General features: G+C 70.4%; 57 protein-coding genes (1 of these 57 only partly in view). 32 read left to right on the plus strand and 25 right to left on the minus strand.

Annotated features, from left to right (window positions below):
• On the minus strand, positions 1 to 351 hold a 351-nt coding region (locus tag ACWPOB_RS19330), incomplete at its 3' end, for an acyl-CoA dehydrogenase family protein (protein ID WP_455401820.1).
• 207 nt (positions 352 to 558) lie between these two features.
• Here ACWPOB_RS19330 and fabG point away from each other — a divergent pair.
• Complete coding sequence (fabG, locus tag ACWPOB_RS19335; protein ID WP_455401821.1) at positions 559 to 1,299, plus strand: 3-oxoacyl-ACP reductase FabG; 741 nt, start codon at positions 559 to 561, stop codon at positions 1,297 to 1,299.
• A gap of 52 nt (positions 1,300 to 1,351) precedes the next feature.
• On the plus strand, positions 1,352 to 2,560 hold the full coding sequence (locus tag ACWPOB_RS19340; protein ID WP_100057276.1) for an acetyl-CoA C-acetyltransferase: 1,209 nt from the start codon (positions 1,352 to 1,354) through the stop codon (positions 2,558 to 2,560).
• Positions 2,561 to 2,622: 62 nt separating this feature from the next.
• Here ACWPOB_RS19340 and ACWPOB_RS19345 read toward each other — a convergent pair whose 3' ends face one another.
• The 11 genes from ACWPOB_RS19345 to ACWPOB_RS19395 form a co-directional block, all read right to left on the minus strand.
• Positions 2,623 to 3,492 (minus strand): LysR family transcriptional regulator, encoded by an 870-nt coding sequence (locus tag ACWPOB_RS19345; protein WP_455401822.1) that lies wholly within the window; start codon positions 3,490 to 3,492, stop codon positions 2,623 to 2,625.
• Between the two features lie 4 nt (positions 3,493 to 3,496).
• Complete coding sequence (locus tag ACWPOB_RS19350; protein WP_100057275.1) at positions 3,497 to 4,372, minus strand: LysR family transcriptional regulator; 876 nt, start codon at positions 4,370 to 4,372, stop codon at positions 3,497 to 3,499.
• Positions 4,373 to 4,376: 4 nt separating this feature from the next.
• Complete coding sequence (locus ACWPOB_RS19355; RefSeq protein WP_455401823.1) at positions 4,377 to 5,435, minus strand: MBL fold metallo-hydrolase; 1,059 nt, start codon at positions 5,433 to 5,435, stop codon at positions 4,377 to 4,379.
• On the minus strand, positions 5,432 to 6,994 hold the full coding sequence (locus tag ACWPOB_RS19360; protein ID WP_100057278.1) for a long-chain-fatty-acid--CoA ligase: 1,563 nt from the start codon (positions 6,992 to 6,994) through the stop codon (positions 5,432 to 5,434). Before ACWPOB_RS19360 ends, ACWPOB_RS19355 begins: the two co-directional genes overlap by 4 nt.
• A gap of 234 nt (positions 6,995 to 7,228) precedes the next feature.
• Entirely contained in the window at positions 7,229 to 8,734 is a 1,506-nt protein-coding gene (locus tag ACWPOB_RS19365) for a TerD family protein (protein WP_455401824.1), read from the minus strand.
• 4 nt (positions 8,735 to 8,738) lie between these two features.
• Positions 8,739 to 10,043 carry a TerD family protein gene (locus ACWPOB_RS19370; protein ID WP_455401825.1) on the minus strand — a complete coding sequence of 435 codons (1,305 nt, stop codon included), beginning with the start codon at positions 10,041 to 10,043 and terminating at the stop codon, positions 8,739 to 8,741.
• Between the two features lie 17 nt (positions 10,044 to 10,060).
• Positions 10,061 to 10,903 (minus strand): HAD family hydrolase, encoded by an 843-nt coding sequence (locus ACWPOB_RS19375; protein WP_455401854.1) that lies wholly within the window; start codon positions 10,901 to 10,903, stop codon positions 10,061 to 10,063.
• Between the two features lie 35 nt (positions 10,904 to 10,938).
• Positions 10,939 to 12,045 carry a cysteine protease StiP family protein gene (locus ACWPOB_RS19380; protein ID WP_100058107.1) on the minus strand — a complete coding sequence of 369 codons (1,107 nt, stop codon included), beginning with the start codon at positions 12,043 to 12,045 and terminating at the stop codon, positions 10,939 to 10,941.
• Positions 12,042 to 13,310 (minus strand): phosphoribosyltransferase family protein, encoded by a 1,269-nt coding sequence (locus tag ACWPOB_RS19385; protein ID WP_455401826.1) that lies wholly within the window; start codon positions 13,308 to 13,310, stop codon positions 12,042 to 12,044. Before ACWPOB_RS19385 ends, ACWPOB_RS19380 begins: the two co-directional genes overlap by 4 nt.
• On the minus strand, positions 13,307 to 14,497 hold the full coding sequence (locus ACWPOB_RS19390; protein ID WP_100058106.1) for an HpcH/HpaI aldolase/citrate lyase family protein: 1,191 nt from the start codon (positions 14,495 to 14,497) through the stop codon (positions 13,307 to 13,309). Before ACWPOB_RS19390 ends, ACWPOB_RS19385 begins: the two co-directional genes overlap by 4 nt.
• Positions 14,494 to 15,615, minus strand: a complete 1,122-nt coding sequence (locus tag ACWPOB_RS19395) for a hypothetical protein (RefSeq protein WP_455401855.1) — start codon at positions 15,613 to 15,615, stop codon at positions 14,494 to 14,496. The genes ACWPOB_RS19390 and ACWPOB_RS19395 overlap by 4 nt, the downstream gene beginning before the upstream one ends.
• Positions 15,616 to 15,849: 234 nt before the next feature.
• On the opposite strand from ACWPOB_RS19395, the gene ACWPOB_RS19400 reads away from it, so the two are divergent.
• The 4 genes from ACWPOB_RS19400 (at position 15,850) to ACWPOB_RS19415 (ending at position 20,545) form a co-directional block, all read left to right on the plus strand.
• Positions 15,850 to 16,425, plus strand: a complete 576-nt coding sequence (locus ACWPOB_RS19400) for a TerD family protein (protein WP_006941734.1) — start codon at positions 15,850 to 15,852, stop codon at positions 16,423 to 16,425.
• 126 nt (positions 16,426 to 16,551) lie between these two features.
• On the plus strand, positions 16,552 to 17,637 hold the full coding sequence (locus tag ACWPOB_RS19405; RefSeq protein WP_100057990.1) for a DUF475 domain-containing protein: 1,086 nt from the start codon (positions 16,552 to 16,554) through the stop codon (positions 17,635 to 17,637).
• 81 nt (positions 17,638 to 17,718) lie between these two features.
• Entirely contained in the window at positions 17,719 to 18,405 is a 687-nt protein-coding gene (locus ACWPOB_RS19410) for a TerD family protein (RefSeq protein WP_100057989.1), read from the plus strand.
• Between the two features lie 112 nt (positions 18,406 to 18,517).
• A complete protein-coding gene (locus ACWPOB_RS19415; protein ID WP_100057988.1) occupies positions 18,518 to 20,545 on the plus strand; it encodes a TerD family protein in 2,028 nt (675 codons plus the stop codon).
• Positions 20,546 to 20,579: 34 nt separating this feature from the next.
• Here ACWPOB_RS19415 and ACWPOB_RS19420 read toward each other — a convergent pair whose 3' ends face one another.
• On the minus strand, positions 20,580 to 21,581 hold the full coding sequence (locus ACWPOB_RS19420) for an MBL fold metallo-hydrolase (RefSeq protein ID WP_455401856.1): 1,002 nt from the start codon (positions 21,579 to 21,581) through the stop codon (positions 20,580 to 20,582).
• A gap of 124 nt (positions 21,582 to 21,705) precedes the next feature.
• On the opposite strand from ACWPOB_RS19420, the gene ACWPOB_RS19425 reads away from it, so the two are divergent.
• On the plus strand, positions 21,706 to 22,710 hold the full coding sequence (locus ACWPOB_RS19425) for an NAD-dependent epimerase/dehydratase family protein (protein ID WP_455401827.1): 1,005 nt from the start codon (positions 21,706 to 21,708) through the stop codon (positions 22,708 to 22,710).
• A gap of 12 nt (positions 22,711 to 22,722) precedes the next feature.
• Here ACWPOB_RS19425 and ACWPOB_RS19430 read toward each other — a convergent pair whose 3' ends face one another.
• The 5 genes from ACWPOB_RS19430 to ACWPOB_RS19450 all read right to left on the minus strand — a co-directional run bounded on the left by ACWPOB_RS19430 (position 22,723) and on the right by ACWPOB_RS19450 (position 27,826).
• On the minus strand, positions 22,723 to 24,552 hold the full coding sequence (locus ACWPOB_RS19430) for a sugar phosphate isomerase/epimerase and 4-hydroxyphenylpyruvate domain-containing protein (protein WP_100056721.1): 1,830 nt from the start codon (positions 24,550 to 24,552) through the stop codon (positions 22,723 to 22,725).
• A gap of 155 nt (positions 24,553 to 24,707) precedes the next feature.
• Entirely contained in the window at positions 24,708 to 25,166 is a 459-nt protein-coding gene (aroQ, locus tag ACWPOB_RS19435; protein ID WP_455401828.1) for a type II 3-dehydroquinate dehydratase, read from the minus strand.
• Between the two features lie 54 nt (positions 25,167 to 25,220).
• Positions 25,221 to 26,216, minus strand: a complete 996-nt coding sequence (locus ACWPOB_RS19440; protein WP_100056719.1) for a LacI family DNA-binding transcriptional regulator — start codon at positions 26,214 to 26,216, stop codon at positions 25,221 to 25,223.
• 133 nt (positions 26,217 to 26,349) lie between these two features.
• Positions 26,350 to 27,291, minus strand: a complete 942-nt coding sequence (locus ACWPOB_RS19445; RefSeq protein ID WP_455401857.1) for an aldo/keto reductase — start codon at positions 27,289 to 27,291, stop codon at positions 26,350 to 26,352.
• Positions 27,292 to 27,403: 112 nt separating this feature from the next.
• Positions 27,404 to 27,826, minus strand: coding sequence for a MerR family transcriptional regulator (locus tag ACWPOB_RS19450; protein WP_006941723.1), 423 nt, complete (start codon positions 27,824 to 27,826; stop codon positions 27,404 to 27,406).
• A gap of 145 nt (positions 27,827 to 27,971) precedes the next feature.
• On the opposite strand from ACWPOB_RS19450, the gene ACWPOB_RS19455 reads away from it, so the two are divergent.
• From ACWPOB_RS19455 to ACWPOB_RS19470, 4 genes are all read left to right on the plus strand, one after another.
• Positions 27,972 to 28,112, plus strand: a complete 141-nt coding sequence (locus tag ACWPOB_RS19455; protein WP_455401829.1) for a hypothetical protein — start codon at positions 27,972 to 27,974, stop codon at positions 28,110 to 28,112.
• 97 nt (positions 28,113 to 28,209) lie between these two features.
• On the plus strand, positions 28,210 to 28,392 hold the full coding sequence (locus tag ACWPOB_RS19460) for a hypothetical protein (protein WP_100056722.1): 183 nt from the start codon (positions 28,210 to 28,212) through the stop codon (positions 28,390 to 28,392).
• A 117-nt stretch (positions 28,393 to 28,509) separates the two neighbouring features.
• Positions 28,510 to 29,046, plus strand: a complete 537-nt coding sequence (locus ACWPOB_RS19465; protein WP_100056717.1) for a DinB family protein — start codon at positions 28,510 to 28,512, stop codon at positions 29,044 to 29,046.
• 140 nt (positions 29,047 to 29,186) lie between these two features.
• Positions 29,187 to 29,375: a hypothetical protein gene (locus tag ACWPOB_RS19470; protein ID WP_003938775.1), complete on the plus strand. Its 189-nt coding sequence runs from the start codon at positions 29,187 to 29,189 to the stop codon at positions 29,373 to 29,375.
• A gap of 65 nt (positions 29,376 to 29,440) precedes the next feature.
• Here the strand turns inward: ACWPOB_RS19470 and ACWPOB_RS19475 are convergent, their stop codons facing one another.
• From ACWPOB_RS19475 to ACWPOB_RS19485, 3 genes are read right to left on the minus strand one after another with little or no spacing between them, the layout of a single operon-like run.
• The gene (locus ACWPOB_RS19475; protein WP_455401830.1) at positions 29,441 to 31,057 is read right to left on the minus strand and encodes a solute symporter family protein; all 1,617 of its coding nucleotides are present in this window, start codon (positions 31,055 to 31,057) and stop codon (positions 29,441 to 29,443) included.
• Positions 31,054 to 31,395 (minus strand): DUF485 domain-containing protein, encoded by a 342-nt coding sequence (locus tag ACWPOB_RS19480; RefSeq protein ID WP_006941716.1) that lies wholly within the window; start codon positions 31,393 to 31,395, stop codon positions 31,054 to 31,056. The genes ACWPOB_RS19475 and ACWPOB_RS19480 overlap by 4 nt, the downstream gene beginning before the upstream one ends.
• Complete coding sequence (locus ACWPOB_RS19485) at positions 31,392 to 31,886, minus strand: nuclear transport factor 2 family protein (protein WP_455401831.1); 495 nt, start codon at positions 31,884 to 31,886, stop codon at positions 31,392 to 31,394. Before ACWPOB_RS19485 ends, ACWPOB_RS19480 begins: the two co-directional genes overlap by 4 nt.
• 123 nt (positions 31,887 to 32,009) lie before the next feature.
• Between ACWPOB_RS19485 and ACWPOB_RS19490 the strand changes: the two genes are divergently transcribed.
• The 7 genes from ACWPOB_RS19490 to ACWPOB_RS19520 all read left to right on the plus strand — a co-directional run bounded on the left by ACWPOB_RS19490 (position 32,010) and on the right by ACWPOB_RS19520 (position 39,564).
• Entirely contained in the window at positions 32,010 to 32,612 is a 603-nt protein-coding gene (locus ACWPOB_RS19490) for a TetR/AcrR family transcriptional regulator (protein ID WP_100056716.1), read from the plus strand.
• An 88-nt stretch (positions 32,613 to 32,700) separates the two neighbouring features.
• The gene (locus ACWPOB_RS19495; RefSeq protein WP_455401832.1) at positions 32,701 to 33,897 is read left to right on the plus strand and encodes an acyl-CoA dehydrogenase family protein; all 1,197 of its coding nucleotides are present in this window, start codon (positions 32,701 to 32,703) and stop codon (positions 33,895 to 33,897) included.
• Positions 33,894 to 34,628 (plus strand): hypothetical protein, encoded by a 735-nt coding sequence (locus ACWPOB_RS19500; protein WP_100056715.1) that lies wholly within the window; start codon positions 33,894 to 33,896, stop codon positions 34,626 to 34,628. The genes ACWPOB_RS19495 and ACWPOB_RS19500 overlap by 4 nt, the downstream gene beginning before the upstream one ends.
• Positions 34,625 to 35,482, plus strand: a complete 858-nt coding sequence (locus ACWPOB_RS19505; RefSeq protein WP_100056714.1) for an alpha/beta fold hydrolase — start codon at positions 34,625 to 34,627, stop codon at positions 35,480 to 35,482. Before ACWPOB_RS19500 ends, ACWPOB_RS19505 begins: the two co-directional genes overlap by 4 nt.
• Positions 35,479 to 37,179, plus strand: a complete 1,701-nt coding sequence (locus ACWPOB_RS19510) for an AMP-binding protein (RefSeq protein WP_455401833.1) — start codon at positions 35,479 to 35,481, stop codon at positions 37,177 to 37,179. Before ACWPOB_RS19505 ends, ACWPOB_RS19510 begins: the two co-directional genes overlap by 4 nt.
• Positions 37,166 to 38,401, plus strand: coding sequence for an acetyl-CoA C-acetyltransferase (locus ACWPOB_RS19515; protein WP_100056048.1), 1,236 nt, complete (start codon positions 37,166 to 37,168; stop codon positions 38,399 to 38,401). Before ACWPOB_RS19510 ends, ACWPOB_RS19515 begins: the two co-directional genes overlap by 14 nt.
• The gene (locus tag ACWPOB_RS19520) at positions 38,398 to 39,564 is read left to right on the plus strand and encodes a CoA transferase (protein WP_100056047.1); all 1,167 of its coding nucleotides are present in this window, start codon (positions 38,398 to 38,400) and stop codon (positions 39,562 to 39,564) included. Before ACWPOB_RS19515 ends, ACWPOB_RS19520 begins: the two co-directional genes overlap by 4 nt.
• 51 nt (positions 39,565 to 39,615) lie before the next feature.
• Here the strand turns inward: ACWPOB_RS19520 and ACWPOB_RS19525 are convergent, their stop codons facing one another.
• A complete protein-coding gene (locus ACWPOB_RS19525; protein ID WP_100056049.1) occupies positions 39,616 to 40,191 on the minus strand; it encodes a TetR/AcrR family transcriptional regulator in 576 nt (191 codons plus the stop codon).
• 140 nt (positions 40,192 to 40,331) lie between these two features.
• Between ACWPOB_RS19525 and ACWPOB_RS19530 the strand changes: the two genes are divergently transcribed.
• From ACWPOB_RS19530 to ACWPOB_RS19580, 11 genes are all read left to right on the plus strand, one after another.
• A complete protein-coding gene (locus ACWPOB_RS19530) occupies positions 40,332 to 40,895 on the plus strand; it encodes an FAS1-like dehydratase domain-containing protein (RefSeq protein WP_100056046.1) in 564 nt (187 codons plus the stop codon).
• Complete coding sequence (locus ACWPOB_RS19535) at positions 40,895 to 41,305, plus strand: Zn-ribbon domain-containing OB-fold protein (RefSeq protein WP_043803139.1); 411 nt, start codon at positions 40,895 to 40,897, stop codon at positions 41,303 to 41,305. The genes ACWPOB_RS19530 and ACWPOB_RS19535 overlap by 1 nt, the downstream gene beginning before the upstream one ends.
• Positions 41,302 to 41,712 carry a hotdog family protein gene (locus ACWPOB_RS19540; protein WP_100056045.1) on the plus strand — a complete coding sequence of 137 codons (411 nt, stop codon included), beginning with the start codon at positions 41,302 to 41,304 and terminating at the stop codon, positions 41,710 to 41,712. The genes ACWPOB_RS19535 and ACWPOB_RS19540 overlap by 4 nt, the downstream gene beginning before the upstream one ends.
• The gene (locus tag ACWPOB_RS19545; protein ID WP_100056044.1) at positions 41,709 to 42,908 is read left to right on the plus strand and encodes a lipid-transfer protein; all 1,200 of its coding nucleotides are present in this window, start codon (positions 41,709 to 41,711) and stop codon (positions 42,906 to 42,908) included. The genes ACWPOB_RS19540 and ACWPOB_RS19545 overlap by 4 nt, the downstream gene beginning before the upstream one ends.
• A 29-nt stretch (positions 42,909 to 42,937) precedes the next feature.
• Positions 42,938 to 44,143: a DegT/DnrJ/EryC1/StrS family aminotransferase gene (locus ACWPOB_RS19550; RefSeq protein WP_455401834.1), complete on the plus strand. Its 1,206-nt coding sequence runs from the start codon at positions 42,938 to 42,940 to the stop codon at positions 44,141 to 44,143.
• Positions 44,144 to 44,261: 118 nt separating this feature from the next.
• Positions 44,262 to 45,398, plus strand: coding sequence for a steroid 3-ketoacyl-CoA thiolase (locus ACWPOB_RS19555; RefSeq protein ID WP_100056043.1), 1,137 nt, complete (start codon positions 44,262 to 44,264; stop codon positions 45,396 to 45,398).
• A 3-nt stretch (positions 45,399 to 45,401) separates the two neighbouring features.
• Positions 45,402 to 47,603 (plus strand): acyl-CoA dehydrogenase family protein, encoded by a 2,202-nt coding sequence (locus ACWPOB_RS19560; protein WP_455401835.1) that lies wholly within the window; start codon positions 45,402 to 45,404, stop codon positions 47,601 to 47,603.
• 32 nt (positions 47,604 to 47,635) lie between these two features.
• On the plus strand, positions 47,636 to 48,844 hold the full coding sequence (locus ACWPOB_RS19565; protein WP_100056042.1) for an acyl-CoA dehydrogenase family protein: 1,209 nt from the start codon (positions 47,636 to 47,638) through the stop codon (positions 48,842 to 48,844).
• Position 48,845: 1 nt separating this feature from the next.
• Complete coding sequence (locus ACWPOB_RS19570; protein ID WP_455401836.1) at positions 48,846 to 49,973, plus strand: acyl-CoA dehydrogenase family protein; 1,128 nt, start codon at positions 48,846 to 48,848, stop codon at positions 49,971 to 49,973.
• Positions 49,970 to 50,398 carry an SDR family NAD(P)-dependent oxidoreductase gene (locus ACWPOB_RS19575; protein ID WP_455401837.1) on the plus strand — a complete coding sequence of 143 codons (429 nt, stop codon included), beginning with the start codon at positions 49,970 to 49,972 and terminating at the stop codon, positions 50,396 to 50,398. Before ACWPOB_RS19570 ends, ACWPOB_RS19575 begins: the two co-directional genes overlap by 4 nt.
• Positions 50,395 to 51,000, plus strand: a complete 606-nt coding sequence (locus ACWPOB_RS19580) for a PaaI family thioesterase (RefSeq protein ID WP_100056041.1) — start codon at positions 50,395 to 50,397, stop codon at positions 50,998 to 51,000. The genes ACWPOB_RS19575 and ACWPOB_RS19580 overlap by 4 nt, the downstream gene beginning before the upstream one ends.
• Positions 51,001 to 51,078: 78 nt before the next feature.
• On the opposite strand, the gene ACWPOB_RS19585 is transcribed toward ACWPOB_RS19580, so the two are convergent.
• Positions 51,079 to 51,906 carry an IclR family transcriptional regulator gene (locus ACWPOB_RS19585; RefSeq protein WP_455401838.1) on the minus strand — a complete coding sequence of 276 codons (828 nt, stop codon included), beginning with the start codon at positions 51,904 to 51,906 and terminating at the stop codon, positions 51,079 to 51,081.
• A 239-nt stretch (positions 51,907 to 52,145) separates the two neighbouring features.
• Between ACWPOB_RS19585 and ACWPOB_RS19590 the strand changes: the two genes are divergently transcribed.
• A complete protein-coding gene (locus tag ACWPOB_RS19590; protein ID WP_100056039.1) occupies positions 52,146 to 53,831 on the plus strand; it encodes an AMP-binding protein in 1,686 nt (561 codons plus the stop codon).
• 198 nt (positions 53,832 to 54,029) lie between these two features.
• Here the strand turns inward: ACWPOB_RS19590 and ACWPOB_RS19595 are convergent, their stop codons facing one another.
• Positions 54,030 to 54,350, minus strand: coding sequence for a GYD domain-containing protein (locus ACWPOB_RS19595; protein ID WP_006941680.1), 321 nt, complete (start codon positions 54,348 to 54,350; stop codon positions 54,030 to 54,032).
• Positions 54,351 to 54,506: 156 nt separating this feature from the next.
• Between ACWPOB_RS19595 and ACWPOB_RS19600 the strand changes: the two genes are divergently transcribed.
• Entirely contained in the window at positions 54,507 to 54,917 is a 411-nt protein-coding gene (locus tag ACWPOB_RS19600; RefSeq protein ID WP_100056038.1) for a PPOX class F420-dependent oxidoreductase, read from the plus strand.
• A 22-nt stretch (positions 54,918 to 54,939) separates the two neighbouring features.
• On the opposite strand, the gene ACWPOB_RS19605 is transcribed toward ACWPOB_RS19600, so the two are convergent.
• Complete coding sequence (locus ACWPOB_RS19605; protein ID WP_037201226.1) at positions 54,940 to 55,533, minus strand: HdeD family acid-resistance protein; 594 nt, start codon at positions 55,531 to 55,533, stop codon at positions 54,940 to 54,942.
• A 108-nt stretch (positions 55,534 to 55,641) separates the two neighbouring features.
• Here ACWPOB_RS19605 and ACWPOB_RS19610 point away from each other — a divergent pair, with 108 nt between their 5' ends.
• Positions 55,642 to 56,244 carry the 5' portion of a DUF72 domain-containing protein gene (locus ACWPOB_RS19610; protein WP_100056037.1) on the plus strand. The gene runs 210 nt beyond the window's last position, so the window shows 603 of its 813 coding nt (coding positions 1-603); the start codon lies at positions 55,642 to 55,644; the stop codon falls past the right edge of the window.

A 56,244-nucleotide genomic window follows, 5' to 3' on the forward strand; every position in this document is an offset into this window, starting at 1 on the left:
CTGCGCCTTCTGCTCGTCGGTGCCGAACCCGACGAGGACCTGCCCGGCGATGCCGTTGTTGGTGCCGAACATCGACCGCAGCGACAGCGTGGTGTAGCCCAGCTCCATCGCCAGCTCGGCGTCCTGCACCAGGTTCAGGCCCAGCCCGCCCCACTCCTGCGGGATGGCGTACCCGAACAGGCCCATCTCCTTGGCCGCACTGCGGATGTCGTCCGGAATCGCGTTGGTGTCGGCGATCTCCTGCTCGCGCGGCACCACCACGCCGCGCACGAACGCACGGGTCTGGGCGAGGATTTCCTGGAAGTCGTCGTCGTCGACCTGGGCAGCCGGCGTCGCAGTCGAGGTTGTCATGAATCCACCATCGGTTTCCGGGGCGGCGGGTGTCCAATACGAATCACCCCATCGCCACATAGGCACTGTCGATGAATGGGGCGGGGTCGAATCACCGGTCCTCTCGGTATATTCGGAGCATCAGCCGACGGGCGTCGCCCGCGTCCTCGATTCATCGGTGCCTTCCCACCGTCCCCGGACCGGGTGGGCTCGTGCGAAAGGAACCTCATGTCACTGCTGGAGAACCGAACCGCCGTCATCACCGGAGGCGCTCAGGGCATCGGTTTCGCGATCGCACAGGAGTTCGTCGACGCCGGCGCCCGGGTCGTCCTCGGCGACCTCGACCTCGACGCCGCGACGGCCGCCGCCGAGAAGCTCGGTGGCCGCGAGGTGGCCCGTGCGGTGCGGTGCAACGTGGTGAACGCGGACGAGTGGGACACGCTCCTCGCGGAGGCCGTCGACGGGTTCGGCTCGCTCGACGTCGTCGTCAACAACGCCGGCATCACCCGCGACGCGACGATGCGCACCATGACCGAGGAGGACTTCGACCTGGTGATCGCCGTCCACCTCAAGGGCACCTGGCACGGCACCCGCAAGGCGTCGGCGATCATGCGCGATTCCAAGCGTGGCGCCATCGTCAACATCTCCTCGCTCTCCGGCAAGGTCGGCATGATCGGCCAGACCAACTACTCGGCCGCGAAGGCGGGCATCGTCGGCCTCACCAAGGCGGCCGCGAAGGAGATGGCGCACCACGGCGTGCGGGTCAACGCGATCCAGCCGGGCCTGATCCGATCCGCGATGACCGAGGCGATGCCGCAGAAGGCCTGGGATCAGAAGATGAGCGAGATCCCCATGGGCCGGCCCGGCGAGGTGTCCGAGATCGCGTCCGTGGCCCTCTTCCTCGCGTCCGACATGTCCTCGTACATGACCGGCACGGTACTCGAGGTCACCGGCGGCCGATTCATGTGAGTCCTTGTCTCACGGTCTCTTTCACAATCACTCTCCTCTCACGAAGGTCGTCATGCGCGAAGTAGTCATCTGCGAGCCCGTCCGCACCCCCATCGGCCGCTACGGCGGAATGTTCAAGTCCCTCAACGCCGTCGACCTCGGTGTCGCCGCACTGAAGGGTCTCCTCGACCGCACCGGAATCGCCCCCGACGCGATCGAGGACGTCATTCTCGGCCACTGCAACGGCAACAGCGAGGCCCCAGCCATCGGCCGCGTCGTCGCGCTCGACGCCGGCCTGCCGATCACGGTGCCCGGCATGCACATCGACCGTCGCTGCGGCTCCGGCCTGCAGGCCGTCATCCAGGCTGCGCTCCAGGTGGGCAACGGCGACAACGAGGTCGTCGTCGCCGGCGGTGCCGAGTCGATGAGCAACGCCTCGTTCTACTCCGTCGACATGCGCTGGGGCGGCGCCCGCACCGGCGTGCAGATGCACGACAGCCTCGTGCGCGCCCGCGCCACCGCCGGCGGCCGCCACTACCCGGTGCCCGGCGGCATGATCGAGACCGCCGAGAACCTGCGCCGCGACTACGGCATCAGCCGGCTCGAACAGGACGAGCTCGCGGTGTCCTCGCACGCCCGCGCCGTCGCCGCGCAGAAGAACGGCATCCTCGCCGAGGAGATCGTCCCGGTCACCGTCACGACCCGATCCGGTGACGACGTCATCGACACCGACGAGCATCCCCGCCCGGACGTCACCGTCGAGTCGCTGGCGAAGCTGAAGCCGATCATGGGCAAGCAAGATCCCGAGGCCACGGTCACCGCCGGTAACGCCAGCGGCCAGAACGACGCCGCGTCGATGTGCCTCGTCACCACCCCCGAGCGCGCCGCGGAGCTGGGCCTGACCCCGCTCGTGCGGGTCGTGTCCTGGGGCCTGGCCGGTGTGGCTCCGAAGATCATGGGCATCGGCCCGGTTCCGGCCACGGAGAAGGCTCTCGCCAAGGCCGGCATCACGCTCGCCGACGTCGACGTGATCGAACTCAACGAGGCCTTCGCGGCGCAGGCGCTCGCCGTGACCCGCGAATGGAAGTTCGGCGCAGCCGATTTCGAGCGGACCAACGTCCACGGGTCCGGTATCTCGCTGGGCCACCCGGTCGGCGCGACCGGCGGCCGCATGCTGGCGACGCTCGCCCGGGAACTGCACCGCCGCGACGGCCGCTACGGCCTCGAGACGATGTGCATCGGCGGCGGTCAGGGTCTGGCCGCGGTGTTCGAGAGGGTATAGGCCGCTTCGCGGCCGGTGCGTCCTTTGGGCTGTGGGAGCAACCCAAAGGACGCACCGGCGCGTCAGCGCCGCCGTACGAGGTCGACGAACGCCTGACCCACCGCAGACAGGGTCGCCGGATCGAACGCGAGCCCGTACGTGCCCGCCAGCCGCGGCTCGCATGCGCGCACCACGAGCCGGTCCCCGGCGGCCTCCGCCGGCACCCGATCCACGATCGACCCGCCGAGTCCGGCTGCCACCATCGGCAGCCGGACTTCGCGCTGGCCGACCAGGACGGAAATCTCCGGACGGGCACCGGCCGCGCGCAGCGCCGACTCCACCGCATCGACCATCGACCCACCGGTCGGCGCGAACACCATGGGGATGTCCGGCAGCTCGGACAGGGGGATCGGGCCCTCCGGCAGCTCGGACCCCGGCGGATACGCCAGCCACCACTCCTGCTCGCCCAGCTCGATCACCTCGAGTCCGTCGCCGCCCTCGAGCGGCAGGTGCGCGACGACGAACTCGCAGTGACCGTCGCGGATCAGCGACGCGACCAGCTCCTCGTCCCGCAGTGCCGAGAACCGCACCGCGACCTTGGGATATTCGCGGCGGAACCGCGCGATCAGCTCCACCAGCGGGCCGACGGACAGTGCCGGGAAGGCCATGATGTCGAGCCGGCCCGCCACCGCGCCGTCCGACGTCGTGAGCAACTCCTCGACCGCGGTCACGTCACGCAGGATCTGCCGGCTCGGGCCGATGAGGCTGCGGCCCGCCGCGGTGAGAACCATGCCGCGACCGATGCGGTGGAACAGCTCGACGCCGAGCTCGCGTTCGAGGCTGCGCAGGGCCTGCGACACCGTCGGCTGCGCGACGCCGAGCGCGGTCGCGGCCCCGTTGATGCCGTTGTTCTCGACGACCGCGAGGAAGTACTCCACCTGCCGGAAATCCACAGTCCTACGCTCCCTGCCGCAGTGTCGAGGCGACGTCGAGGAACGCCGCCGCGGCCGGCGACGGCTCGCCCGCCCGCAGCACGAGTCCGACGGGCCGGGTCAGTGGCGGCTCCAGGGGCCGCACCGTCACCGTGGGCATCTGCTGTTCGGCCACCGGCCTGGGCACCACCGTTGCGCCGGTGCCCAGGCACACCAGTTCCCACGTCGCCGCCGGGTGGGCGCAGTCGACGACGACATTGGCGGCATTCTCGGCGAGCAGCTCGCCCGCCTTCGCGGCGTTGGTCCGGTCGCCGAGATCGACGACGAGGGGTACGTCCCGCACACGGGTGCGCGGGATCGGGTCCGGCAGGTCGGCCGCGAGGTCGTGGTGGAGGGCGAGCACGAGTTCCTGCTCGAACAGCGGCACGGTGATCATGCCCGCGTGCTCGACCGACAGGTCGGTCACGCCGATCTCCGCCTCGCCGCGTCGCAGCGCGGTGTGCACCCCGGCGGGACCGTCCGTGTCGACGATCCGCACCAGGATGTGCGGGTAGCGGTCACGGAAGCGGCGGGCGAGCTCGATCATCGGGTCGAACGAGAACGACGAGTACGTCACCACGTCGACGCGGCCCGAGGCGAGTTCGCGTACCGCGGCGACCTTCGCCTTCGCCCGCTCGACGTCGGCGAGGATGCGGCGCGCCGCTACGTCGAGCCGGCGGCCGTCCTCGGTGAGCGTGAGCCGGCGTCCGGTCCGGTCGAACAGGGTTGTGCCGAGCCGACGTTCGAGTGTGCGGATGGCCTGCGACAGCGACGGCTGCGAAATGTAGAGGGACTGGGCGGCCTTCGTGATCCCACCCCGGTCGACGACCGCGACGAAATAGGTGATGAGGTGAAGGTCCACCGGCTCATCGTACGGGGGCGGCGGTTGCCGGCATCCAGCGGTCCGGGTCGGTACCGCACCCGGTGACCACTTCCCGGTCGGCGAGAACCAACAGGTGGGCGTCGGTCTCACGCACCGCGAGCCGGCACAGACGCGGCGACATCGTCTCGAACGGACGGGACCACGAGATCCGCGTGGAGACCTCCCACGCCGTGGAACCGGGATGCCGGGACACGACGTCGGCGATCTCGGCCAGCCGTTCCTCGTGGTGGCCGAGCAGCGCCTGCGCGCGGGAAGCGACACCGCGGAAGCGGTATTCGTGGGCGGGGAAGACCTCGCCGTCGGGCAGGCTCGTGGTGGCGTGCAGCGACAGCAGGTAGCGGTGCAACGGATTCGGCAGTTCGCCCGGGACGGTGGAGATGTTGGGACTGATGCGGGGGAGCATGTGGTCGCCGCTGAACACCAGCTCGTGGGTGCGGTCGACGAAGCAGAGGTGGCCGGGGGTGTGGCCGGGCGTCCACACGGCGTGCAGGTCCCAGCCCGGCAGATCCAGCGGCGTGCCGTCGTCGAGCACGACGTCGAGCGACTCTCGCGGCCCGAACCGGACCAGTTCCATGACCTCGCCCGATCGGACCTCTTCGGGGGCTCCGAGCCGGGCCAGCTGCCGGGCCCAGGCCGCGGTGAACCCTTCCCGGTCCGTGGCGGTGTGGTGCCCGAGCAGCGACGCGTCGGCGGCGTGCATCGCCAGGGCGGCACCGCTGACCTCGCGCAGCCGCGGCGCCAGGCCGAAGTGGTCCGGGTGCAGGTGCGTGATCGCCGCGAACCGGACCTCGGTGATGTCGTGCCCGGTCTGCCGGATCCCGTCGACCAGGGCCTGCCACGACTGTTCCGAGTCCCAGCCGACGTCGATCAGGGCCAGGCCGTCGGGCAGGGCCAGGGCGTAGACCAGCACGTAGCGCAGCGGGTTCTTGGGCATGGGCACGGGAATCGACCACAGCCCGGGCCGGACCTGCTCGACCGGGGGCAGCTCGCCGCGCCGCCACGCCTCCTGCTGTACGACGCCGACGACCTCGACCGCGGTCACGACACCTCCTCCGCGAGGGTGTCGCGCAACGTGCGCTTGAGGATCTTGCCGCTGGCGTTGCGCGGCAGCTCGCTCACGAAGTGGATGCGCTGCGGCTTCTTGTAGGAGGCGAGCCGGCTGGTGGTGAACGCGACCAGTTCGCTCTCGTCCGGCACGGCGGCACCGTCGACCACCCGCACGACGGCGGTGACGGCCTCGCCCCACTTGCGGTCGGGGACCCCGACCACGGCGACCTCGGCGACGGCGGGATGCTCGGCGAGCACCGACTCCACCTCGATCGGGTAGACGTTCTCACCGCCGGTGATGATCATGTCCTTCACCCGGTCGGTGACGAACAGGTAGCCGTCCTCGTCGAGGTGGCCGGCGTCGCCGGTGCGCAGGAACCCGTCGTGGGTGAACAGCGCCGCGGTCTCCTCCGGGCGCCGCCAGTAGCCGGACGTGTTGTGGCGGGAGCGGCACACGATCTCGCCGGACCCTCCCACCGGCAGGTCCTCCCCGGTCGCCACGTCGCGGATGGCGATCTCCACACCGGGCATGGGGCGGCCCGCCGAGCGCAGCAGGTAGGAGCGGGGACCGGTCGGGTCGTGGTCCTCGACGCGCAGCGCGGTGACGGAGCCGCTCGTCTCCGTCATCCCGTAGCGCTGGACGAATCCGCATCCGAGGGTCCGCACGGCGCGGCGCAGCATCGACGGAGTGACGGGGGAGGCGCCGTAGAAGATCAACTGCAGGCTCGACAGGTCGAACGTGTCCAGGCCGGGCAGGTCGAGCAGCATCTGGACGGTCGCGGGCACCAGGAAGGCATGGGTGATGCGATGGCGTTCGACGAGCGACGCGACGGTGCGTGGCTGGAACTCGCCGAGCAGGACGGCGTGCACACCGGCGGACAGGCAGGTGCTCAGCCATCCGGCCCCGGCGATGTGGAACAGCGGCATCGCGTTCAGCGCGACCGAGTCGGGCTGCCAGTGGTAGATGCGCTGTCCCTCCTCGTCGTTGTGGAGGTTGCGGTGGGTGATGAGCACCCCCTTCGGCGTGCCGGTGGTGCCGGAGGTGTACAGCTGCAACAGCGTCGTGTCGGGGTCGTCGCCGCGGCCGGGATCGGTGTCGGCGCCGGTGGCGGTGAGCCGTTCCCACGTCCACGCCCCGGGCAGCAGGTCGTCGCCGGGCTCGGTGTCGACGAGGACGACGGGCAGGCCGGGCAGTGCGGCACGGATCGCCTCGGCTGCTGCTGCGAACCCGGATTCGACGACGAGCACGTCGAGTTCCGCGTCCTCGGCGATGCGGGCGGCCTCCGCCGGGGTGAGCCGCCAGTTCAGGGGGACGAACACCAGCCCCGCTTTTCCGCAGGCGACGAACGTCTCGGCGGCCTCGAGCCGCATGCGCAGGAGCGCCCCGATCCGACCGCCGCGGCGGGCCAGCCCGCTCAGGGCGGTCGCGAGCCGGTTGGTGCGCCGATCGAGTTCGGCGAAGGTGACGGTGGTGTCGCCGCAGGTCAGTGCGAGTGCGTCCGGCCGTTCCGCCGCGTGCTGCCGGACCCGCTGCGGAAGGTGCAGACCGCTCACATCCCACTCCTCGTTCCGTTCGGCGAGCGCCTCGATGTCGGGCCCGCCGTGCCCGCTCAGTCGATCACCGCCGCCTCGGCGGAACAAAGTCCAAGATCCACAGCGACCGATAGCGAATGCCTATGTCGGGACCGGCAGCGGGCGACTGTCCTTGCGCGCCGAGGTGCTTCCTGCGCGGGTACGGACGCGCGCGAGGAGCACGGCCGCGCGCGGATGTCCGGCTCAGCCCGAGGCTCAGCGCCCGAGCGCAGCGACGACGTGGCGGAGCCCGTCGAGATCCGGCGCAGTGTCCAGCGTGAGCTGCCAGTCGGTGCCGGTCCACGGATCGGCCATGTGGGTGCCCGGCGCCACCGGTAGGTGCTGAGCCTCCTGCGAGAGCAGGTCCAGCAACGGCTCGTCCGTCACGCCGTCGTCCTCGCCGACGATGATCACCGAAACCGGCTGTGTCACACCCGCCTCCACGATCCGGACGACGTGCATCAGATCGTCACGAGTGTAGCCGTGCGGGATACCCGCGAGCACCACGATCCGTGGCGCCGGTGGCTCGGCACCCGGATCCGCGGTCGCGGCCAGCGCGGCGAGATCGACCGCGTGCGCCACGTCGCGCAGCCGGGGTCCGATGGCCGGGACGTCGCGGACGACCGGGCCCGCCACGGCGAAGGACACCACATCGGTGAGGGCGGACAACGCACCGGCCGTGTCGACGACGTCGAGGCGCGCCGCCGGGTGCGCCGCGAGGAGCCGCACCACGAGGGCCGACACGATCGGGGCGGCGGCGACGGAGTCTCCGTCGACCCACAGCGGGCGCCGCAGCGGCAACGGGAGGCACAACGGAAGTGTCGGCGAGCCGCGATCCGGGGCCCCGAGTTCGCCTATCCGCAGCCCGTTTCCGCCGAGACCCGGCCGCTGCCACGCCGGTGCGTCCCACGAGGCCATCGCGGCGGGCAGGGCCGCGCCGACGGCGCGCAGTTCCTCGGTCAACAGCGCGGTGTCGGCGGCGTGCCGGGCGCGAGCCGCGGCGATCAGCTCGTCGCATCGCCGATTCGCCTCGGCCCGGGCCTGGTCGGCGGCCGGTCCGGTGCGGCGGGCCGGGTCGGAGACGGCCGCGGACAGTTCCTCGTCGAGCCGGTGCAGTGCGTAGTCGTGCGCGGAGACGAACGCGGCGGCAGAGCGGGATGCGTCCTCGAAGATCTGCCAGGTCCGCTCCCACGCTTGCTCCGGCTCGACCGGCACCGTCGCCGGGGTGTCCGGCGAGGGCGGGGCCGGCTCGTCGTCGACGTCCACTCCGTGCGCGCGGAACAGTTCGGCGAGTCCACCGGTATACCCCTGGCCCACCGCCCGCAGCTTCCATCCGCCGTCGCGGCGGTACAACTCCCAGCAGATCACCGCCGACTCGGCACCGCCGGCGGGCGCGTCGAACGTGGCCGGCCCGGATCCGGGCGGTCCGGTCAGGTCGGTGGACAGTGCGCCCACCGGCCCTCGGTCCGAGGAGACCGCCAACAGCACCGCGGCGGCCTGCGGGCCCACCCGGTCGAGATCCACGATGACGGCATCGCCGGCCAGGTCCACGCCCGGCGCCCCGGGCTGGTTGTAGAACACGGCGTCGGCGGAGGTGCGTGCCTGCAGGTTCGCGTCGACCACCAGCGCACACACGTCCAGCGGCCCCGCCGCGCGCGCCGTGAAGCGGACCCGGCGCGCCGTCAGCGGGGCGTTCTGCCCCGCCGCGAATCTCCCCGTCACGGCGTCAGGACACCAGGAACCGGCCGAGCTGCGGCGCAGCCTCCCCGGGATGCTTGGCCTGGATGCCCTCGCCGATCGCCTGGAGCTTCCAGTCCTGCCCCTGCCGGTACACCTTGGCCATCACCATGCCGGTGAACGGCATACCGCCCTGCAGGGTGTAGCGGGCCAGCTCGGCGTTGTTGGTGCCGTCCACCAGCCGGCAGAACGCGTTCGCGACCTGCTCGAAGGTGTGACCCTTGTACGAGGTGACGATGAACATGACCGTCGTGATGTGGGCCGGGATCCGGGTGAGGTCGACGAGCACGACCTCGTCGTCGCCGGCGCCCTCACCGGTGAGGTTGTCCCCCTGGTGCTGGACCGAGCCGTCCTTGGACCGCAGCTGGCCGTAGTATGCGACGTCGACGAGGTTCTGGTCGGCGAACAGCACGGCCGACGCGTCGAGGTCGATGTCGGCGGCCCGGTTGCCGAACAGACCGCGCTTCGCGATCGGATCCCAGCCCAGTCCCATGCGCAGGTAGGTCAGGGCCACACCGCCCTCCTTGCGGAGGGTGACCTTCTGGCCCTTGACGAGGCTGACCGGCCGGCTCTTGGTGAGGCTGACCTCGGGCTGGGCGTCCTGCGCCGGCTGCGGCGCGGAGGCCTGCACGTACGGCTGCGGCGGGGCCGGCTGCTGGTAGGGCTGCTGAGCGGAAGGTGGCGGCGTGGAGTAGGCCGGCGGTACGGGCGGCGCGGCCGGGGCCGACGGCGGCACGGGCTGAGCCGGCGGCGGCGCGGGCTGAGCCGGTTGCGGCGCGGCCGCGGGCGCGTCGTCGACGCTCACCCCGTGATCGCTCACCAGCGCGGCGAACCCGCCCGCGTATCCCTGGCCGACGGCCCGCACCTTCCACGCGCCCTGCCGCCGGTACAGCTCGAGGGCGATCACGATCGACTCGCTGCTCAGCCCGTCGATCCGGTACTCGTAGAGGACGTTGCCCGCGGTGTCGGAGACCCGCGCGGACGGCGGGGCGAAGCGACCGAAGCTGCTCGACGCGTCGTCGAGGGTGATGACCGCGCGCACCTGGTCGATGTCTGCCGGCACCTGGTTCAGCGACACGGCCAGCGACGCGGCCTGCCCGGGAGCACCCGGCACGAGCCGCACCCCCGGCCCGGTGGGCTGGTTGAAGAAGACGAAGTCGGCGTCGGAGCGCACCTTGCCGTCGGGCTTGACCAGCAGGGCGGACAGGTCGGCCGGGGTGGTCAGCTCGAGCGAGACGACGACGTCGGTGGCGGTGAGGGGGCCGTTCTGACCCTTGGCGAGAGATACGGGCACGGGAGGAGTCCTCACTGTTACTGGAAACTCTGTCTTGGGGAACGTGGAGCGTCACTGCCACTGTACGAACCCGCGCCGATCCGGGCGTATCGGGCGAACCAGGCCAGGATCTCCTCGCCGGCCCGGATCCCCGTTTCCCGGGTCACCGTCACCGACGGGTGCCGCCAGTCCAGCGCCTCGAGTTCGCCGTGCCGCGGCCGGATCGCGGCGTCGGCGGCGATCAGCATCTCGGCGTCGAGCGCTCCGTCCCCGGCGGCGAGTACCGCGGCATCCGGGGCGAGCGTTCCGTCTGCGACCAGGCGCCGGCGGACCTCGGCGACGGCTTTGCTCTTGCACACCGCCGACGGCATCGTGTACAGCTTGCGGCCCTGCTGCGAGGCGCTCCATCCGCGGCCGCGGCACCAGTGGTCCCATTCGTCGAGGAATCCGACCGGCTGGGCGGCGACGTCGATCACGAGATAGCAGAACAGATCGTCGGCGATGCGGAACTTGTGCACCCAGTCGTCGGAGATGCGGCGCCGCAGTTCGGCGGTGACCTCGTCGAGTCCGGCGCCCTCGGCGCGCACGGCCGCGTCCACCGCCTGCCGCCACCCGGTGTCCGGCACACCGTCGGCGAGGATCACGCCGCCGTTGCTGGCGATCGCGTAGCGCCACGGTGCGCCGGGCAGCGCGATGCGCCGGAACTGTTCCGGGGTGCGCGTGGTGGTCGGCACCACCACCGCGGCAGCCGCCAGGTCGCGCAGGCGCTGCGCGGACGTGACGGTCAGGTACGACAGGGGTGCACCGTCGTAGTGCTCGACGCACACCAGATCGCCGTCGACGACGGGTGATTCGCCCATCGCGGCGCGCGAGTAGATCATCGTGCGGTCGAGGTCGGTCGCGACGAGGGTGGTGGTCACGGCAGATCCTTGATCAGTCCCATGCAGGAATACGCCAGGTCGGGAACCGTTTCGACCGGCACGTCGCGGGCTGCGGCGAGCATCCGGATGTGGGCGTGCTCCTCGGCGTCGGCCTCGCGGACCAGCACCCGCCACGGCACGCGCCGCAACAGCACTCGGGTGGTCTCGCCGACACCGGGTTTGACGTAGTTGACGGTGGAGATGCCGTACGCGGCCCGTACCTTCTCCACCGACTCCCAGCCCGCCCACGTGGGGGTGCGGTCGGACCGCAGGATGTCCCCGGCGGCGGCGACTGCGGCGTCCCGATCGCCGAATTCCGCGGCGACGGTGTCGAGAAGCACGGCCGAGACGTCCTCGCCGGCGAGTTCGGCGTAGAACTTCGCACCGTGGAACTCGCCTGCACCGATCAGGGTGTCGTTGAGGACCGTACGCGAGACGAGCCCGGAGACAGTGGAATTCAGGCATGCCGAGGCGATGAGGAAGTCGTCGCGGGTGCCGTAGGTCCGCACGCAGTATCCGGGATCCGCGAGCACGGCGAGGTCGCCGGAGAGTTCCGGGCCGGCCGCGGCCCGGTATTCGGCGAGGGCCGCCGTGAGTTCGCGGGCGATGGCGCCCTTGCCGGTCCAGCCGTCGACGAACACCACCGACGCCGGATCGTGACGTGCCGTCACGTAGTCGAGCGCGGCGAAGTCGATGCCGCGGCCCCGCACGATCGACACCGCATAGTGCGGCAGGTCCAGCCCGTGGTGGCGCTGTGCCCAGCGACGGATCAGGATGCCGACGGGGGTGCCGGCGCGGGCGAGGGACACGAGGGTCAGATCCGGCCCCCGTTCGGCGAGCAGCAGTTCGGTGACCGTGCCGACGGCGTGGGCGAGGCGGCCCGCCGTCGCGGCGAGCACCTTGTCGAACAACTCGCGGTAGGCGGCGTCCGGCTGGTATTCGATCGGCAGCGTCTCGGCGTAGTGGGCGAGACCCGCCTGGATGCGGCGCTCGCGCTCGGCGATGTCGGCCTCGAGGGCGACGTGTGAGAGGTCCTTGAGGAGCCACCGCACCTCGTCCGGGGCGTAGGAGCCGAAGTCGGGTCCGGCCAGCGGAACGGTCATCGTCCCTCCCGGGCGGCGCGCAGCACCGACGGGTCGGTGGCGGGCACGACGGCGACGACCACGTCCTCCCCGGCGGCGGTCAGCACGTCGAGCAGGCCACCGTCGGCCCGGAGGCGATCGGTGTCGGCGGGATCGTCGAGCACCAGCAGCAGCCGTGCCCGTTCCTCCGGCCACCGCGCGTTGTACAGGTACCGCGGGACGTCGTCGGGTTCGGGTGCGATGAAGGTGAATCCGCGCCGAAGGGGGTAGCAGGGCACGTCCCGGACGTACGCAGGCGAGCGGGTGGTGGTCTGGAACCGCGTGGGGATCCCCCGGCGGGCGAGCGCGTCGGCGATGCGCAGCGGCAGGTACATCAGTTCCTCGTGGCCCACCACGACGACCGGCCGTCCCGGTCCGAGGGCCGTGGCCACGGCCTCGGTCGTGCGTTCGATCGCGGCGTCGAAAGCCGCGGTGTCGGTGCGCAGGAAGCCGTGCCGCCCGCCGTCGGGCACGGTCGCCGGCCACGGCAACGTCACGAACTCCACGGATCCTCGTTGTGAGGCAACGGGATTCATATCCGGATCCGGCAGCGCGGCGACCCGCTCGACGAGCCCGTCGGGAAGGATGGTGTGTCCCGCCGCGAGGCTCACGTGGTCGATCCGGGCGCCGAGTTCGGCGGCCGCCTCGTCGACCGCACGACGGTGATCGGCGGTGCGCATGTCCACCAGCGACGCGACGACGTACCGGGCGCGGGGATGGTGCCGGTGCAGGGACCGGATCGCGTCGACGGCCGTCGCGCCGGTGGAGATCTCGTCGTCCGCCAGGACCAGCGGTGCGTCGTTCGCGAACAGCTCCGGCGACGTCGGCTGGAGCAGGTGCGACGTGGCGTGCGAGTGGCCCTCCTCGAACCCGGCGAAGGTGCCGGCGCCGGGCACGTCACGCCGGGTGGAGTGCAGGTAGCAGCGCGCGCGCAGCCGGCTCGCCACGCAATGACCCAGTCCCGTTGCAGTTTCGGCGAATCCGAGTACGACCGTGTCCTGCGCGGCGGAACCCAGCAGGTCCGCGACGAGATCGCCGAGCCGGTCACCCGCGCCGATGATCGCGGCCGGGTCGGTGGGAATGTGCTTGCCGAGCACCGTGGAGACCAGCAGGTGCGCGCGACGGGGGTTGCGGCGTAGCCCCGGCACGACGAGGTCCGGCACCGTGTCGCCGGTCGCCGAGTCGAGGTGCCGCAGTTCCAGGCCGAATTGTTCCGTCGCCCAGGGTGACTGCAACCCCGCGGTCACCGGTCCACCAATGCCGTCAGCAGGTCCACGAAAGTGACTCCCTTGTTGGTGACGCCGAACACCGAGGCGCGCAGCAACGTCTGCTGTGCCCAGGTGCGGTGCGGGCGCCGCTCGTTCATCTTGTTGCGGTAACCGGAGGCCTGCACGCCACCTGCGTCGCCGCCGAGGATGTCGACCGCGTCGTGGTACTCCTCGTGGGTGACCGCGGACAAGGCGTGCACCGCGGCCACATGGGAGGGATGGATCACGGTCTTGCCCTGGATGCCGTTGGCCCGGTCGAGGGCGATCTCGCGGAGCAGCCCGTCGAGATCCCGGCTGACGAGCTGCTGCCGGAACATCACCGCGTCGTGCTCGGCGAACGGCGTGGCCCGCAGCATCGGGCGGAACATGCGCTCGTGATCGGCGAAGTACTCCCAGACGGGACCGGTGATGACGAATCCGGTGCCGTCGGTGCGGCCGAGGTAGTTGACAACATCCGCAATGACGTCGACGACCACGCGCACGTCGTAGATGGTCAGGTCGCGGTCGCGGCGGATGCCGAACGTGCCGCACATGTCGGTGGCCCCGATCCGTACCGCCAGCACGCGGTCACGGTGCCCGGCGAGCAGTGCCGCGATCTGCTGCAGCTCGCCGTCGCGGGTCTGCCGGTGCACCAGCTCGGCGGACTCGAGCACCGGCATCGCGTACAGGTGCTTGCCGAGCCGCTCGGACGCCGCCGCCACCGCATCGAGGAAGGCCGGCCCCGACGCCGCGGTGAACTTGGGCAGAACGAATCCGGTCAACGCGGTGACGCCGGGTCCCAGGGTGTCGGCGATGCGGTCGACACCGTCGGGGGTGCGCACCCGGACGAACAGCAGCATCGTCGCGGCCGCGGTGCCGGCGAGCTCGTCGAGGGTGGCGACCGCGTTGCGCAGGCCGTCCTCAACCTCGTGATCGGCGACGGCGTCCTCGAGGTCGATCACCATCGAGGCGACACCCTCGCGGGCTCGGCGGGCGATCGTGGCGGTCAGATCCGCGCGGGTAGCCGGGACGTACAGGGTGGCCCCGAGCGCGACGGCGAGCCGATCGCGCTCGTCGGCATCGGAGAATGCCTGCGGCGGATGCAGGAACAGCGTGTCCCGGGTCGCGCGGTCCATGTGGTGGAAATGGTGCATCGTGCGCATATCGGCGAAGGTTCCCCCACTCATGCCTCTTCCGTTCGTCCTCTCATTCGTTGCACCACGCCGGCGATGAAGCGCGAAACGGCATCGAGCTCTCGGACGTACGCCCAGTAGTCGGGGTGTACGCCGGTGAGCGAACCGACTGCCCTGTCGATCCGATCGAGCTGCGCGTCGAGCACCGATCCCCATTCTGCGGTCAACCCCCGTTGCACCGCGAGTTGTTGCGCGTCGCGCAGACGGAACCGTACCTGCTCCACCTTCGCGGCCGGTTCACGGCGGACCGCGCGGAGGACGGACAACCGCTCGGTGACGGCGTCGACGTAGCGTTCCGCCTGGGTGAGCGATGCCCGGGCCGCCGCGGTCAGCTCCAGCGCCTGCTCGGGCCGGTTCCCGGCCGAGGCCGTTCGCGCCGCGGTCACGTCGGCGTCGGCCCGGTCGAGGAACTCGCGGGCGGCGCGTTCGTTGCCGGACAGGTCGGCGGAGCTGGCCGCGTTGAACTCGCGCAGCAGGGCCGAGAACGCCGGCGCCAGGCTCTCGGCGCGGGTGCGGACCGCCGACAGGCGGGTGGTGACGGATGCCACAGCTTTCCGGGCGGACTCGGCCTTGTCCGGCGCCTGCGCGAGGGCGCGACGCAGGGCGGTGCCCGCCTCCTCGGCCCGCCGTGCCGCCGTTCGGACGGCGCCGGTTCCCACCGCCGAATCCAGGGCGCGGACCTCCGCGTCGAGCGCGTTCGCCGCGGCCCGCACGGACGGGTAGTCGGCGTATGCGGCGTGCTCGGGCGCGTCCATCAGCGCCGCCGCAGCCTGCGCCTCGGTGCGGACCTGCCGGGCCAGCTGCGGGACGGTCTGTGCCACCGCGACCGAGTGCTCGAGGTGCGCGCGGTGGCGGTCGTAGAACTGGTCGAGGGTGCGGGTGGCGAGACCGATCTGCTGCAGAGCCTGTTCGTAGGCCGGGGCGGGAGCGAGCGGATCGGTCGGTTCGGTGCGGGCGAGGTGCAGGTACGTCTCGGCCGCGCGGTAACAGGCTTCGCGGACGGGCTCCCACTCGCGGCGCAGGCCGCGCTGCGGAGCGAGTTCGTGCGAGGCCGTGACGCCGGCCTCGGCGACGGACTGGCGGCGGTCCATGTCGAGGAACGCGGCGACCATCGCGTCGTAGGCGCCACGGGCCACCGGATCGTCGGTGCTCCCACCGCCGAAGAGGCGGCGCGTCCATCGGCTCGCCACGCCCCGAATGGTACTGGTCCGCGCGGTTCGGTCCCGTGCGAGCGCGCCGAGCGTGGGGCGTCGGCGCGGAACAGCTATTAGGGTGGAGTGACACGCGCAAATCGGGCGTGCCCGCCCGGGCACCTCGTCCGGACCGACAGATCGAAAGGACCCCGCATGGGCGTCAGCTTGACCAAGGGCGGCAATGTTTCCCTCACCAAGGAAGCACCGAACCTCACCGCCGTGGCCGTCGGCCTCGGCTGGGACATCCGCAGCACCACCGGTGCCGACTTCGACCTCGATGCCAGCGCGATCGCGACCGGCGCCGACAAGAAGGTCGTCTCGGACCAGCACTTCGTCTTCTTCAACAACCTCAAGTCCCCGGACGGCTCGATCGAGCACATCGGCGACAACCGCACGGGCGAGGGCGAGGGCGACGACGAGGTCGTCAACGTCGACCTGAGCGCCGTGCCGGCCAACATCGAGAGCATCTTCTTCCCGGTCTCGATCTACGATGCCGACTCCCGCAGCCAGTCGTTCGGACAGGTCCGCAACGCCTACATTCGCGTCGTCGACCGGGCCAACGGCAACGAGCTCGCCCGCTACGACCTGTCGGAGGACGCCTCCACCGAGACCGCCATGGTCTTCGGTGAGCTGTACCGGCACGGTGCGGAGTGGAAGTTCCGCGCCATCGGTCAGGGCTACGCGTCCGGCCTGGCCGGCATCGCCCGCGACTACGGCGTCAACGTCTGACGTCGCATCCGGATTCCGGATCCGGCCCCCGGCCTCGTCGCCGGGGGCCGCTTTCCTTGGTTCACCGATAATTTGCTGCAGTAACCACCCTGCACCGCCCCGATCCAGACAGAAAGGCCACGCTTCGTGGTTCTGCGCATCTTCGGCATATCGTTCGCCGTCACCGTCGTCTCCCTGGTGGTCGCCTTCCTCTACGGCGGACCCCAGGCCCTGTTCCTCGCCGCGATCCTCGGCGTCCTCGAGGTCTCGCTCTCGTTCGACAACGCGGTCATCAACGCCACCGTGCTGCAGCGGATGAGCGAGTTCTGGCAGAAGATCTTCCTCACCATCGGCATTCTCATCGCCGTGTTCGGCATGCGGCTGATCTTCCCGCTGCTCATCGTGTGGATCGCCTCCGGCCTCGGTCCGATCGAGGCACTCGACCTCGCCTTGAACCCGCCGCCGAACGACGCCGCGTACTTCCCCGACGGCAGCCCCAGCTACGAAACCATCATCACCGACGCCCACCCGCAGATCGCCGGGTTCGGTGGCATGTTCCTGCTGATGCTGTTCCTGAACTTCATCTTCGAGGAACGCGAGATCAAGTGGCTGGCCTGGCTCGAGCGCCCGCTCGCGCGGGCTGGCAAGCTGGACCAGCTCGAGGTCGTCGTCGCCTCGGTGCTGCTGGTGCTGACCGCCACGATCCTCGCTCCCGAGGACAAGGTCTCCACCGTGATGATCGCCGGCGTGCTCGGCATGATCACCTACATCGTCGTCAACGGGCTCGGCGAGCTGTTCCACATCCCCGAAGAAGAGGAAGCGCCGACGGGCGGGCCCACCCAGCTGGCCAAGGCCACCGGCAAGGCCGGGTTCTTCCTGTTCCTCTACCTCGAGGTGCTCGACGCGTCGTTCTCCTTCGACGGCGTGATCGGCGCGTTCGCCATCACCTCGGACCCGATCATCATCGCCCTGGGCCTCGGTTTCATCGGCGCGATGTTCGTCCGCTCGATCACGGTGTTCCTCGTCCGCAAGGGCACCCTGTCGGAGTACCGCTACCTCGAGCACGGCGCGCACTGGGCGATCGGTGCGCTCGCGTTCATCCTGCTGTACTCGATCGGCCACCACGTGAACGAGATCGTCACGGGTCTGGTGGGGGTCGCGCTCATCGGTGCCGCGTTCGCCAGCAGCATCCGCCGCAATCGTCAGGAGGCGAAGGCGTCCGTCGCCGCCTGACCGCACGACTTCGATGGGAATCCTCGATCGGTTCGAGCGATCGAGGATTCCCATCTTCGTATCCAGGGAAAGGTCTTACCCATGGCAATCGATTACACCCGACCCCCGAAGAACCCCGGCGACAACCAGGGCGGAGTCGGCCCGAGCAAGATCAGTCTCACCAAGGCTGCTCCGACGGTCAGTCTCGCCAAGACCGGAGCGGAGCGAGGGATCACCCAGGTGAACCTGAACTGGTCACAGGGCGGATCCCCGACGCCACAGAAGAAGGGATTTCTCGCCAAGCTCACCGGTGGCGCGACGGGACGCGGCGTCGACCTCGACCTCGGCTGCCTCTACGAGCTTGCCGACGGCTCCAAGGGTGTCGTCCAGGCCCTCGGCAACAGCTTCGGTGCGCTGGAGAGACCCCCGTTCATCGCGCTCGACGGCGACGACCGGACCGGCGCCGTATCCGGCGGTGAGACCATGCGCATCGACCTGGGCCAACCCGAACGATTCCGGCGCATCCTGATCTTCGCGATGATCTACGAGGGCGCCGCGAACTGGGCTGCCGTGGACGGTGTCGTCACCCTCACTCCGCCCTCCGGACCGCAGATCGAGGTGCGCCTCGACTCGCCGAACAACGGCGCACGGATCTGTGCCATCGCGATGCTGCAGAACACCGGCCGGGAGATCAGCGCCTCGCGGCTCGTCGAATACGTCGACGGCAGCCAGTCCGACCTCGATCGTGCCTACGGATGGGGCATGAACTGGGCCCCGGGCCGCAAGTAGCACCATCGCGCCGATCGTGGCATTCGGCTGCAACGAATATCGGGCCGACAGCGATCCCTTCAGAGGTTCACCCCTTCGGGTGGAACGATGCCGACTACTCAGGGGGTTTGCCGTGACATCTCCGATTCTGTCCAAGGGACAGAACATCACTCTGCCGAGTGACCTGTCGCAGATCGACGTGGTCGTCGGGTGGGTCGAATCGGAGGTCGAGGTCGACGCTTCGGCGCTGCTGCTCGGCTCCGAACGAAAGGTACGTTCGGACGCGGACTTCGTCTTCTACAACCAGCCGGAGTCCGCCGACGGGTCCGTACGGTTCCTCGGCACGAGTACAACCGAAGAAGGAGTGCAGGCGCGGATCGCCGTCGTTCTCTCGGACGTGCCCGCCGACGTACACACGGTGGCGCTCGCGGGAAGCGTCGGTACCGGGAGATTCGGAGACCTGGGCAAGCTCACCCTGCGAGTGGTCGACCCTGCAGGGCATCCGGTGGCGGAGTACGTGACCGCCGATGCGACCAGCGAAGCTGCCTTCGTTTTCGGGGAGATCTATCGGCGCAACGGAGAATGGAAGGTGCGTGCTGTCGGGCAGGGATGGGATTCCGGTCTGTCCGCGCTCGCGACGGATTTCGGCGTCGACATCGACGAGGAACCGGGGGGACCGTCGCACGACGCCGGTGACACCGTCGCAGTGCGCGACTCCGCTCACACCGATGCCGGGGAGGCACCGACCGCTCCGGTCGCGAATGTCATCGAGGACCACGCCGGCACATCTGCCGCACCTTCAGCGAAGCGGCGCGGTGTACGAACCACCAGGCGAGTTGTCACAAACGCGAAGCCGATCGAGTTCAAGCTCGCAGAGCACGACGCCTGGCAACCCGCGCGACTCTTCTCCGTAGCTGGAGTGGGTAGCGGCGAAGAGCAGGAACGCAGGGCAACGTCCGCGCTTGTTGCGACTATGCAGGCGGTACGTCCTTTCGCCCGTGCCATCTGTTCCCGAGTCGGGGCGCCGGCAGGTGCGTTCGAGGGTTATTGCGAAGTGCAGTACGCCCAGGGCGAGTCGAAGGTGATTCCCGACGCCGTGCTGAAGGTGTCGCGTGGCGCCAAACTCTGGACCGCGTTGCTCGAGGTCAAGACGGGGAACGGCAAGCTCAGACGGGAACAGTTGGAGAACTATCTCGATGTCGCGCGGAAGAACAAGTACGACGTCGTCGTGAGTCTTTCGAACGACATCCCTGCCAGTGCGGGCGAGCTTCCGGTCGAGGTCGACCGCCGCAAACTCACCAAGGTGGCCCTGCGGCATCTGTCCTGGTCGGAGGTAGCGCACGAAGCTCGCATGCTTCTGTCCCACGGCGGTGTCGACGATGCGCTGCAGGCGTGGATTCTCGGTGAGTTTCTTCGCTACCTAGACCACCCCCGGTCCGGTGCGGCCGAGTTCGTCGATATGGGACGCCATTGGGTTGGGGTCCGAGATGCCGTCGCTTCAGGAACTTTGCGTGCGGGCGACAAGAAGGCGGCAGCGGTGGCGGACACGTGGGTGTCTTTGGCGCGGCATCTTGCACTTCGTTTGACCGCTGAATTGGGAGTGACGGTCAAACATGTTCTACCCCGGCGGTACAACAACGACCCGAGTGCACGAAACGCCTACTTCGCAGAAAAGCTGGCGTCCGAGGGGACTCTCGAGGCCCTTCTCCGTATTCCGGAAACAGCCGGTGATCTCGTTGTGGTGGCCGATCTCCGCACCAACCGCGTCCGCTGCCGAACCACCATCGATGCTCCTGACGAAGGCACTTCGGCACGTCGATTGTCCTGGTTGCTGAGGCAACTGAAGGACGCACCGGGTGATGTCCAAGTGGAAGCAGTGTTCTCCGAGCGCGGGAACGAAGCCTGCGAGCATCTCGACGCCGTCCGTGCCGATTCCAAGATCCTCACCGAGGGGAGGGACGGCCGGATCGTCAGCTTCACCCTTCAGCAGGGCTTCCCTATGGGAGGCCGACGGTCGGGAACTGCCGCCGGTTTCATCACCAGCGTGACCTCTTCCACCGATTCGTTCTATGCCGGTGTCGTCCAGCCCCTGAGGGGGTGGGTGCCGGCTGCTCCCAAGCCGGCACCTCTCGGCGAACCGGCTGCTTCCGAGCTCGAATAGGCCCGGGGGAGGGCTCGCCCTATCGGCGGGCCCTTCACCGTTTCGCGGACAACTCGCGCAGCAGTGTCTCGGCGTCGGCGAACGCCCGCGCCCGTCGCACGACGGTCGGCGCCGCCGGGGGATGCCCGTCCCACCCGTGGAACAGCGTGCTCAGGCTCAGGACGATCCGCTCGGGGTGGATCCAGTCGCCCCACCGGACGAATTCGGGATCCCGCACCAGCTGCCGGGCCGCCTCGAGCGGCCCGGCGCCGCGCGCGTACTGTTCCCGGCCGGCCTGCTCGAGCCACACCCAGTAGGCGCGCAACTCGCGGATCTCCGCGGGTCCGCACAGCGGCCCGTGCCCCGGCACGTAGAGGTCCGCGTCCAGGGCCAGCAGCCGGTCGATCGCGGCGAGCCAGTTCTCGAGCGGCCCGTGCCACAGGATCGGGGTCGAGCCGATGAACAGCAGATCGCCGGCGAACACGATGCCGGCGTCCGGCACGTGCGCGATGAGGTCCCCGGCGGTGTGGCACGGCGCGAGGCGCTCGAGCTGGACCGGACGTTGCCCCACGTCGAGCCGCAGGACGGTGTCGAAGGTGTGGTCGGGCAGCCGAGGCGATCGCCGCGGCAGGCGTGCGCCGCCCGGCACCCGGCGCATGTAGGCGGCCGCGGCGCCCGGCATCCCGGGCAGCGCGGCGAGCGGACGTCCGGCCGCCGCGAGCGCCGCCACTGCGGCGGGAGGGAGATCCTCGCGCATGCCGCGCAGCGCGGCCGCACTCGTCGTGATGCGGGCCGTCGCCGGCAGGGTGTCGTTGCCCCACCAGTGGTCGCCGTCGGAATGGGTGTTGACGGCCTCGGTGATCGGTGCCCGCGACACCAGCGGCTGCTGTGCCTCGGCGATCCGCCGCGCCAGCCGCGTGTCCCACGCGGTGTCCACGACGAGCGACGCCGTGCCCGCATCGACGACGAGGCCGGTGTTCGCCTCTCCCCAGCCTCCCGGCGTCCGCACAACCGCCCACACCCCGTCGCCGATCTGCGTCAACCCGCCGTCGCCCACCGTTCGCCCCCCGTCCGCAGTGGCGGCGAGTCTAACCACACGAGCCGGACCGTGGTTTGCCCCCGGCCCGGCCCGGGAACGCGGTATGAATCGCACGGACGGCGTCACGAGCGAAGGGGATCCCATGGGAACGACGGTTGCGGTCACCGGCCCCACCGGCGAGATCGGCAGGGCCGCGGTCGCGGCCCTCGAACAGGACCCGCGCATCGACCGGATCCTCGGCATGGCGCGAGGCCCGTTCGATCCTGCCCGGCAGGGCTGGACCAAGACCGAGTACCGGCAGGGCGACATCCTCGACCGCGGCGCCGTCGACGCCCTGGTCGCCGAGGCCGACGTCGTCGTGCACCTGGCCTTCGTCATCATGGGCTCGCGCGCCGAGAGTCACCGGATCAACATCGCCGGGACCCGCAACGTCTTCGAGGCGACCGTTGCCGCCGCCCGGCCGCGGCGCCTCGTGTACACCTCGTCCGTCGCCGCGTACGGATATCACCCCGACAATCCGACCCCGCTCTCCGAGGACGTGCCCACCCGCGGCTCGCACGAGCACTACTACTCCGAACAGAAGGCCGAACTCGAGCGGGTGCTCGACGAGGTCACCCGCGGATCGGACCTCGAGGTGTTCGTGCTGCGGCCCTGCATCGTCGCGGGGCCGCACGCGACCGCCCTGGCCGATGCCATGCCGTGGCGGCAGGTCGCCGGGCATCTGCCCGGCGCCGTGCGGAAGGCCGCCGGCGCCCTGCCCCTGCCGCGCCCGGTGTTCCCCGACCCCGGTCATCCGCTCCAGCTCGTGCACCACGACGACGTCGCGAGTGCCGTCGTCGCCGCCGTGACGTCCGAGGGGCCGCCCGGCGCGTACAACATCGCCGGCGACGGGGTGGTGTCGCTGTCGGACGTCGCGGCCGCGCTCGGCGCCCGGCCGATCCGGATCCCGGCGTCGGTCGCGACGGCCGCGTCGGCCGTGGTGGCGCGGCTGCCGTTCCTGCCCTCGATGGTCGAGTGGATCCACACGGGCCGCACGTCCGTCGTGATGGACACGACGAAGGCCCGGACGCAGCTCGGCTGGCAGCCGCGCTACACGAGCGCCCAGACCCTCGCGGCGCTGGCGGGGGCGGTCGGTGAGGCCCGGTAGCGGTGCGGTGGGTCAGCGTCGCGCGGCCGCGTGCGCGGCCATGCGGATCGGGGCGTTGACGGTGCCGTGACCCCGGTAGCCGCCGCGCCGCTGCACCAGTTCGAAGAACACCCGGGCGCTGACGACCTTGGTGAACACCTGGAACAGCTCGCCGCCGTCCTCGTCCCGATCGTAGAGCACGTTGTATTCCCGAAGGGCGGCAAGCATTTCCGGATCCGGAGCCAGGCGCGCATCCAGATCGTCGTAGTAGTTGCGGGGGATCTCGAGCACCAGCGCTCCCGAATCATGCAGGGCGCGAGCGGCTTCCACTGCATCGTCGACGCCGAACGCGATGTGCTGGGGGTGCCGCACGCCCGGTGCCCATTCGCCGCGACGGAGCACGGGGGCGATCAGACCGACCTCGAAACCGTCCGTGGCGAGGACACGGCTGCGCACCAAGCCGAACGGTCCCGCGTATTCGGCGGCCTCGGCGTCGGTCAGGCCCAGCACCGACCGATAGAACAGCGTGGCTTCGTCGAATCGGTCGTAGGCCTGGGTCAGCGCGACGTACTCGGTGCACCGCACGCCCACCGCCGTCGTCGGCGTCGTGCCGGTCGGGCGGAAGTCGTTGCGCCAGTCCGCCGGGCCGTCGCCCCGCGACGACAGGAACAGGGCGGTGCCGTCCGGGGAGACCACTGCGGACAACGGTGCCTCACCCGGGCCGACGACCCGCGCCAGCTGCGGTGCCAGCAGCTCGTGGGCGTGCCGGGAAACGGCGCCGACGTCCGCGACCTCGATCCCCAGAGCGGTGACGGCCGCGCCCTCGGCCGCGCTGTGGGCCGGGTTCGAGGTATTCACCAGCACCCGCGCGTCCCCCTGCTCCCACAGCTCCACCGGCTTGCTGTGATGCTGCCCCGAGTGGGTGAAGCCGAGCGAGACGAGGGCCGCACGGACCGGCTCCGCAGCGGTGGGCGGGGTTCCGATCTCCGTGAACGCGTGCCCGCGCACCTGCACCGGGTTGGGGTCACCGTCGAGACGCAGTTCCAGATCGAGCAGCGAGCGCATCGCGTCGATCGCCGTCGGCACCGGCGCCGACTGGCGGAACACATCGTTGAACACCTCGAGCGAGAGCGGCCCGGTGTAACCCGCCGCGAGGACGTGCCCGACGAGTCCGACGAGATCGAACTCGCCCTCGCCCGGGAACACCCGGTAGTGGCGGCTCCACTGCAGGACGTTCATGTCCATCTCCGGTGCGTCGGAGAGTTGCAGGAAGAAGATCTTCTCGCCCGGGATGTCCGCGATGCCGGCGACGTCCTTGGTGCGGGAAAAGATGTGGAAGCTGTCGAGGCACAGCCCGAGGGCCGGATGATCGGCCCGGCGCACGATCTCCCACGAGCGCTGCCAGGTGTTCACGTGGCGGCCCCACGCCAGGGCCTCGAAGGCGATCCGCATGCCCCGCTGCGCTGCCGCATCCGCCAGTTCCCGCAGCTGCGCGGCCGCGAGATCGACATCGTCGACGGTGTGCGGCGACACCGACGAACACACCAGCACGAGGTCGGTGCCGAGCTGTTCCATCACGTCGAACTTGTGCCGCGCGCGGCGCATGTTGCGGGCGTGGATCTCGGCCGGGACGGCCTCGAAGTCGCGGAAGGGCTGATACAGCGGGATGCTCAGCCCCAGTTCGGCACAGCGCTCGCGCACCGCCGCGGGGGTGAGCGGGGAGCCGATCAGGTCGGGTTCGAACAGTTCGATGCCGTCGAACCCGGCGTGGGCGGCGGCGACGAGCTTGTCCTCGAGGGTGCCGGACAGACACACGGTGGCGATTGCCTTGGCGCGCTTGGTCCCAGGACGGGGGTGGGTCATGGTCGGGCTCCTCCACGGTGCCGCCTGTGCGGGCGGACTCGGAATCGGGGATCGGTGCGCGAGGGCGGGTTCGCCCCACCCACCGGTATCGGCAGGGGTGGCTCGCCGCGGGTCGCGCGCGCGAGGGGACCGGTCTCGGGGTGTGGTGGCGCCGGCTAGGCCTGCGCCGTGTGCTGGGCCACGAGCGCGCGCAGCGCCCACTCGTAGCCGGCGACGCCGAGGCCCACGATGATCCCGGAGGCGACCGGGGAGATGTAGGAGTGGTGGCGGAACTCCTCACGGGCATGGACGTTGGAGATATGCAACTCGATGAGCGGCACGTGGGCGCCCTTGATCGCATCGTGCAGGGCCACCGAGGTGTGCGTGTAGGCGCCCGCGTTGAACACCACCCCGAGGGACTCCCCGCGGGCGACCGCGGCGCCGGCGTCGTGGAGGGCGTCGATGAGGACGCCCTCGTGGTTGGACTGTCGGAAGTCGATGTCGACGCCCAGTTCCTTGCCGACGTTGCGGCACAGGGTCTCCACGTCCTCGAGGGTCTGCGCGCCGTACACGCCGGGCTCGCGGGTGCCGAGCAGGTTGAGGTTGGGGCCGTTGAGGACGAGCACCGAGTTCATGGACGAATCTCCTTTGCTTTCTTCGTTTCCGGGGTCATCGCCCGGCCGGGTCTGTCAGCCGACGGGCAGGCCGGCGGTCACGGTGCTCGAGCGCACGACGAGGTGGGTGCCGAGTTCCACGGGCGCGGCGCGGGGTGTGGTCTTTCCGACGAGGACGTCGCACAGCAGGTCGATTGCAGTCACGCCGGCCTCGTCGAACGCGAGATGCACGGTGGTCAGCGCCGGCGAGGTCATCTCGCAGAGCCACGAGTCGTCGAATCCGACGACGGAGTAGTCGCGGCCCGCCCGCAGTCCGTGCTCGGCGAAGCCCTGCATCAGGCCGACGGCGGCCTGGTCGTTGTACGCGACGACGGCAGTCGTCCCGGTGCCGACCAGTTCGTCGGCCGCGTTCCGGCCCGCGACGACGAAGTCGGGCTCGAGGGGGCCGAGCACCGTGCCGGTGATGCCCCGGGCGGCACAGGCCGCGGTGAAGGCCGTGAGGCGCCGCCGTTGGGCGAGCCAGTAGTCGGGACCGCCGAGGTACGTGACGGCGGTGTGCCCGGCGTCGGCGAGATGCTCGACGGCCTCGACCATGCCGTCGTCGGAGGACAGCAGCACGGCGGGCAGCTCGCCGGCAGTGTGGTTGACCAGCACGACGGGGGTGACCCGCGCGAGATCCTGGAGGTCGGTGTCGGACATGCGCGGGGCGATGAGCACCAGTCCGTCGACCTGCCGGGCGATCGCCCGCACGAGGTCGAGCTCGTCGGCGGACCGTCCCTCGCCCGCGGCGACGAAGAGGGAGTAGCCGCGCTCGCGCGCCCGGTCCTGTGCGGCTTCGACGGCGGGACCGAACACGGGATTGCGGATGTCGGGGACGAGGAAGCCCAGGTTGTGGGTGCGACCGAGGGCGAGCGAGCGGGCGGTGGGATTCGGAGTGAAGGACAGCGCCTCCGCGGCGGCGAAGACCTTCGCGCGGGTGTCGGGACTGACCGCTTCCGGTCGGGAGAACACACGTGAGACCGTGGCGGTCGAGACGCCGGCGCGCGCTGCGACCTCGCGAAGCGTCGCCATGGGTTCTCCTCGGGTGTGGGGTCCACCCACTGTGCAAGCGGTTACATCGCTTTGTCAAGCTGCATGTAACCGCTTGCACGGAAGATCGGCCTGGGCGTCGCCCGCCGACCGTTCACAGCGGGCGACGCGTCGCTCACCCGTCGATGCTGGACATGTCCCCGTAGCGCTCTCCGACGACCGCCTCCCGGGGCACCGCCGACTCGATCGCGCCCAGCTCGTCCGCGGTGAGCGACACGGCCGCGGCCGCGACGTTCTCCTCGAGGAAACGCACCCGCTTCGTCCCCGGGATGGGGACCACGTCGTCGCCCTGGGCGAGGACCCACGCCAGTGCCAGCTGACCCGGGGTGCAGTTCTTGGACCGGGCCAGGTGGCGGACGGCGGTCACGAGCGCCAGGTTCGCCTCCAGCGCCGCACCCTGGAATCGCGGGAAATAGGCGGTGCGGCGAGAATCCGAGCGCTCGAGATCGGACGGCGCCGTGATCGCGCCCGTCAGGATGCCGCGCCCGAGCGGCGAATACGGCACGAGCCCGATGCCGAGGTCACGCAGGGTCGGCAGGATCTCGTCCTCGATGTCGCGGGTGAACAGCGAGTACTCGGTCTGCAGCGCGGTGATCGGGTGGACGGCGTGGGCCCGGCGGATCGTCTCCGCGGACGCCTCCGACAGACCCAGATGGCGGACCTTCCCGGCCTGCACCAGTTCGGCCATCGCGCCGACGGTGTCCTCGATCGGCACGGTCTTGTCCACGCGGTGCTGGTAGTAGAGATCGATGTGGTCGACGCCGAGGCGGCGGAGCGACGCGTCGCAGGCTGTGCGGACGTACTCGGGCCGACCGTTGATGCCGAGGCGGGTGCCGTCCTCGGCGCGCTCGTTGCCGAACTTGGTCGCGAGGACGACGCGGTCGCGGCGATCCGCGACGGCGCGGCCGACGAGGTTCTCGTTGGTGAACGGGCCGTACATGTCGGCGGTGTCGAGCAACGTCACGCCGAGCTCGAGGGCCCGGTGGATGGTGGCGACGGCATCGGCCTCGTCCCCGGTGCCGTAGAACTCGGACATGCCCATGCACCCGAGTCCCATCGCCGAGACCGTCAGCGGCGACGCGGTGCCGAGCGTGCGGGTGCCGAGTGGGGGCCGAGAGGTGTTGTTCGTGGTCATGGCGTCGAGTCAAGACCTTCGAGCGCGCTCGAAGTCAAGCGCGAGCGCTCTCGCACGGTCCGTCGTCGCGGCCGCTCGTCCGGGAGAGGTAGATGTCGATCTTGCCGTCGATCGCGGCGAGGTGCTCGGTCACCTCGTCGAGCTGGGTGAGCACCCGCGCCCGGTGCGCGCGGAGCAGCGCGAGGCGGTCCTGTTCGTTGCCGCCGCCGGCCCGGCAGAGGGCCGCGTACTCGCGGATCTCGCGGATCGGCATGCCCGTCGCCCGCAGCCGGGTCAGCAACACCACCCAGGAGAGGTCGTCCTCGGTGTAGAGCCGGTGGCCGGAGGAGGAGCGGCCGATCTCGCGCAGCATGAGGCCGTCGCGCTCGTAATAGCGGAGGGTGTGGGTGGTCAGACCGGTGCGCTCGGCGGCCTCGGCGATGGTCGCAACGGTCGTCGCGGAAGGGGCGGTCGTCATGGCTTCATGATCCGCCTCGGGGGTGGTCCTGCGCTCCGCAGGCGATCCGGGGTGGCCGCATCGGCACCACAGGGTGCCTGTCGAGGACCCGGATGGCGGCCGACGATGGGCGAACCCCGTTTCTCACCACCCTCAGGAGGCTGCCATGAAGACCCGGATTCGCACCACCGTCGCGGTCGTCGCGACACTGTTCACCGTCGTCCTCGGCACCGCAGGCGCCGCGAACGCCGCAACCGCGAGCACGTCCGTCGCATGCGGCCACGTGACCATCCACTGCCCGGGCTGAGCGCGGGCGGCGTCGGGGACGTCGCCGTTCCCGACGCCGCCCACCGTGGGCGCCGTGCGCGGCCCTCCGTGATGACGAACAGATGGATGATGAACAGATGATCGAGACACCCGTGATCGTGGGCATCGTGTCCATCTGCGTCGGATTCGTGCTCTTCGTGCTCGCCGCGAGCGGGACGCGGGGCGGATGGAACAGGAAGCTGACGATCTCGCTGTTCGTCCTCTCGATCCTGTTCCTCACCCTCATCCCGGTGTTCGGTGCCGTGTTCCTGGCAACCTGAGAACATCCCGCCGGACTTTTCCACCCGCCTCGTCCAACGAGGACCGAAGCTGTCCGCATTCATCCCTACCGTCGTAGTCGTTGCCGCAGAATCGACATCACGAAGGGCGGAAGCGACATGGCCGAGCGGACCCTCTCCGGAGAACGCGCCGACATCCTCGACATGCTGGCCGAGCAGCGGAAGATGTTCCTGATCACCCTCCGCAACCTCGACGACGAGCAGGCCCGCACCCGCAGCACCGTCAGCGACCTGACCCTGGGTGGGCTGCTCAAGCACGTCTCGACCACCGAGCAGCACTGGATCGACACGATCCGCACGCTCGACGACACCGCCGAGTTCGACATGGAGTCCGCGATGGAGCAGTACTACATGCGCGACGACGAGACCGTCGCCGGCCTGCTCGAGCGGTACGAGGCGATCGCGGAGCAGACGGAGGCCTTCGTCGCCGGCCTCGCGGACCTCGACCTGCAGGTGCCGCTGCCCACCGCGCCGTGGGCGCCGGAGCGACAGTGGTGGAGCGCCCGAAAGGTGCTGCTGCACATAATCCGGGAGACCGCCCACCACAGCGGTCATGCCGACATCATCCGCGAATCCCTCGACGGCGCGAACACCACCATGCAGCAGGGCACCGACGCCGGCATGACCTTCGACTAGACGCCTCCGCGCGCGACGGTGCTTCCCGCGCGCGTCCGTACGAGCGCAGGAAGCACTTTCGGTCGCGGGACGGCAGCCCGATCCGCGACACGCGCACGAATGTCGTTGGCCGTGCGCTCGACACGGAGCAGTATCGGGCCATGTCGGCACTCTGGGACGAAGACGGCCGCGTCGCCTGGGAACTGCACGCGTCCGGGTGGGACTGGGAACAGATCGGTCGCGAACTCGCGTGCCCCGAACACATCGCACGCGAGATGTGCGAGAGACACGGCGCGGTGCTCGCCGAACAGGCGCAGCAGGACCATCCGACGCTGTTCGACCTGCCCTGACGACGGCGACGCGACGGGCACCCCGCTCGGACCGGGCCGAGTGCGGGTGCCCGCCTGCGCCGTCGTCAGTGGGCGGTCGCGACCTCCGCCCCGATCCCGGTTTCCGCGCGCACCAGCATCTCGGCGAACTTCTCGTCCTCGTGCGCGGAGCGTCCGCGTCGCTTCTCGGCCACGAGTGAGCCGACGACGCACGCGGCAAGGCCGAGCGGCATGGTGACGATCACCGGAAGCTGGATCGTGAGGGGTGCCGGGCCGCTGCCGAGCCACAGCGCCTCGGTGAGCATGAGACTGACGATGGTCGAGACCAGGCCGGTGAGGATTCCCCACACGGCACCGGTGCTGTTGAAGCGCCGCCAGTTCAGGCTGAGCACCAGGGACGGCAGGTGGGCGCTGCCGGCCACCATGAACGCCATTCCCATGAAGTAGGTGATGTTCGTGTCGTCGCCGATCAGTATGGTCAGCCCGATCGCGACGGCGCTGAACGCCACCGCACCGAACCGGGCAACACGGGCCTGAGCGTTCTCCTCACGCGTGCGCGCCGCGACGTCGAGTTCGTCCACCGGCGGCTTGCGGGTCAGCGCCGGCCAGATGTCGCGGGCGAAGGTGCCCGCGGCGGAGATCACCACGCCGGCGACGACGGCGACGATGCTCGCGAACGCGACCGCCGCGACCATCGCGAGGGCGATCGAGCCGCCGATCGTGCCCACGCCCCCGCCGAGTTCGGTGACGAGCACGGGCGCCGCGAGATTGCCGCCGGCGCCGACCCGATCGGCGCCGCCGTCCCCCAGCAGGGCTGCGGCGCCGAAGCCCATCACGATGACGATCAGGTAGAACATGCTGCACAGCGCGACGGTCCAGCCCAGCGAGCGCCGGGCGGTGCTCGCCTCGGGGACGGTGAAGAAGCGGATCAGGATGTGCGCCATGCCTGCCGTGCCGAGCGCGAACGCCAGCGAGTACGAGACGAGGTTCAGCGCGCTGGTCTGCCCGAAGATCAGGCCCGGGGACAGGACGGCCTCGCCCGCAACCGCGTGCTCGGTCGCGGTGTCGAGGACCTTCGGGAAGCTGAACCCGAACTGCGCGAGGATGCCCAGCCCGACCACGATCGCGAGGACCGACAGGATCGTGGACTTGATGACCTGCACCCACGTGGTGGCGAGCATGCCGCCGACGAAGACGTAGATGCCCATGAGGGTGCCGGCGACGATGACGGACAGCCAGAACGGGATACCGGAGACCGACTCGAGCAGCACCCCGGCCGCGACGAGTTGCGCGAGCAACACGAAGGTGCCGGTGGCGATGGTGCTCAACGCCACGACGACCCGCACGCTGCGTGCCTCAGTGCGGAACACGAGTACGTCGGCGAGGGTGTACTTGCCCACGTTGCGCATCTTCTCGGCGAGCAGGAACAGCACGGGCAGGAACGAGATCACCGAGGTGCAGAGGATGACGGCACCGTCGACGCCCTTGTAGAAGATCAGGCCGGTGGTTCCGAGAAAGCTTCCGGCCGAGATGAATTCACCGGCGATCGCGAAGCCGTTCTGCCAGCTCGAGATCGAGCGGCCGGCGGCGAAGAATCCGTCGGCGCTGCGGGCCCGCCGGGACACGGCGAACGTGACCCACAGGGTCAGCGAGATCACCGCCGCGCAGATCGCGATCGCGAGGTAGTCGGCGTCGCCGGTCATGCCGCACGCTCCTGGTTCTCGAGGACGGCCGCGACGGCGGCGTCGGCGGCGGGCTGGATGTAGATGCGGGTGAGCCGGAAGTAGGCGTAGACGAGGACCCACGTCCCGGCGAACTGGGAGAACACGACCCACAGCGAGAGGGGAACTCCGAGGAGCTCGGTGTCACCGAGGAATTCGGGGAAGTAGGCGAAGCCGACGAGGAAGGACGCGAAGAGCGTGATCGCGAGGGCGCCGAGTGAGTTGGTGACGGTGCGCCGGCGGCGGCGCAGTTCGACGACCTCGGGCAGGGAGAGCATCGCGCTCCAGGTCGGTTGCGTTCCGGTCTGCAGCTCGGTCACGGCCGCACCGCCGCCCGGCGTGCCGTCTCCAGTGCGAAGAGGTTCTCGTCCCAGCCCTGCTCGAGCGGACCGAAGAAGTGGAAGCGGACCTGCTTGACCCGGTAGCGCCAACGGCCGTCGACCTTGATCACCTCGTCGGTGTAGCGGCCGGCGGCGATGGCGGGGGCGCCGTCGGTCACGCAGGGCTGCCACAGGAAGGACCGCACGGTGGCGCGGTCGCCGTCGAGGTCGATCTCCATGTTCGTGATGAAGTGCCAGAACGTGGTCAGCCCTCCGGCGGCGAGGCCCGCGAAGAACTCGCGCATCTCGGCCTTGCCGCGGGGATGGGACAGGCCGTCGAACTCGCCGTCGTCGGTGAACAGGTCCATCAGGGCGTCCCAGTCGCCGTCGTCGAGGTGACGGCAGTAGTGGGCGTCGAGCGAACGGATCGCCTCGAGGTCCTCGAGGCGGGTGATGCGCTCGGTGAGCGTGATGTCGGGGATGGTGGTCACAGGTGCGCCCTCCGAAGAAGTGGTTAACGCATGTTCATGTGAGGTGGACCATAGACGGGCGGTAACCACACCGTCAAGACCGGCTTCTTGCTGGTCCCGACCTGGGCCTCTACCCTCCATCTCATGAACACTCGATCGGGCACGACCCTGATGGGCGTCCGGGACCGGATCCTCGACGCGGCGCTCGACGAGTTCTTCGCGGCCGGTTTCCACGGCGCGACGATGCGCACCATCGCCAATCGTGCTGGTTGCAGCGCTGCGAACGTCTACAACCACTTCGAGAACAAGTCGGAGTTGCTCGTCGAGATCCTCCGGGCGGCCAGCGACGAGCAGTTCACCGCCACGCGCAACGCGCTGCGCAAGGCGGGTACGGATCCCGCCGAGCGCTGGCGGGCCGCCGTGGTGGCGCACGCGCTGTTCACCGCCCGTAATCCGCGTGAGTGCCTGGTGGCGAACACCGAGCTCCGGTATCTCGGCGAGGTGGATCGCAAGCGGGTGGTCGGTTCGCGGGACGCGCAGGAGCAGCTGTTCGTCGAGATCGCCGAACAAGGTTCCCAGATGGGCATTTTCGATGTTCCGCACGTGCACCAGGCCGTGACCGCGGTCCTCACGATGTGCGCCGGTATCCCGCTGTGGTTCCGCCCGGACGGGCCGCTCGGCGCGGCCGAGGTGGCCGACGACTACGGCCGGTACGCGCTCAACCTGCTCGGATACCGCCCCGCCTGAACTCCGGCGTTGACGCCCGGGCGGGGTCGTGCTGTACTGGGTGAACAAGCGTTAATAACCAGATTCTGGTTCACCGAGGGAGTCCCCCATGACCCACCGGCCGTCGCAGCCCCGTACCGACATCCCGCGGTACCTCACCGAAGAGCGCCTCGCCATCCGCGACCTCGCCCGTGACTTCGCCATGACGAAGGTGCTGCCCGTCGCCAACGAACTCGACCCCGTCCAGGGCACCATCCCCGACTCGCTGAAGAAGGAGATGGCCGAGACCGGGTTCTTCGGCATCATGATCCCCGAGGAGCACGGCGGCCTCGGTCTCGGCGTGTTCGAGTACTGCCTGGTCGCCGAGGAACTGTCCCGGGCCTGGATGAGCGTGTCCGGTCTCCTCGCCCGCGGCAACGGCATGGGCGGTGGCTTCACGCCCGAGCAGGAGGCCGCCCTGCTGCCGAAGGTGGCTCGCGGCGAATACCTCGGCGCGTACGCCCTGTCCGAGGCGGAGGCCGGCTCCGACGTCGCCAACATCTCCTGCCGGGCGACCCGCGACGGGGACGAATGGGTCGTCAACGGCACCAAGATGTGGTGCACCTACGCCGACGAGGCCGACTACCTGGTGCTGTTCGCCCGCACCGATCCGCACAAGGATCCGGCCAAGCCGCACCGCGGGATCAGCGCGTTCCTCGTCGAGAAGCAGCGCGGCGTGTTCCCGGAGGGGATCTCGGGCACCAAGGTCCGCAAGATCGGCTACTTCGGCTGGCACACCTGGGAACTGTCGTTCGACAACTTCCGCATCCCCGCCGGCAAGATGCTCGGCGAGGAGGGCAAGGGCTTCTATCTCGCCGTCTCCGGGCTCGAGGTCGGCCGGGCCCACACCGCGGCCCGCGCGATCGGCCTCGCCCGTGCGGCCCTCGAGGACTCGATCGCCTACGTACACACCCGGCGCCAATTCGGCCGTCCCATCGGGGACTTCCAGCACCTGCGGTTCAAGATCGCGAAGATGGCGGCCGACATCGAGGCGGCCCGTCAGCTGATGTACTCCGTGGCCACCGACATCGACACCGGGCGGCGCTGCTCGCTCGAGGCGTCGATGTGCAAGCTCGTCGCCACCGAGATGGCCGAGCAGGTGACCAGCGAGGCTGTGCAGATCCACGGCGGCGCCGGCTACACCACCGACTTCCAGGTCGAACGGCACTGGCGCGACGCGCGCCTGACGAAGATCTTCGAAGGCACCAGCGAGATCCAGATGCGCATCATCTCCGACGAGCTGCTCGGAAGGCCGGAAACCGCATGAGCACCACACTGAACACCCTCCGCGTCGGCGATCGCACCGCCGGTTCCGGCCGGATGGCCGCCGACCTGCTCGCAGAGTCCGGAATCGTCCTCCCGACAGGGACGTTCGCGCTCGGGACCGTCGTCGCCGAGCTGCTCACCCCGCCCGTGCCCGCCGCGCACCGCACGGGACTGCGCTGGACGGCGATCACGCCGGTCACGGCGGTGGACCGGATCCGGTCGGAGGCCGTCGTCACCCGTGTCGAGGGCACCACCGCCGAGCGGTTCGTCCGCGTGCTCGATGCCGCCGGCGCCGTACGGGAGGAGGGCACCGAGACCTGGAAGCTCACCGGACCGGCCGAACCTGTTCCGGCACTGGACTTCTGCACCCCGGCCTGGGGTGAGCTGCTCCGTGACCACCTCGAGGCCGACCCCGCCTTCGGGTCCGCCCTGGCCACCTGGGACGGCACCGTCGGCCTGCGCTGCGGCGACCGGGAACTGCACCTGCGGATCTACCGCGGCCGCATCGTCGACGTCACGCGGCGCACCCCGCACGGGGCCACCTTCACGTTCGTCGCACCCGACCACACCTGGGTCGACCTGATTCTCGGTGCGCACGACGACTTCATGCGCCGCGCAATCGGCGGCGAATTCTCCTCCACTGGAGACGGGTACGAGTACCTCCGGCTCACCAAACCGCTGAACCTGATCATCGGCCACGCCCGTGCCGTCGCGAGAAAGGCCCGCTCATGATCGAGGCCCGTTACCTGGACATCGACGGAGCCCTCGGATTCGTCGAGATCGTCACCCCCGCCGGCGAACACGCGCCCGACGCGCTTCCCACCGTGCTGTGCCTCCACACCGCCGGCCAGAGCGGGGTGCAGTGGCGGCACGTCGCCCGCGACCTCGCCGTCCGCGGCTACCGCGTCCTCGTGCCCGACCTGCCGGGACACGGCCGCTCCGAACCGGCCCCGGACGGACCGGTCACCAGCCTCACCACCTACGGCGACTGGCTCGGCGCCCTGCTCGACGCGCTCGACGTGCACCGGCCGTACGTGCTCGGCTGCTCGATCGGCGGCAAGCTGACCCTCGAGCTCGCCACCCGACCGGACCGGCCGCTCGCCGGCGCCGTCGCGATGGAGGCCGAGGCCGGCCCCGGCCGCGTCAACGTCTCGGGTCTGCGCCGCGAACTCGAGGACGTCGCCGGGCCGTCCCGCGCCGAACGCACCTATCTGGGCACCCTCGCCTCCGTCGGGCGTTCGGTATCCGCCGACACGGCGCACCGGATCGCCCTCATGCACAAGCGGGAGGACCCGGAGATCTCGTCGTCCGACCTCATCGGCTGGGGCACCCACGACGTCCGCGACCGTCTGTCGCAGTTGACCTGCCCGCTCCACCTCGTCGTCGGATCGGACGACCCGTGGCTCGAGGCGGACGCCGTCGCGGACCTCGCCGACCGGATCAACGAGATCTCTCCCGGGCGCGCACGGTTCACCCGGCTCGACGGCGTCGGTCACTACCCGATGGAGGAGGTCGACGACTTCGCCGCCCTCGCCGACTCCTGGCTGACCGAGCTGCGGGCCGCCACCGCGGAGGTGCTGTCGTGACCGCGACCACCACCTCCGGACTGGCTACGTTCCTCGACGACCTCGTCGCCGCCGATCCCGGTGCCGTCGCCACCTACGACGTCGCCGACGAACAGCTGCTGATCTGCAGCAGGGCGGAGCTGCGGCGCCGCGTGCAGGCGGTGCGGGCCGAACTCGCGGCCGTCGGCGTCCGGCGCGGCCGGTGCATCGCGGTGGTGTTGCCCAACTGGTCCGACGCCCTGGTGTGGCAGTTCGCGGCCGCGGCGCTCGGTGCCCACGTGATCGGCGTGAACACCCGCTACAACACCGCCGAGGTGGCCCACATCCTCACCGCGGCGCGGCCGGCGGTCGTCGCCGTCGCGGCCGGCTTCCACGGCCTGGACCTGTTCGGCACGCTCCGCGCCGCCTCGGAGGTTGCCGCGGTGCCGGCTCCCGCGGTCGCGGTCGTCACCGGACCCGGCGGGGGCTCCGCCGATCCGGCCCCCTTCGACCTCGGCGCCGGGTCCTGGTGCGCGGGCGGCGGCGATACCCGCGGCGTGCGCGTCCCGGACACCCCCGACACCGCGACGCTCACGCCCGCCGGCGCGGAGGACGATCCGGCGGACCCGCTGGCCGTCGCGTTCACCACGTCCGGCTCCACCGGAACCCCCAAGCTCGCCGCCCACCGCGACTCGGCGATCGTGCGGCACGCCCGCGCCGACGCCGCGATCATGCGGGTCGAGCCCGGCGACGTCGCGCTGTGCGTGCTGCCGGTCTCCGGGGTGTTCGGCTACAGCACCGCCATGGCCGCGCTCGCCGGCGGTGCCGCGCTGCTGATGGAGCCGGTCTTCGATGCCGCGGCGACCCTGCGCCGCATGGAACAGCTGCACGTCACGCACGTCGTCGGGGGCGACGACCTGTTCGGCCGGCTCCACGACACGTGGCACGCCGAGGTGCGCGCCGACCTGTCGGCGCTGAAGTGGCTCGGCATCGCCGACTTCCTCGGCCGCTCGCACGAGATCGCCGGCTGGGCACGCGACGAGTTCGGCGCCCACACCTCGGGGGTGTTCGGGTCGTCCGAGGTGTTCGCGCTGGCGTTGCTGTGGTCGGCCGGCGACCCGGAGTCGGTGCGCTGGAACGGCGGCGGCCGACCGGTGGACCCGTCGATCGACGTCCGCATCGCCGACCCGCTAGACGACCGCGCCCTCCCGGACGGGGAACAGGGCGAGCTGCAACTGCGCGGCCCCAATGTCGTCGACGCCTACCTCGGCAACCCCGATGCCGCCGGCCGCGCGTTCACCGCCGACGGCTGGTTCCGCAGCGGTGACCTCGCCGTCGCGACCGGAGACGGCGGTTACACCTACGTGTGCCGGATGGGAGACGTGCTGCGGCTGCGGGGTTTTCTCGTGGACCCGGCCGAGATCGAGCACCGTCTCGCCGAGCACCCCGGCGTGCGGACCGCGAAGGTCGTCGGCATCGCCGGCGACGGCGGCTACACCCGGGCGGTGGGGTTCGTCGTCCCCTCCGAGGACGCCACCGAGACGGCCGACGCCGCGCGCCTGAAGTCGTGGTGTGCCGAGACGCTGGCCGCGTTCAAGGTGCCGGCGACGATCCACGTGATCGAGGCGATGCCCACGACGGTGGGCGGCAACGGCACCAAGATCCGCGCCGTGGAACTGCGTGAGTGGGCGCAGCAATGGACCGACCGGGAAAGGGACTTCCGACGTGACCGCAACTGATGTGACCGCAACCGATGTGGTGATCTGCGAACCGCTGCGCACACCGGTGGGCCGGTACGGCGGGGCGTTCATCGACGTCCCCGCCACCGACCTCGCCGCCGGGGTGATCTCGGAACTGCTGGCGCGCACGGGCATCGACCCGGAGTCGGTGGACGACGTGATCTTCGGCCAGTGCTATCCCAACGGCGAGGCCCCCGCGATCGGCCGCGTCGCCGCGCTCGACGCGGGCCTGCCGGTGACGGTGCCGGGCCTGCAGCTCGACCGCCGGTGTGGTTCCGGGCTGCAGGCCGTGCTCGACGCGGCGATGCGCGTGCAGACCGGCGTCGCCGACGTCGTGATCGCCGGCGGCGTCGAATCCATGAGCCGCGCCGAGTACTACACCGAATCGATGCGGTGGGGCGCCAAGGGAGCTCCGGCCGCCCTGCACGACCGCCTCGCCCGCGGCCGGGTCACCGCCGGCGGCCGTCACCATCCCGTCCCCGGCGGCATGCTCGAGACCGCCGAGAACCTGCGCCGCAGGTACGGCATCGGCCGGCGCGAACAGGACGAGCTGGCCGTCGAATCGCACCGGCGCGCGATGGCCGCCATCGAATCCGGGGTGTTCGCGCAGGAGATCGTGCCGGTGGCGGTGCCCCAGCGCAAGGGCGACGACCGCATCGTGGACCGGGACGAGCATCCGCGTGCGGACGCCTCCGTCGACACCCTCGCGAAACTGCGGCCGATCATGGCGGCGCAGGATCCGGAGGCGACCGTGACCGCGGGCAACGCCAGCGGTCAGAACGACGGTGCCGCGGCCTGTCTCGTCACCACCCGCGCGCAGGCGGACCGCCTCGGCCTGCGTCCCCTGGGTCGGCTGGTGACCTGGGCGGTGGCCGGCGTCGCGCCGTCGGAGATGGGCATCGGCCCGGTGCCGTCCACCGAGAAGGCCCTGAAGCGCGCCGGCCTGACGCTCGCCGACATCGACCTGATCGAACTCAACGAGGCCTTCGCGGCGCAGGCGCTCGCGGTGACCCGTGAATGGGATTTCGGTGCAGCCGATTTCGAGCGGACGAACGTCAACGGCTCGGGAATCTCGCTCGGTCACCCGGTCGGGGCGACCGGCGTGCGCATCCTCGCCACGTTGCTGCGCGAACTGGATCGTCGCGGGGCGCGCTACGGCCTCGAGACGATGTGCATCGGTGGCGGGCAGGGGCTGACGGCGATCTTCGAAAGGGTCGTGTGACGACCCGGCCGCTCGAGGGGATCCGCGTCGTCGACCTGTCGAGCTTCGTCGCCGGTCCGACCGCCGGGCGCATCCTCGCCGAGCTCGGAGCCGACGTGATCCGTGTCGATCCGGTCGCCGGCGCGGTCGACGGCGGGCGGTGGCCCCTCGCGGAGTCGGGAGCGAGCCTGTACTGGACGGGGCTGAACCAGGCGAAGCGGTCCGTCGCGGTGGACCTGCGCAGCGCGGACGGTCGCGCCGTCGTCACCGAGCTGATCGCCCGGGCCGGGGTCGTGCTCGAGAACGCCGCCCACGCGCCGTGGCTCGCTCACGAGGTGCTCGCCGCGCGACGACCCGACCTGATCCACCTGCACATCGCCGGCAACGCCGACGGCACCCCCGCCGTGGACTACACGGTCAACGCCGCCGTCGGGCTGCCCAGGATGACCGGGCCTGTCGATGCCGCGGCCCCGGTGAACCACGTGCTCCCGGCCTGGGACCTGATCACCGGGGTGCAGGCGGCCCTCGGGATCGTCGCCGCGCTGCGCAGGCGGGACCGCACAGGGGAGGGCGCCTACCTCGAGCTCGCGCTCGAGGACGTCGCGGTGTCCGCGGTCGCGAGCATGGGCTGGTTGGCCGAGGCCGAGGAGCGCGGTTCCGCCCGCGATCGGCAGGGCAACGCGCTCTACGGCAGCTACGGGTCCGACTTCGCCACGGCGGACGGCCGCGCCGTCATGGTTGTCGGCCTCACCCCCGCACAGTGGCGATCGCTCGTCGAGGTCACCGGCACCGCCGAGGTCTTCGCGGCGCTCGAGCGGCACCGCGGCCTGCGTTTCGCCGACGAGGGGGACCGCTACGCGGCCCGCGACGAGATCACGGCGATCCTGCGTCCCTGGTTCGCGGCGCGCACGCTCGCCGAGGTGGAGGCGGACCTGGCCGGCACCCGCGTGCTGTGGGCGCCGTACCGGACGATGGACGAGGTGGTCGCCCGCGAGTACGCGGTGATCGAACGCGTCGAGCAGCCCGGGATCGGTCCGGTACCGACCGCGCGCTCCCCGTTGCGCTGGGACGGGACGTACACCGAGGCGCGCCCGGCGCCGCGCCACGGGCAGCACACCCGAGAGGTACTCGAAGAACTCGGTCTCTCCCCCGAACGTGGAGACGAACCCGGCGGAGCGCGCTGACCGCGGCGTGTCGAGTGCGCTGAGCGCCATTCGGCCCGGTGACGAGCCCGGTCACTCCTCGGCGAAACCGCCGAAGAACAGCGCAACGAGCACGTCGGTGAACTCGTCGGTGGTGTATCCGTCGCGTCCCGGCCAGTGCATGCTCGCCCACAGCGCGTCCCGCACCGTGCGGTAGAAGACCTCGGCGGGGATGTCGGAGCGGAAGCTGCCGTCGGCGACGCCGGTGGCGATCGCGGTCAGCCAGTAGTCGCGCACCGTGCGCGACGGTGCGTCGACGACGTCGAGCAGGCCGTTGTCGCGCAGGTACTGCCGGTTCTGCTGGTAGATCGCCGTCGGATGGGGATGCTCCTCGATCACGGCGAGTGTCTGGTGGATCAGGCCGCGCACCGTCTCGCGGGGACTCGTCGAGGTCTCCACGACGCGCCGGAAGCGCTGGTCGATGTCGGCCATGAAGCCGCTGAGGATCTCGGCGACGAGTGCATTCTTGGACTTGAAGAAGTGGTACAGGCTGCCGGAGAACACTCCGGCGCGTTCGCCGATGTCGCGGACCGTCGTCGGCCCGATCCCCTTGGTTGCGAAGAGTTCGGCCGCGAGCCGCATGATCTCGTCGCGTCGGTCCGACGTCATGGTCACCTCACCTTCCGATTCGCCGGTTCGGCGCGAGTTTTCCGCCCTCTGTTCCAACTGAGTGGGAATGGGCAGTCCTGGCGGGGCGCCCGCGCCTACGGTACTGCACCAAGCGCTTGCTCAAGAAAGGTGGTGCGGACATGCCGACGCTGGAACAGGAGTTGGAACGCGAGTTCGAACAGTACGTCGGGAAGGTGGCCGAGCCCGCGCGGGTGGCCCGGTACGCCGTCGACGAGGCGATGATCCGGAACTGGGTCGAGGCCCACGACGACTACAACCCCGTCTACGTCGACCGGGACGCGGCCCGCGCGACCGGACGACCGGACGTGGTGTGTCCGCCCGCGATGATCTCGACGTGGGTGATGGCCGGCTACCGCCGCTGGCGCGAGGTGCAGCGGCTGCGCGCCGAGGGCCGGACCGAGGACTTCGCCTACTCCGCGCTGCTCGCGCTGCTCGACCGGCACGGCTTCACCTCGGTGGTCGCCACCAACGTCGAGCAGGACTACCACCGCGAACTCGTCCCGGGCGACCACGTCACCGCGCACTTCACCATCGAGTCGATCTCCCCGGTCAAGCGCACCGGCCTGGGCCGCGGCTGCTTCGTCACCCTGCACAAACGCTACGAGAACCAGCACGGCGAACTGCTCGTCGAGGAGCGATTCCGGTTGCTCCGCTTCAACCCGAACACCACCGAGGAGGCGTGATGACGGCCGTTCCCAGGTTGACCGTCACCCAGGACAACGAGTTCTGGTTCGCAGCCGCCCGCGAGGGCCGGCTCGAGATCCAGCGCTGCAGCGACTGCGGCGCGCTCCGGCATCCGCCGGGACCGGCGTGCCCGAAGTGCCGCTCCTTCAAGTGGGACACCGTCGAGTCGTCGCGCCGCGGCACCCTGCACAGCTGGACCGTGATCCATCATCCCAAGGATCCGTCCTTCGACTATCCCCTTGCGGTCGGGCTGATCGACCTCGAGGAGGGCATCCGGATCGTCGCCGACATCGCCGGGGTCGAGCACGACCGGCTGCAGATCGGCATGGAGCTCGAGGTCGGCTTCGCCGAGCACGCGCACGGCGAAATCCTGCCGCAGCTGCGCCTTCCGGGCGGGGGTGCCGCATGAGTCTGCCACCGGTCGTCGTCGGCACCGAACTGCCGGCACTGGATCTGCCGCTCGATCGCAGCACCATCGTCGCCACCGCCATCGCCTCCCAGGACTTCGAGGACGTGCACCACGATCCGGGGGCGGCCGAAAAGCGCGGCACGCCGGACATCTTCATGAGCATCAACTCGACGAACGGGTTCGTCGACCGCTACATCACCGACTGGGCCGGGCCGACCGCCCGCATCCGCCGCGTCGCACTGCGGCTGGGCGTCCCCAACTTTCCCGGCGACACCATGCGCCTGACCGGGACGGTGATCCGCGTCGACGCCGGCGCCGTCACCGTCGAGGTGCTCGGCCGTAACGCCCGAGGAACGCACGTGACCGCCGAGGTCGCCGTCGCACCGTACGAAGGGGAGACACGATGAGCGGCAGGATGATTCCCGGCGGGGGCTTCGCCCGCAAGGCGGCGATCGCCGGCATCGGCGCCACCGAATTCTCCAAGAACTCCGGGCGCAGCGAATGGCAGCTGGCCTGCGAGAGTGTGCTCGCCGCGCTCGAGGACGCACAGATCGGCGTCGAGGAGGTGGACGGCTTCGCGCTGTTCACGATGGAGACCAACCCCGAGATCGCGGTCGCACGCGCACTCGGCATCCCCGAACTGACGTTCTTCAGTCGCATCCCGCACGGCGGCGGCGGCGCGTGCGCACCCGTGCAGCAGGCGGCGCTCGCCGTGGCCGGCGGGGTCGCCGACGTCGTGGTCGTCTACCGGGCCTTCAACGAACGCTCCGGCACCCGGTTCGGCGCCGGCCCGCCGCCGTTCGCCTACACGGCCAACACCGATCAGGAATACCGCAACTGGATCAACCCCTACGGGCTGCTCACCCCCGCCCAGCAGGAGGCGTTCCTCGCCCGGCGCTACATGCACAAGTACGGCGCGACCAGCGCCGACTTCGGCCGCATCTCCGTGCTGTCGCGCAAGCATGCCGCCGTCAACCCCAAGGCATGGTTCTACGAGCGGCCCATCACCCTCGACGAGCACCAGAACTCCCGGATGATCGCCGACCCGCTGCGGCTGCTCGACTGCTGCCAGGAGAGCGACGGCGGACAGGCCCTGGTGATCGTCAGCACCGAGCGGGCCCGCGACCTGCCGCACCCGCCGGCCGTCGTCTCCGCCGCCGCGCAAGGCGTCGGGCCCCAGCAGATCTCCATGAGCAGCTACTACCGCGAGGACATCGACGAGATGCCCGAGGTCGAGCTGGTGGCACGGCAGCTGTGGGATCAGGCCGGCCTCGATCCGGACGACATCGACGCCGCAATCCTCTACGACGCGTTCACCCCGATGGTGCTGCTGCAACTCGAGGAGTACGGGTTCTGCGCCCGCGGCGAGGCCAAGGACTTCATCGCGGACGGCAACCTCGAACTCGACGGCCGTCTGCCCGTCAACACCCACGGCGGACAACTCGGCGAGGGATACATCCACGGCGTCAACGGAATCGCCGAGGGCGTGCGGCTGATCCGCGGCACGTCGGTGAACCAGCCCGGCAAGGACGTGTCGAACGTTCTGGTCACGGGCGGCTCCCCGGTGCCACACAGCGCACTCGTGCTCTCCACCGACAACTGACCGACCACCCATCCAGAGGAAGTCCCGACATGACCGAACGCATCACCTATGCCCGCGCCACCCACGGCGAGGACGAAATCCGAGCGGTGGTCGACGTCCTGCGCAGCGGCCATCAGGGGCTGCGCATCGGCAAGAACGTCCTCGAGCTCGAACGCCGCATCCCCGAGCTGTCCGGGAAGCAGTACGGCGTGATGTGCAACTCCGGATCCTCCGGCCTGTACCTCGCGGTCGAGCTGCTCGACCTGCCGAAGGGCAGCGAAGTCATCACCTCGCCGCTGACCTTCTCCACCGACGTCGCTCCCCTCGTGCGCGCCGGCCTGATACCGGTCTTCGTCGACGTCGAACCGGACACGTTCAACGTCGACGTCACCAGGATCGAAGCGATGGTCACCGACCGGACCCGCGCCGTGCTCATCCCGAACCTCGCCGGCAACTGCCCCGACTGGGACGCGATCCGGGCCGTCGCCGACCGGCACGGCCTGAAGGCGATCGAGGACACCTGCGACACCCTCGGCGCCCGGCTGCGCGGCACGCCCACCGGCGCGCGCGCCGACCTGACCGTCACCAGCTTCTCCATGGCCCACATCATCACGTGTGCCGGCACCGGCGGCATGGTCATGATGGACGACGAGCAGACCCGCGATCGCGCACTCCTGCTGCGCCGGTGGGGACGTCGATCCGAGCCGAACCTGTTCGGCAACGGACGTGGACGCGTCTTCCGGGAGGATCTGGACGGGGTCGACTACGACAACGACTTCATCTTCGACCTGCTGCCGTGGAACTTCGAGCCGTCCGAACTCGGCGCCGCCTACGGTGTCGTGCAGCTGAACAAGCTCGCGCAGAACTACGAGCGGCGCCGCAAGACCTTCGCGGAGTTCACCGCCGCGTACGGCGCCTACCCCGAGTTCTTCAGCACACCGGTGGAGACCGACGGACTCGACACCGCCTGGTTGTGCTATCCCGTCACGGTCACCGCCGACGCCCCGTTTTCCCGTAGCGACCTGCAGGAATTCGTCGAAGCGCAGGGCATCGACACGCGAACCGTGTGGAGCGGCAACATCACCCGCCACCCGATGATGGCGGGCGTCGAGCACCGCGTGCCGGACGAGGGCCTGCCCGAGGCCGACGCGGTGTTCGAGCGCGGCATGACGCTCGGCATGAGCCACGGGCTGTCCGACGAGGAGGTCACCCGCGTGACCGACGCGATCCACGCCTTCGCCGCGAAGTGGAGGTGACCGCCGTGCCGTCTCGTTTCACCGGCCGCATCTGCGACAGCCTCGGCCTCGTCGACGAATTCGGGCGCGAGGTCCGCGGGCTCGACAATCGGCAGTGGACCCGGCTGGAGGTGCCCGCATGAAGCCCGTGATCGTCGACGCCGCACGTACCCCCTTCGGCAAGCGCGACGGCTGGATCTCCGGTCTGCACGCCGCCGAGCTGCTCGGCCTCGCGCAACGCGGCGTGCTCGACCGGCTCGACCTCGATGCCGCCCTCGTCGAGCAGGCCGTCGGCGGGTGTGTCACCCCGATCGGGGAGCAGTTCGGCAACATCACCCGCACCGCGTGGATGCACGCCGGCCTGCCGTCCCACACCGGGACCACCACCATCGACGCCCAGTGCGGCACCGCGCTGCAGGCGGTGCATCTCGTCGCCGGGCAGATCGCGCTCGGCACCCTCGAGGTCGGCCTGGCGTGCGGCGTCGAACTGATGTCGCGGGTCCCGCTCACCTACAAGGTCGGCACCGGCGCCGGCACCCCGCGGCCGGCGTCGTGGTCGGTGGACACCCCCGACCAGTACACGGCGGCCGATCGCATCGCCCGGCACCGCGGCTTCTCCCGCGAGGACCTCGACGCGTTCGGCCTGCGGTCGCAGCAGCGGGCGCGCGACGCCTGGGACGCCGGGTGGTTCGACCGGCAGATCATCCCCGTCGCCGTCCCGGGCGACGACGGTGACACCACGGTCACCCGGGACCAGGGGCTGCGCGAGACCGGCATGGAGGCGCTCGGACGGTTGCGTGCCACGATCGAGGGCGGTCTCCACACCGCCGGCACCTCGTCGCAGGTGTCCGACGGGGCGAGCGCCGCGGTCCTGATGTCCGAGGACAGGGCACGTGAACTCGGCGCGGCGCCGCGGGCCCGGCTGCTCGCGCAGTGCGTCATCGGCGGCGACACCGAGTTCATGCTCGACGGTCCGGTGGCCGCGGCGCAGGTGCTGCTCGACCGCACCGGGATGACGGTCGCCGACGTGGACCTGTTCGAGGTCAACGAAGCCTTCGCGGCCGTGCCGATGTCGTTCGCCCAAGTGCACAAGGTCGACCCGGACGTGCTCAACGTCGGCGGTGGTGCCATCGCCCTCGGTCACCCGGCCGGCGCCACCGGAATCCGGCTGCTGGCCAACGCGATCGACGAACTCGAACGCCGGGACCGGCAGGTCGCGATGATCGCCATCTGCGCGTCGGCTGCCACCACGTGCATGATTCTGGAACGGATGTAAGTCATGGCCATTGCACTCGACGCCGACCATCGCGACCTTGCCGACTCCGTCGCGGGCCTCGCCCGTCGCCATGCCCCGATCGAACGCACCCGCGCCGCGTTCGCCGACCTGGCGGCGGGCAAGCGGCCCGAGATCTGGGATGCGTGCGTCGCGCAGGGCCTGCACGCCCTGCACCTGCCCGAGGAGCACGGCGGCGGTGGGGCGGGACTGCTGGAACTCGCGGTCGTGGCCGAGCAGTTCGGCCGCGCCCTCGTTCCCGGACCGTGGGTGCCCACCGTCGTGGCCGGCGCGCTGATCGCCACCCTCCCGGCCGAGGGCACCGCGGCGGAGTTGTTGCGGCGGTTCGTCGAGGGAGCGACCGGTGCCGCCGTCACCACCCCCGGTCTCGTCGCGACCGCGTCGGGACAGGGATGGACGGTCAGCGGTGTCTCCGAGCCGGTGCTCGGGTTGCCCGGCGCGGACGAAGTGATCGTGCGCGCCACCGCCGACGGCGCGCCCGTGTGGTTCCGGCTCCCGCCCGCGGCCGGGGAGGTCGAGGTCGCCGACGGCGTGGACCCCACCCGCTCGGTGGGACGACTGCGACTGTCCGGAGCGGCGATCACGCCCGAGCATCTGCTCCCGGCGATCGACGACGACGACGTGCAGCTGATCGTCAACACCGTGCTCGGCGCCGAGGCGGCCGGGCTTGCGGCGTGGGCGCTGGACACCGCCGTGGACCACGTTCGCAACCGGCACCAGTTCGGCCGCCCGGTGGGCAGCTTCCAGGCCGTGCAGCACAAGGCTGCGATGATGCTGGTGCGTAGCGAGATCGCCTGTGCCGCCGCGTGGGACGCCGCCCGGTCGGTGCAGCAGGGCCGGGAGCAGCAGCGGCTCGCGGCGGCGCAGGCAGGACTGACGGCAGTGCCGGCGGCCGTCGACGTGGCGCTCGAATGCGTCACCCTGCTCGGCGGTATCGGCTTCACCTGGGAACACGACGCGCACCTGTACTGGCGACGGGCACTGTCGATCGCCTCCGTCGCCGGCCCGGAGGACGTCTGGGCACGCCGGCTCGGTGAGCTCGCACTGTCGGACGAGCGCGACTTCTCCTTCGTCGAGGCCGATGCGCTACCGGAGCTGCGCGCGCAGGTCGGCGCCGTCCTCGACGAGGTACGTGCACTGCCGGACGACGCGGTACACAGCGACGGATGGGCGCCGGCGCGAGGCGGGGCACGTCGCGCCCGGCTCGCCGAGGCCGGTCTCGTCGCGCCGCACTATCCCCGGCCGTACGGGCTGGCCGCCGGACCGCAGGAGCAGGCCGTGATCGCGGACGAATTCGCGCGCCGCGGCCTCGAACAGCCGACCACCGTCATCGGCGAGTGGGCCCTGCCCACCCTGCTGCTGCACGGCAGCGAGGACCAGCAGCGCCGCTTCGTCGCGCCCACCCTGCGCGGCGAGATCGTCTGGTGCCAGTTGTTCAGCGAGCCGGGCGCCGGCTCGGACCTGGCCGGGTTGTCCACCCGTGCCCGCAAGGTGGACGGCGGCTGGATCCTCACCGGACAGAAGGTGTGGAATTCGATGGCGCACGAGGCGGATTGGGGTATCTGCCTGGCCCGCACCGATCCCGATGCGCCCAGGCACGAGGGCATCTCGTACTTCCTCGTCGACATGCGCAGCGACGGGCTCGACGTGCGGCCGCTGCGTCAGGCGACCGGGCGCGCGGAGTTCAACGAGGTGTTCTTCGACGACGTCTTCGTCCCCGACGACTGTCTGGTCTCCGAACCAGGGCAGGGCTGGCGCCTCGCGGTGACCACGCTCGCCAACGAACGGCTCAGCATGGGCGCGCAGCTCGCGCACGGCGCGGCCGCGCGGGTGCGCGACCTCGTCGAGTCGGGCCGCTACGCCGCCGCACGCGACGACGCGGTGCGCGTCCTCGGCCGCAACACCGGCCGCGAGATGGCCCTGTCGGTGATGAACCTGCGCAGCGTGCTGCGCCGGTTGTCCGGTCTCGACGCCGGGGCGGAGATCAGCGTGCAGAAGGTCTTCAGCGCTATCGCCCAACGCGACGGCTCGCGGGCTCTGGTCTCGCTGCTCGGCCCGGTCGGCGCCGCCGACGACGACGGTCACATGCTCGACCACATCGGCCTGCCCGCAGTGCTGTTCGGCGGCGGCACCATCGAGATCCAGCTCAACGTGATCGCCCGTCGCGTGCTGGGACTGCCGCGCTGACACCGAATCCATCACACCCATCTGGAGGGGCCATGCACCCGGAACTGTCCGACAACTCACGTCGGCTCCGCACCGAACTGCGCAACTACTTCGCCGAGATCATCGACGACGACGACCGGCGCGCACTCGTCGACCAGACCGAGGGCGGTCCCGTGTTCGACCGCATCCTGCGGCGGATGGGCCGCGACGGGTGGCTCGGTCTCGGCTGGCCCACCGAATACGGCGGCCGGGGCGAGGATCCCGAGGCCCTGTACGTGTTCTACGACGAGGTGATCCGCGCCGGCGCACCGCTGTCGCTCGTCACCCTCAACACCGTCGCGCCGGCGCTGATGAAGCACGGTACCCAGGCGCAGAAGGACTTCTTCCTGCCGCCGATCCTGGCGGGCGAACTCATCTTCGCCATCGGCTACACCGAACCGAACGCGGGCACCGACCTCGCCTCGTTGCAGACCCGCGCCCGCATCGAGGGCGACGAACTGGTCATCAACGGCAACAAGATCTTCACCAGCGCCGGAGTTTACGCGGACTGGATCTGGCTGGCCGTCCGGACCGATCCGGACGCGCCGCGGCACGAGGGCATCTCGGTGGTGCTGGTGCCGACGTCGGCGGCCGGGTTCTCGGTGACCGAGATCCACACCGTCGGGGGCATCAGCACCTCCGCCACCTACTACGACGACGTCCGCGTGCCGTTGACCAACGTCGTCGGTGAGCTGAACCAGGGCTGGGGCCTGATCACCAACCAGCTCAACCACGAGCGGGTGGCGCTCGCCGCCCGCGGTGGCATCGCGAACGAGTTGTACGACGCCGTCCTGGCCTGGGCGCGGTCCGAGCCCCTGGGCGCCGGGACGGTCTACGACCTGCCCTGGGTGCGCACCAATCTGGCGGAGACGTACGCGCTGCTCAGTGCCGCCGACCTCGTCAACCTCCGGCTCGTCGCGGACGTCGCCGCGAACACCCTCGGCGGCGGTGATTCCGCGGCGGCGAAGATCTTCGGCACCGAGGCGGTCGTCACCGCCTACGGCAAGATGCAGGAGATCCTCGGCGTGCGGGGTCTGCTCCGGCCCGGCAGCCCCGGTGCCGTCCTCGAGGGACGCGTCGAAACCCTGGCGCGCAGAGCCCAGAACAACACCTTCGGCGGCGGCACCAACGAAGTGATGCGCGAGATCGTCGCCGCCAAGTGCCTCGGCATGACGCTCGCCGCCCGTCGCCGCACCGACGCCCCCACCAGCACGAGGAGCTGACATGGATTTCGAACTCGACGACGACCTGACGAGTGTGCAGGACCTGGCGTCCCAGCTCTTCCGGCAGCTCGCGCCGGTCGATCGGGTTGTCGAGGTGGAGAAGAACGAGGGCGGCTTCGACGCGAAGCTGTGGAGTGCCCTGGCCGAGGCCGGGCTGCTCGGCATCGCGGTGCCGGAGGAGTCCGGTGGCGCCGGGATGGGCCTGCTCGGCCTGATCACGGTGCTCGAACAGCAGGGCCGGCACGTGGCGCCGGTGCCGCTGTGGTCGGTGACGGCGGCCGCATCGGCGATCGTCCGTTTCGGCACGGCCGAACAGGTCGAACGCCTGGTCCCCGGCATCATGGACGGATCCCGACCGGTCGTCGCGGCGTTCGACGCGCCCTACGGTGAACTCACCTCGCTGTCGGCGGTGAGCAAGGGCGACGACCTGGTCGTCAGCGGAACCGTCGCCGGTGTGCCCGCCGCAGCCGTGGCCGCCGCGACGATCGTTCCGGTCCGGTGCGACGACGGGTCGCTCGCCGTCGCGGTGATACCGACCGGGGCGGACGGTGTCACGATGGAACCGGTCGGCGCAACCGACCGCGGCAGCCTCGCCCACGTCCGGTTCGACGACGTCGTCGTGCCCGCGTCCGATCGCCTGCCGGGCGACGGCGCGGAGACGGTCACCTGGGTGCGCCGCCGGATCCAGCTCGCGCTCGCCGCGGTGCAGCTGGGCGTGTGCGAACAGGCGCTGAAGACGACGGCCGAATACACCTCGCAGCGAATCCAATTCGGTCGGCCGCTGTCGACCAACCAGGCAGTGGCGGTGCGCGCCGCCGACGCCTACCTCGACACCGAGGCGATCCGGCTCACCACCCGGAGGGCGGCGTGGCTGCTCGACGCCGGACGAGAGCAGGAGGCCGAATCCGCGGTTCTCGTCGCCAAATGGTGGGCGTCGCGCGGCGGTCTGCGGGTGGTGCATGCGACGCAGCACCTGCACGGCGGTATCGGTGCGGACGTGGACTACCCGATCCACCGCTACTTCCTGTGGGGACGACAATTGTGCTTCACCCTCGGCGGTGCGGACGCCACCGCGGCCGAGCTGGGAGACGTCCTCGGATCCGCACCCGGAATCGGGGCGCCCGCATGACGAACGCCGGGCAGCTCGTCACCGGCGCGAGCCACGGCACCGGCCGGGCGATCGCGCGCCGGATCGCCGCGGAAGGCATTGCCGTCGCCGCGGTCTCGCGCACGCTGCGCTCCGGTGACGGTGCGTTCGCGGGTTCCCTCGAGGAGACCGTCGCGTGCATCCGCTCCGACGGCGGCACCGCCGAAACCGTCGTCGCGGACCTCGGCCGGCCCGAGCTGGACCGGGCCGCGCTCGCCGCGCGCATCGAGGCGACGATGGGCCGCCGCGTCGACAGGCGCGAGACGGTGGCCGGGTGGCAGCCGCACGAACTGGACGAGGCCGATTTCCTGCCGGATTACCCGCACTTCGCGTCACCCCCCGCCGGTGCCGGAATCGCTGGGCAGATGACCCCGTCGACAGGCGACGACGGAGAGGACTCCCCATGACCCGCACCATCGACGTGCCCGCGGACCTGCGGGAGGCGACCGCAGAACTCGTCGCCGCAACCCGCGCGCTGATGCTGGCCGCGGCGACGACGACGGCGGACGCCGACACCGTCCGCGCCGCCCGCGCAACGATCGCCGAACTGGCCGAGACCCTCGGCGCGCGGCCGCGCCCGCGGGTGCTGCGTCCCCCGTTCGACGGACCGTCGCAGTCCCGGGAAACGGGCGGGCGCGAACCGTGGGCGCTGTTTACCCACAACCCGATGGGCATTCCGCTCGAGATCCACTTCGGCGCGGACGAGGCGCGCGCCCGGCTGGTCGCGAACGCCCTGCACGAGGGCCCGCCCGACAGCGTGCACGGCGGGTTCAGCGCTCACCTGCTGGACTGCATGCTCGGCACCCTCATGCAGGCACGGGGCAGTCGTTCGCTGACGGCGTCGCTCGACCTGCGCTACCTGCGGCGCACGCCGCTCGACGAGCCGCTGGATCTGTATTCGCGGATCGTCGAGATCGAGGGCCGGAAGACCGTCGCCGACGGCTGGATCGAATGCCGCGGTGAGCGCACGGTCGAGGCGCGGGGAGTGTTCGTCCGCGTCGAGGAATGACCAGTTCCGTCGACGGAACAGTGTGCAGGCAGATCGAATTCGCGGCGCGCCGGACGACCTCCGGCGCGCCGCCACGTTCTAGTTCACGACACCCACGTGCGTTCGGTGCGACAGACGGGTCCGCGCGGTGGAACCGGGCCGGCCGGGTGTGAGAATCCGCGAGGTGCGGCGCGCGGTGGCCCAGACCATCGGTGCGATGTGGGCGAGTTCGACCGTTCCGCGGCACGCCACCGAGATCGCACCCACGACGCCGTCGGGACCGACGACCGGTGCGGCGACCGCGCTGATGGACATGGGGCACGCGTGGCCGGGCACGAACGCGAGACCCTGCCGCTGGCGCACCCGGTTCAGACGATCGTGCAGTGTCGACAGGTCGGCCCGGGACCGTACGTGCGGTCCGGCCGTCATGAGGGCGTCGACCTTCTCCGGCTCGAGACCGGCGAGCAGCGCCCGTCCGCTGACGGTACTCTCGGCCGGCAGCCGGGCCGCGACCTGGGAGGGGATGCCCGCGCTCGCCGTGCCGCCGATCCGGTCGAGGAAATAGACGGACGAGCCTTCGAGCACCGTCAGGTGCGCGACTCCGCCGGTGCCGATCTGCAGGTCGTTGAGCATCCCCGCTGCTGCGGCGCGCAGCTGCGAGTAGTCCCGGGGTCGGGCCATCGTCTGCATCCGCAGACCGGGGCCGTATCCGCGGGAGTCGTGTTCGACCCAGTGAAGGTCGACGAGCTGGGTGAGCAGGCGGAAGACGGTCGAGCGGGGCAATCCGGTGGCGGCCGTGATCTCCTCGAGGAACATCCGGTCGGGACCGGATGCGAACACGTCGAGGATCTGGGTGAACCGTTCCGCCACGCTGGGGCGTTGCTCGCGCGGCATGTCCGACGTCGGAATCGAGTCACTACGCGTCACTGTCAATGTCTGGCCTCCTTCGGTGCACTTTACCTAGCATTTGCTTGGTGCGCTATGCGGAATGCGGTGCGCTCCCGTCAGGCGGGAACGGACCGTGTCTGCTGTGACTGCTCTGATGTGATGCGCTCGTACAGAATCGAGGCGTTGCAGCCGCGGCGACAATTCCACACCTGACGGTTCCCGACGGTGCGTCGAACCGGACGGCAGGCGCCGCATGCTTCACACAGCGGAGGTGGACGGTGGAGACATTCACGGACGTGCTGCTCGCGCGGCGAGGCGACCCGAAAGTCGGACTGCGTTTCGAGGGGAGGGACTGGACCTGGGGCGAGGTGGTGTCCGAAAGCGCCTGTAGAGCAGCCGCTCTCGAGTCGATCGTGACCGCCCCGGCCGGTCGGCAACGCCACGTCGGGGTCCTGCTGGACAACGTGCCCGATTTCGTGTTCTGGATAGGAGCCGGGGCGCTCGCCGGCGCCGTCGTAGTCGGAATCAACGCCAGCCGCGGCGGGACCGAGATCGCTCACGACATCGCCCACGCGGACGTCGACCTCCTCGTCACCGAGAACCGGCTCGCGCACCTGGTCCACGGTGAGGAGCACGGCCTTGCGGTAGAGCGGATCCTGAACGTCGACTCGGACTCCTACGCCGAACTGCTCGCACCGTTCCGCGGCGTGGAGCCGCCCGCCGCGACACCGTCGCCTGAGCAACTTGCCCTTCTGCTGTTCAGTTCGGGATCCACCGGGGCGCCCAAGGCGGTCGTCGTCGGCCAGGGGCGACTCGGCCGGCTGATCGACGTTCTCGTCGACCGGACACAGATGCGCCGGGACTCGGTCGCCTACCTGTGCATGCCCTTGTTCCACGGCAATGCGCTCATGCTCAACCTGGGCACGGCGATGCGCGTGGGGGCCACGGTGGCGATGGTCCGCAAGTTCTCCGCCTCGCGTTTCGGGGACGACATCCACCGGTACGGCGCGACGTTCGTCAACTACGTCGGCCGGGCCCTGTCCTACGTGCTGAGCCGGCCCGAGGATCCCCGGGACCGGACGGGCACACTGGAACTGGCCTTCGGCACTGAGGCCTCCGAGGCCGACGTCGCGCGTTTCGCCGAGCGATTCGGCTGCACGGTGATCGAGGGTTACGGCCTCAGTGAGGGAGTGTTCCGGATCAACCGCACGCCCGGGACTCCGCCGGGCTCGCTGGGCCTGCCCGCCGGCGACGCCGACGTCCGGATCCTGGACGAGGTGACCGGACACGAATGCCCACGCGCCCGGTTCGACGACACCGGCCGGCTGACGAACCCCGAGGCGGTGGGGCAGATCGTCGCGCTGGGGGCTGCCGGCACGTTCGAGGGCTACTACAAGAACCCGGGGGCGATGGCGGACCGCGTCCGGGGCGACGACTTCTGGTCCGGGGATCTCGGATACCGGGACGCCGACGGGTACTTCTACTTCGCCGGCCGCTCCTCCGACTGGCTGCGGGTCGACAGCGAGAACTTCTCCGCGGCACCGATCGAACGGATTCTGCAGCGTCATCCGGCGGTCCTGTCCGCCCCGGTCTTCGCGGTGCCCGATCCGGTCACCGGCGACCAGGTCATGTGTGTACTCGAACTGTCGCCCGGCGCGCACCTGGACGCGCGCGAGTTCGGTTCGTTCCTCGCCGCGCAACCGGACATGGGCGACAAGTGGTGGCCGCGGTTCGTGCGGATCGTCGAGCGAATCCCGTTGACAGGCAGCAACAAGGTGAACAAGGCGCCGCTGCGGTCCGCGGCGTGGCGCACCGACGATCCGGTCCTGGTCCGGGTGGGACGGACCAGCGAGTACGTTCCGTTCGACGAGGACGCGCGGGACCGCTACGAGGCCGAGTTCGTCGCGCACGGCCGGGCGGGACTGCTTCCGGCCCGATCGGTGGCCGCAACCCCGGTCGCCTGACCGGAACGACGGCACCCCGAGCCGGGCGGGGCGATCGGGCGAAGTACCCGGAGACCTGCGCCTCGAGTTCGTCGACGGTGCCCGGGGGAGCGGCCCGCTCAGTGCCCGGGGGGAGCGTCCCGCTCAGTACCCGGGGGGAGCGGCCCGCTCAGTACCCGGGGGGAGCGTCCCGCTCAGTGCCCGGGGGGAGCGTCCCGCTCAGTGCCCGGGCGTCCGGTACGCGGCGTTGCGATGCACCGCGTCGTCCATCTCCTGTGGGGTGAGCAGCCGGATCGGCACGGAACGCGCGATGCCGGACGCCCGGGTGCGGAACTCGAGCGTGGCCACGGCGAGGTCGTCGGGCACCTCCCCGATGACGTAGAGGTCGTGCCCGCCGAGTGCGAAGTGCACGGACTCGACGCTGCCGCCCACGCTCTCGACCATCTCGGTGATGGCGGAACTACGGACGGAACCACCCTCGGAGAGCAGCCCCTGCGCGCCCTCCGGGGTGTAGGTGACCTGCCACAGGTACTTCGGCATGTTCTCAGCTCCTCGGCTGTCGGACCATTCCATGGTCGGGCTCGTGGACCCTCCCATCGTCGGCCCGGAGGCCCTGTCGCGGGATGGTTTCCGCCGGAACCGGCGTAGGTTCGTGATCGAACATCCGCCACCGTCCGCCGAGGAAAGGACCACGCCGTGCCCGAAGCCCCGCTGCCGCAGGCCGTCGCCGAGATGCTGGCCCAGCCGAATTACGCCACGATCAGCACGTTGCGCGCCGACGGACATCCGGTGTCGGTGCCCACCTGGTATCTGTTCGAGAACGGCCGCATCCTGGTCAACATGGACGCCGGTCGCACCCGCCTCGGGCACCTGCGGCGCGATCCCCGGGTCAGTCTCAGCGCCATGGACCCGACGGACTGGGTGACGCACGTGAGCATCCAGGGCCGGGTCACCGAGTTCGCCGACGACCCGGAGCTGACCGATATCGACCGCATCGCGCGGCACTACACCGGCAAGCCGTACGGGGTGCGCAACCGGCCGCGGGTGAGTGCCTGGATCGAGATCGACCGCTGGCACGCGTGGGGCCGGCTCAAGGACGTCGCCTGACCCGGCCCCACGGGCGGCCGGGTCACACGAGCCCGGCCGCCTTGGCCACCTTGCGGATCTGGAAGGAAAGGACGATGAGCAGCACGCCGAAGAGGATCGCGTAGATGCCGAGCAACCAGATCAGGCTGATGATGCCGCTGCCCGGGAAGATCAGCAGCACGACGCCGAGCAGGACGGCGAGGATCCCGGCGAACAGCGACCATCCCCACCCGGAGTTCGGTACCTTCCGGAAGCTCAGCGCACCGATGATGCCGGTGACGCCGAAGAGGATCGCATAGAACGCGATGATGTACAGCACCACGAGCGCGGTGGCCGCGGGCCAGACGAGGGCGACGATGCCGGCGGCGATGGAGACCAGGCCCATCGCGAGCCACCAGCCCCAGCCGTCGAGGCGGGCCCGGTCACGAATCGAGTGGTAGACGAGCACGACGCCGTCGACGATGGCATAGATGCCGAACACCACCACCAGGGCCCAGACGGTGATCCCGGGCCACACCAGGGCGACCACGCCGAACAACACGGCGAGGATGCCGCGGATCAGCACCAACCACCACATCTGTTTGAACAGGGGACTGAACTGATCGTTTGCGGTGAAAGCTCTCTCGGACACGGCCACTCCTAGGATGCGGTCTCGTAGTTCGGGCACAGCGTAGGCCCGTGCTGCGCCCGGCGCCCGCCGAATGACGATCCGATTCCCAGTCGTGACGAGCGTTACCGTGTAGCGGTGGCTCAGGTGCGGATCGGGATCTCCGGCTGGCGGTACGCCCCGTGGCGCGGCGACTTCTATCCGTCCGGCCTGCCACAGCGCCGCGAACTCGAGTACGCCGCGGAGCGGTTCGGCTCCATCGAGATCAACGGCACCTTCTATGCGCTGCAGCGGCCGTCCAGTTTCCTGTCGTGGCGCGAGCAGACTCCCGCCGGCTTCGTCTTCGCCGTCAAGGGCGGACGGTTCGTCACCCACATGAAGCGCCTCGTCGACGTGGACGACGCCCTCGCCAACTTCTTCGCCTCCGGTGTGCTCGCCCTCGGTCCCAAGCTCGGGCCGGTGCTGTGGCAACTGCCCCCCACTCTGGCATTCGAGCCGGAGCGCCTCGGCGCATTTCTCACGAGCCTGCCCGCGTCGACGGGCGAGGCCGCGGCGCTCGCGGCGCGGCACACGAACAAGGTGCGCGAGGACCGGGTGTGGACCGAGATCGACGCGGAGCGGCCGATCCGGTACGCGCTCGAGGTGCGCCACCCCAGCTTCGCCGACGAGGAGGCGGCCGCCCTGCTCCGCCGGCTCGACGTCGCCCTCGTCGTCGCCGACACCGCGGGCCGCTTCCCGTTC

This window comes from Rhodococcus sp. 2H158, assembly GCF_053764755.1.

Coding starts and splice junctions, on each gene's coding strand:
- fabG (WP_455401821.1), top strand. CDS start 559: ATGTCACTGCTGGAGAACCGAACCGCCGTCATCACCGGAGGCGCTCAG.
- ACWPOB_RS19340 (WP_100057276.1), top strand. CDS start 1,352: ATGCGCGAAGTAGTCATCTGCGAGCCCGTCCGCACCCCCATCGGCCGC.
- ACWPOB_RS19375 (WP_455401854.1), bottom strand. CDS start 10,903: ATGATCTACTCGCGCGCCGCGATGGGCGAATCACCCGTCGTCGACGGC.
- ACWPOB_RS19380 (WP_100058107.1), bottom strand. CDS start 12,045: ATGACCGTTCCGCTGGCCGGACCCGACTTCGGCTCCTACGCCCCGGAC.
- ACWPOB_RS19390 (WP_100058106.1), bottom strand. CDS start 14,497: ATGAGTGGGGGAACCTTCGCCGATATGCGCACGATGCACCATTTCCAC.
- ACWPOB_RS19395 (WP_455401855.1), bottom strand. CDS start 15,615: ATGGTCGCCGCGTTCCTCGACATGGACCGCCGCCAGTCCGTCGCCGAG.
- ACWPOB_RS19400 (WP_006941734.1), top strand. CDS start 15,850: ATGGGCGTCAGCTTGACCAAGGGCGGCAATGTTTCCCTCACCAAGGAA.
- ACWPOB_RS19410 (WP_100057989.1), top strand. CDS start 17,719: ATGGCAATCGATTACACCCGACCCCCGAAGAACCCCGGCGACAACCAG.
- ACWPOB_RS19425 (WP_455401827.1), top strand. CDS start 21,706: ATGGGAACGACGGTTGCGGTCACCGGCCCCACCGGCGAGATCGGCAGG.
- ACWPOB_RS19430 (WP_100056721.1), bottom strand. CDS start 24,552: ATGACCCACCCCCGTCCTGGGACCAAGCGCGCCAAGGCAATCGCCACC.
- aroQ (WP_455401828.1), bottom strand. CDS start 25,166: ATGAACTCGGTGCTCGTCCTCAACGGCCCCAACCTCAACCTGCTCGGC.
- ACWPOB_RS19440 (WP_100056719.1), bottom strand. CDS start 26,216: ATGGCGACGCTTCGCGAGGTCGCAGCGCGCGCCGGCGTCTCGACCGCC.
- ACWPOB_RS19445 (WP_455401857.1), bottom strand. CDS start 27,291: ATGGGACTCGGGTGCATGGGCATGTCCGAGTTCTACGGCACCGGGGAC.
- ACWPOB_RS19450 (WP_006941723.1), bottom strand. CDS start 27,826: ATGACGACCGCCCCTTCCGCGACGACCGTTGCGACCATCGCCGAGGCC.
- ACWPOB_RS19455 (WP_455401829.1), top strand. CDS start 27,972: ATGAAGACCCGGATTCGCACCACCGTCGCGGTCGTCGCGACACTGTTC.
- ACWPOB_RS19460 (WP_100056722.1), top strand. CDS start 28,210: ATGATCGAGACACCCGTGATCGTGGGCATCGTGTCCATCTGCGTCGGA.
- ACWPOB_RS19465 (WP_100056717.1), top strand. CDS start 28,510: ATGGCCGAGCGGACCCTCTCCGGAGAACGCGCCGACATCCTCGACATG.
- ACWPOB_RS19470 (WP_003938775.1), top strand. CDS start 29,187: ATGTCGGCACTCTGGGACGAAGACGGCCGCGTCGCCTGGGAACTGCAC.
- ACWPOB_RS19475 (WP_455401830.1), bottom strand. CDS start 31,057: ATGACCGGCGACGCCGACTACCTCGCGATCGCGATCTGCGCGGCGGTG.
- ACWPOB_RS19490 (WP_100056716.1), top strand. CDS start 32,010: ATGAACACTCGATCGGGCACGACCCTGATGGGCGTCCGGGACCGGATC.
- ACWPOB_RS19495 (WP_455401832.1), top strand. CDS start 32,701: ATGACCCACCGGCCGTCGCAGCCCCGTACCGACATCCCGCGGTACCTC.
- ACWPOB_RS19500 (WP_100056715.1), top strand. CDS start 33,894: ATGAGCACCACACTGAACACCCTCCGCGTCGGCGATCGCACCGCCGGT.
- ACWPOB_RS19505 (WP_100056714.1), top strand. CDS start 34,625: ATGATCGAGGCCCGTTACCTGGACATCGACGGAGCCCTCGGATTCGTC.
- ACWPOB_RS19525 (WP_100056049.1), bottom strand. CDS start 40,191: ATGACGTCGGACCGACGCGACGAGATCATGCGGCTCGCGGCCGAACTC.
- ACWPOB_RS19530 (WP_100056046.1), top strand. CDS start 40,332: ATGCCGACGCTGGAACAGGAGTTGGAACGCGAGTTCGAACAGTACGTC.
- ACWPOB_RS19535 (WP_043803139.1), top strand. CDS start 40,895: ATGACGGCCGTTCCCAGGTTGACCGTCACCCAGGACAACGAGTTCTGG.
- ACWPOB_RS19540 (WP_100056045.1), top strand. CDS start 41,302: ATGAGTCTGCCACCGGTCGTCGTCGGCACCGAACTGCCGGCACTGGAT.
- ACWPOB_RS19545 (WP_100056044.1), top strand. CDS start 41,709: ATGAGCGGCAGGATGATTCCCGGCGGGGGCTTCGCCCGCAAGGCGGCG.
- ACWPOB_RS19550 (WP_455401834.1), top strand. CDS start 42,938: ATGACCGAACGCATCACCTATGCCCGCGCCACCCACGGCGAGGACGAA.
- ACWPOB_RS19555 (WP_100056043.1), top strand. CDS start 44,262: ATGAAGCCCGTGATCGTCGACGCCGCACGTACCCCCTTCGGCAAGCGC.
- ACWPOB_RS19560 (WP_455401835.1), top strand. CDS start 45,402: ATGGCCATTGCACTCGACGCCGACCATCGCGACCTTGCCGACTCCGTC.
- ACWPOB_RS19565 (WP_100056042.1), top strand. CDS start 47,636: ATGCACCCGGAACTGTCCGACAACTCACGTCGGCTCCGCACCGAACTG.
- ACWPOB_RS19570 (WP_455401836.1), top strand. CDS start 48,846: ATGGATTTCGAACTCGACGACGACCTGACGAGTGTGCAGGACCTGGCG.
- ACWPOB_RS19575 (WP_455401837.1), top strand. CDS start 49,970: ATGACGAACGCCGGGCAGCTCGTCACCGGCGCGAGCCACGGCACCGGC.
- ACWPOB_RS19580 (WP_100056041.1), top strand. CDS start 50,395: ATGACCCGCACCATCGACGTGCCCGCGGACCTGCGGGAGGCGACCGCA.
- ACWPOB_RS19595 (WP_006941680.1), bottom strand. CDS start 54,350: ATGCCGAAGTACCTGTGGCAGGTCACCTACACCCCGGAGGGCGCGCAG.